The organism is Bacteroides sp. GD17, assembly GCF_038448625.1.
In the GTDB taxonomy this organism is placed as follows: domain Bacteria; phylum Bacteroidota; class Bacteroidia; order Bacteroidales; family Bacteroidaceae; genus Bacteroides.
The window spans coordinates 1-57,671 of record NZ_JBCEZS010000002.1; the positions used below are offsets into that span (position 1 = coordinate 1).

The 57,671-nt window shown below is 44.1% G+C and carries 48 protein-coding genes; 34 read left to right on the top strand and 14 right to left on the bottom strand.

All coding sequences use genetic code 11. The features are described from left to right. Both AAE250_RS03280 and AAE250_RS03285 read left to right on the top strand, forming a co-directional pair. Positions 1-1,921 (top strand): hypothetical protein (locus AAE250_RS03280; RefSeq protein ID WP_342288716.1); only part of this gene is annotated, 1,921 nt, incomplete at its 5' end. 192 nt (positions 1,922-2,113) lie between these two features. Then, the gene (locus tag AAE250_RS03285) at positions 2,114-2,932 is read left to right on the top strand and encodes a DUF4469 domain-containing protein (protein ID WP_446715723.1); all 819 of its coding nucleotides are present in this window, start codon (positions 2,114-2,116) and stop codon (positions 2,930-2,932) included. A gap of 235 nt (positions 2,933-3,167) precedes the next feature. Here the strand turns inward: AAE250_RS03285 and AAE250_RS03290 are convergent, their stop codons facing one another. Continuing rightward, entirely contained in the window at positions 3,168-3,326 is a 159-nt protein-coding gene (locus tag AAE250_RS03290; protein ID WP_294601395.1) for a hypothetical protein, read from the bottom strand. A gap of 206 nt (positions 3,327-3,532) precedes the next feature. Here AAE250_RS03290 and AAE250_RS03295 point away from each other — a divergent pair, with 206 nt between their 5' ends. Then, positions 3,533-4,072 (top strand): flavodoxin, encoded by a 540-nt coding sequence (locus AAE250_RS03295; protein WP_294601396.1) that lies wholly within the window; start codon positions 3,533-3,535, stop codon positions 4,070-4,072. Positions 4,073-4,312: 240 nt separating this feature from the next. Here the strand turns inward: AAE250_RS03295 and uvrB are convergent, their stop codons facing one another. Then, entirely contained in the window at positions 4,313-6,376 is a 2,064-nt protein-coding gene (gene uvrB, locus AAE250_RS03300; protein ID WP_294601397.1) for an excinuclease ABC subunit UvrB, read from the bottom strand. A 116-nt stretch (positions 6,377-6,492) separates the two neighbouring features. Between uvrB and AAE250_RS03305 the strand changes: the two genes are divergently transcribed. From AAE250_RS03305 to AAE250_RS03325, 5 genes are all read left to right on the top strand, one after another. Further along, on the top strand, positions 6,493-7,791 hold the full coding sequence (locus AAE250_RS03305) for a phenylacetate--CoA ligase family protein (RefSeq protein WP_294601398.1): 1,299 nt from the start codon (positions 6,493-6,495) through the stop codon (positions 7,789-7,791). 30 nt (positions 7,792-7,821) lie between these two features. Beyond that, positions 7,822-8,247: an amino acid-binding protein gene (locus AAE250_RS03310; protein WP_294601399.1), complete on the top strand. Its 426-nt coding sequence runs from the start codon at positions 7,822-7,824 to the stop codon at positions 8,245-8,247. Positions 8,248-8,522: 275 nt separating this feature from the next. Then, entirely contained in the window at positions 8,523-9,326 is an 804-nt protein-coding gene (locus AAE250_RS03315; protein WP_294601400.1) for an outer membrane protein assembly factor BamD, read from the top strand. A 52-nt stretch (positions 9,327-9,378) separates the two neighbouring features. Continuing rightward, positions 9,379-9,714, top strand: a complete 336-nt coding sequence (locus AAE250_RS03320; RefSeq protein ID WP_294601401.1) for a DNA-directed RNA polymerase subunit omega — start codon at positions 9,379-9,381, stop codon at positions 9,712-9,714. Further along, entirely contained in the window at positions 9,714-10,169 is a 456-nt protein-coding gene (locus tag AAE250_RS03325; RefSeq protein WP_294601402.1) for a DUF4293 domain-containing protein, read from the top strand. Before AAE250_RS03320 ends, AAE250_RS03325 begins: the two co-directional genes overlap by 1 nt. A 217-nt stretch (positions 10,170-10,386) precedes the next feature. On the opposite strand, the gene AAE250_RS03330 is transcribed toward AAE250_RS03325, so the two are convergent. Beyond that, a complete protein-coding gene (locus AAE250_RS03330; RefSeq protein WP_294601403.1) occupies positions 10,387-11,088 on the bottom strand; it encodes a porin family protein in 702 nt (233 codons plus the stop codon). 8 nt (positions 11,089-11,096) lie between these two features. Further along, entirely contained in the window at positions 11,097-12,881 is a 1,785-nt protein-coding gene (locus AAE250_RS03335; RefSeq protein WP_294601404.1) for a muramidase family protein, read from the bottom strand. A gap of 190 nt (positions 12,882-13,071) precedes the next feature. On the opposite strand from AAE250_RS03335, the gene uvrA reads away from it, so the two are divergent. The 3 genes from uvrA (at position 13,072) to AAE250_RS03350 (ending at position 18,092) form a co-directional block, all read left to right on the top strand. Continuing rightward, positions 13,072-15,903: an excinuclease ABC subunit UvrA gene (gene uvrA / locus AAE250_RS03340; RefSeq protein WP_294601405.1), complete on the top strand. Its 2,832-nt coding sequence runs from the start codon at positions 13,072-13,074 to the stop codon at positions 15,901-15,903. Between the two features lie 32 nt (positions 15,904-15,935). Next, positions 15,936-16,415, top strand: coding sequence for a Cys-tRNA(Pro) deacylase (gene ybaK, locus AAE250_RS03345; protein WP_294601406.1), 480 nt, complete (start codon positions 15,936-15,938; stop codon positions 16,413-16,415). Positions 16,416-16,529: 114 nt separating this feature from the next. After that, positions 16,530-18,092: a peptide MFS transporter gene (locus tag AAE250_RS03350; RefSeq protein WP_294601407.1), complete on the top strand. Its 1,563-nt coding sequence runs from the start codon at positions 16,530-16,532 to the stop codon at positions 18,090-18,092. Positions 18,093-18,178: 86 nt separating this feature from the next. Here the strand turns inward: AAE250_RS03350 and AAE250_RS03355 are convergent, their stop codons facing one another. Continuing rightward, positions 18,179-18,676, bottom strand: a complete 498-nt coding sequence (locus AAE250_RS03355; protein WP_294601408.1) for a GNAT family N-acetyltransferase — start codon at positions 18,674-18,676, stop codon at positions 18,179-18,181. Positions 18,677-18,794: 118 nt separating this feature from the next. Here AAE250_RS03355 and AAE250_RS03360 point away from each other — a divergent pair, with 118 nt between their 5' ends. The 4 genes from AAE250_RS03360 (at position 18,795) to hydF (ending at position 24,099) form a co-directional block, all read left to right on the top strand. Next, a complete protein-coding gene (locus AAE250_RS03360; protein WP_294601409.1) occupies positions 18,795-20,255 on the top strand; it encodes a 4Fe-4S dicluster domain-containing protein in 1,461 nt (486 codons plus the stop codon). A gap of 128 nt (positions 20,256-20,383) precedes the next feature. Continuing rightward, positions 20,384-21,481 carry a [FeFe] hydrogenase H-cluster radical SAM maturase HydE gene (hydE, locus tag AAE250_RS03365; protein WP_294601455.1) on the top strand — a complete coding sequence of 366 codons (1,098 nt, stop codon included), beginning with the start codon at positions 20,384-20,386 and terminating at the stop codon, positions 21,479-21,481. Next, the gene (gene hydG / locus AAE250_RS03370; RefSeq protein WP_294601410.1) at positions 21,474-22,892 is read left to right on the top strand and encodes a [FeFe] hydrogenase H-cluster radical SAM maturase HydG; all 1,419 of its coding nucleotides are present in this window, start codon (positions 21,474-21,476) and stop codon (positions 22,890-22,892) included. The genes hydE and hydG overlap by 8 nt, the downstream gene beginning before the upstream one ends. A gap of 16 nt (positions 22,893-22,908) precedes the next feature. Next, positions 22,909-24,099, top strand: coding sequence for a [FeFe] hydrogenase H-cluster maturation GTPase HydF (hydF, locus tag AAE250_RS03375; RefSeq protein WP_294601411.1), 1,191 nt, complete (start codon positions 22,909-22,911; stop codon positions 24,097-24,099). 67 nt (positions 24,100-24,166) lie between these two features. On the opposite strand, the gene nuoE is transcribed toward hydF, so the two are convergent. Genes nuoE through AAE250_RS03390 form a run of 3 tightly spaced genes read right to left on the bottom strand, consistent with a single transcriptional unit; the run spans position 24,167 to position 28,351 of the window. Beyond that, the gene (gene nuoE, locus AAE250_RS03380; protein WP_294601412.1) at positions 24,167-24,643 is read right to left on the bottom strand and encodes an NADH-quinone oxidoreductase subunit NuoE; all 477 of its coding nucleotides are present in this window, start codon (positions 24,641-24,643) and stop codon (positions 24,167-24,169) included. Between the two features lie 21 nt (positions 24,644-24,664). Next, a complete protein-coding gene (locus AAE250_RS03385) occupies positions 24,665-26,431 on the bottom strand; it encodes an NADH-dependent [FeFe] hydrogenase, group A6 (protein ID WP_294601413.1) in 1,767 nt (588 codons plus the stop codon). Between the two features lie 12 nt (positions 26,432-26,443). After that, positions 26,444-28,351: an NADH-quinone oxidoreductase subunit NuoF gene (locus tag AAE250_RS03390; protein WP_294601414.1), complete on the bottom strand. Its 1,908-nt coding sequence runs from the start codon at positions 28,349-28,351 to the stop codon at positions 26,444-26,446. Positions 28,352-28,590: 239 nt separating this feature from the next. On the opposite strand from AAE250_RS03390, the gene AAE250_RS03395 reads away from it, so the two are divergent. The 16 genes from AAE250_RS03395 to AAE250_RS03470 all read left to right on the top strand — a co-directional run bounded on the left by AAE250_RS03395 (position 28,591) and on the right by AAE250_RS03470 (position 45,924). Further along, positions 28,591-28,917 (top strand): PadR family transcriptional regulator, encoded by a 327-nt coding sequence (locus tag AAE250_RS03395; RefSeq protein ID WP_294601415.1) that lies wholly within the window; start codon positions 28,591-28,593, stop codon positions 28,915-28,917. A 45-nt stretch (positions 28,918-28,962) separates the two neighbouring features. Continuing rightward, the gene (locus AAE250_RS03400; RefSeq protein ID WP_294601416.1) at positions 28,963-30,072 is read left to right on the top strand and encodes a PspC domain-containing protein; all 1,110 of its coding nucleotides are present in this window, start codon (positions 28,963-28,965) and stop codon (positions 30,070-30,072) included. A 1,050-nt stretch (positions 30,073-31,122) separates the two neighbouring features. Continuing rightward, positions 31,123-31,665, top strand: a complete 543-nt coding sequence (locus AAE250_RS03405) for a UpxY family transcription antiterminator (RefSeq protein WP_294601417.1) — start codon at positions 31,123-31,125, stop codon at positions 31,663-31,665. Between the two features lie 123 nt (positions 31,666-31,788). After that, a complete protein-coding gene (locus AAE250_RS03410) occupies positions 31,789-33,234 on the top strand; it encodes a lipopolysaccharide biosynthesis protein (RefSeq protein WP_294601418.1) in 1,446 nt (481 codons plus the stop codon). A gap of 27 nt (positions 33,235-33,261) precedes the next feature. After that, positions 33,262-34,371, top strand: a complete 1,110-nt coding sequence (locus AAE250_RS03415) for a DegT/DnrJ/EryC1/StrS family aminotransferase (RefSeq protein ID WP_294601419.1) — start codon at positions 33,262-33,264, stop codon at positions 34,369-34,371. Then, a complete protein-coding gene (locus AAE250_RS03420; RefSeq protein ID WP_294601420.1) occupies positions 34,371-35,579 on the top strand; it encodes an ATP-grasp domain-containing protein in 1,209 nt (402 codons plus the stop codon). The genes AAE250_RS03415 and AAE250_RS03420 overlap by 1 nt, the downstream gene beginning before the upstream one ends. A 38-nt stretch (positions 35,580-35,617) precedes the next feature. After that, positions 35,618-36,751, top strand: coding sequence for a TDP-N-acetylfucosamine:lipid II N-acetylfucosaminyltransferase (locus AAE250_RS03425; RefSeq protein WP_294601421.1), 1,134 nt, complete (start codon positions 35,618-35,620; stop codon positions 36,749-36,751). Next, positions 36,748-37,929, top strand: coding sequence for an EpsG family protein (locus AAE250_RS03430; RefSeq protein ID WP_294601422.1), 1,182 nt, complete (start codon positions 36,748-36,750; stop codon positions 37,927-37,929). Before AAE250_RS03425 ends, AAE250_RS03430 begins: the two co-directional genes overlap by 4 nt. A gap of 252 nt (positions 37,930-38,181) precedes the next feature. Then, on the top strand, positions 38,182-39,030 hold the full coding sequence (locus AAE250_RS03435) for an FAD-binding protein (RefSeq protein ID WP_294601423.1): 849 nt from the start codon (positions 38,182-38,184) through the stop codon (positions 39,028-39,030). A 3-nt stretch (positions 39,031-39,033) separates the two neighbouring features. Beyond that, positions 39,034-40,200 carry a glycosyltransferase family 4 protein gene (locus tag AAE250_RS03440; RefSeq protein WP_294601424.1) on the top strand — a complete coding sequence of 389 codons (1,167 nt, stop codon included), beginning with the start codon at positions 39,034-39,036 and terminating at the stop codon, positions 40,198-40,200. After that, complete coding sequence (locus tag AAE250_RS03445) at positions 40,197-41,312, top strand: polysaccharide pyruvyl transferase family protein (RefSeq protein WP_294601425.1); 1,116 nt, start codon at positions 40,197-40,199, stop codon at positions 41,310-41,312. Before AAE250_RS03440 ends, AAE250_RS03445 begins: the two co-directional genes overlap by 4 nt. 14 nt (positions 41,313-41,326) lie before the next feature. Beyond that, positions 41,327-42,607, top strand: coding sequence for a nucleotide sugar dehydrogenase (locus AAE250_RS03450; protein ID WP_294601426.1), 1,281 nt, complete (start codon positions 41,327-41,329; stop codon positions 42,605-42,607). Positions 42,608-42,610: 3 nt separating this feature from the next. Further along, positions 42,611-43,603, top strand: coding sequence for a glycosyltransferase family 2 protein (locus AAE250_RS03455; RefSeq protein WP_294601427.1), 993 nt, complete (start codon positions 42,611-42,613; stop codon positions 43,601-43,603). Then, the gene (locus tag AAE250_RS03460) at positions 43,590-44,114 is read left to right on the top strand and encodes an acyltransferase (RefSeq protein ID WP_294601428.1); all 525 of its coding nucleotides are present in this window, start codon (positions 43,590-43,592) and stop codon (positions 44,112-44,114) included. Before AAE250_RS03455 ends, AAE250_RS03460 begins: the two co-directional genes overlap by 14 nt. Positions 44,115-44,137: 23 nt before the next feature. Further along, positions 44,138-44,728 (top strand): sugar transferase, encoded by a 591-nt coding sequence (locus AAE250_RS03465; protein WP_294601429.1) that lies wholly within the window; start codon positions 44,138-44,140, stop codon positions 44,726-44,728. 65 nt (positions 44,729-44,793) lie between these two features. Then, the gene (locus tag AAE250_RS03470) at positions 44,794-45,924 is read left to right on the top strand and encodes a DegT/DnrJ/EryC1/StrS family aminotransferase (RefSeq protein ID WP_294601430.1); all 1,131 of its coding nucleotides are present in this window, start codon (positions 44,794-44,796) and stop codon (positions 45,922-45,924) included. 109 nt (positions 45,925-46,033) lie between these two features. Here AAE250_RS03470 and AAE250_RS03475 read toward each other — a convergent pair whose 3' ends face one another. From AAE250_RS03475 to cobI, 6 genes are all read right to left on the bottom strand, one after another. Next, a complete protein-coding gene (locus tag AAE250_RS03475; protein WP_294601431.1) occupies positions 46,034-46,822 on the bottom strand; it encodes an N-acetylmuramoyl-L-alanine amidase-like domain-containing protein in 789 nt (262 codons plus the stop codon). Positions 46,823-46,928: 106 nt separating this feature from the next. Further along, complete coding sequence (locus tag AAE250_RS03480; RefSeq protein ID WP_294601432.1) at positions 46,929-50,147, bottom strand: glycoside hydrolase family 2 TIM barrel-domain containing protein; 3,219 nt, start codon at positions 50,145-50,147, stop codon at positions 46,929-46,931. Between the two features lie 9 nt (positions 50,148-50,156). Further along, complete coding sequence (locus AAE250_RS03485; protein ID WP_294601433.1) at positions 50,157-51,044, bottom strand: alpha/beta hydrolase; 888 nt, start codon at positions 51,042-51,044, stop codon at positions 50,157-50,159. 17 nt (positions 51,045-51,061) lie between these two features. Beyond that, complete coding sequence (locus tag AAE250_RS03490; RefSeq protein WP_294601434.1) at positions 51,062-53,053, bottom strand: OPT family oligopeptide transporter; 1,992 nt, start codon at positions 53,051-53,053, stop codon at positions 51,062-51,064. A 122-nt stretch (positions 53,054-53,175) separates the two neighbouring features. Then, a complete protein-coding gene (locus AAE250_RS03495; RefSeq protein ID WP_294601435.1) occupies positions 53,176-53,571 on the bottom strand; it encodes a DUF1573 domain-containing protein in 396 nt (131 codons plus the stop codon). Between the two features lie 92 nt (positions 53,572-53,663). Then, positions 53,664-54,371: a precorrin-2 C(20)-methyltransferase gene (gene cobI / locus AAE250_RS03500; protein ID WP_294601436.1), complete on the bottom strand. Its 708-nt coding sequence runs from the start codon at positions 54,369-54,371 to the stop codon at positions 53,664-53,666. 126 nt (positions 54,372-54,497) lie between these two features. Here cobI and AAE250_RS03505 point away from each other — a divergent pair, with 126 nt between their 5' ends. From AAE250_RS03505 to AAE250_RS03515, 3 genes are all read left to right on the top strand, one after another. Then, positions 54,498-55,355: an AraC family transcriptional regulator gene (locus AAE250_RS03505; RefSeq protein ID WP_294601437.1), complete on the top strand. Its 858-nt coding sequence runs from the start codon at positions 54,498-54,500 to the stop codon at positions 55,353-55,355. 89 nt (positions 55,356-55,444) lie between these two features. Next, positions 55,445-56,035 carry a DUF417 family protein gene (locus AAE250_RS03510; protein WP_294601438.1) on the top strand — a complete coding sequence of 197 codons (591 nt, stop codon included), beginning with the start codon at positions 55,445-55,447 and terminating at the stop codon, positions 56,033-56,035. Between the two features lie 4 nt (positions 56,036-56,039). Beyond that, positions 56,040-57,395, top strand: coding sequence for an FAD-dependent oxidoreductase (locus AAE250_RS03515; RefSeq protein ID WP_294601439.1), 1,356 nt, complete (start codon positions 56,040-56,042; stop codon positions 57,393-57,395). The last annotated feature ends 276 nt before the right edge of the window (positions 57,396-57,671 follow it).

A 57,671-nucleotide genomic window follows, 5' to 3' on the forward strand; every position in this document is an offset into this window, starting at 1 on the left:
AATGATGAATCCCTTGAAACTTACAAGTGCAGTGCTGATGCTTGCACTGGCAGCTCTTGCCTCAGGCTGTGCTGCCGACGATGAACTGACGGGCACCACTCCCGATTCCGGTAGCAAGGACCGACAAATGACCATTACCGTGGCTACAAGTACCGATGCCACTACCCGCGTAGCTTACGATGAAGACAAAGTGGGTTCGGCAGGTGTCCTGACTTGGGAAGAAGGAGACAAACTGACCGTAGTAGGCTTCGATGAAAGTGGCTCCTATCAAGGAAAAGCGGAGTACACTTTGTCTTCCGAAGCAGGCGATACGAAAGGCTCTTTTACCGGAAGCGAGATTGCCAGTGCCACCAAGTACAATGTTTATTATCCCTCTACTGTGACCGTGGACGAGACTACAGGCGCCGCCACTTTCGCCCTCTCCACCCAAAATCAAGACGGTAGCAACAATACCGCCCATCTTCGCAACAATATCTTCCTGCAAGCAACCGGTGTAACCGATTTAGGCAATATCAAGCTTGACATGAAAAGCAGCATCATGAAGTTCGAATTAAGCAATGTACCCCAAGAAGTGGGCACACTGAAAACCTTGATATGGACAGTGGAAACTGCAGATGGCCTTAAAAGTTTGGAGTTAGTATTCCCTACAGCAGGAAATATCGTAACCTTCAGTGACGGCAATCAAGGGCTTACCGCCTATCTTGCTTTTATGCCCGATGATATGTCGGTGAAAGCGAACGGCAAGTTCAGCGTAACATTAAAAGGGGATAAGGCTTATTATGCCGAAACTACCATCATCGATGGAAAGACTTATGCCGAAAACTTACGCTATACTGCCAAGATAGATGGCAACAGCAGTACGATGGAATGGAAGGCGAAGCCCCTCACTGTACAGACTACGGTTGCATCTGGCTCCAATTACTACAATGGCTTTACTATGGAGATTGGCTCCTGGAAAGCCGATGCTCCTGCCGAACAGATAACTTTGGGCAGTGCTATTATTGCTGATGGGGCAGCCGCCATTTCCGTTGATTTAAGTGCATATATCGGTAAGGATATTTGGATCTGCATCCCCAAGGTTGTGAAGTTCTTCCATACGCTGACCGCGGACGAAGCAAGCAGCATGGAAATTGTGCTTCCCGACAAGGACGGCGGCAGTACGCTGAAAGCCTCTCCTACGGCAAGCGACAAGAAATATGAGAACGATTGGATTGTTGCTCTCTACATGGGCGTGAACAAGGATGGCGGCACAGCAGCTGATGCCGTTCCCCTCTATTGGGCTACGGGTAATCTCATTGCCACGAAGACAGGCAGCGGAGATAGCGATGTCGCTTTCCATATCGCCACAGCTGATGAGACCAAGAGCGAAGTTACTACATATGACAACTATACGAAATATAGAAACCGTTCCCTCGGTAGCCAATGGAACTTGTTCGGCTACGGTGATGCCAGTGGCTTGAAGACGAGCGAGAATGACGGCGATTATCCTGACGAAGATATCAGCGGCAGCAGTACTTATGACATCGCTCGTGTGCAGCTGGGTGGCAGTTGGCGTCTTCCTACTTGCGGTAAAGGTGCCGACAATGAGTTTGCCGCTTTTGCTGATGGTGCTATTTCGGGTATTCTACCCGATGGTGCAAACTGGAAGGATAACAATACTTTTCTTGGACGTGAGTACACCCACACCATTTCCGATGACGATGCCTCCCGGAGTACCATCACCAACACCCTTCGGTTTCCCGCGACGGGCCATCGCGAAGGGTTGAATGCAGTTTTCATTCAGAGTTTCGGCTACTATTGGAGTGGCTCGGTCTACGGTTCGGGTCTCGTGTACAGCTTGAGCATCAGCGACTACTCCGCCTACCCAGACAACAGCGGCCTCCGCCACTACGGCCAGTCTGTGTGCCCTGTTTCAGAATAAAGGCGGCCTTGTGTCTCCGCTTGATAATTTTAATTATTTGAGAAAATCTTACCCCGCGAAACCTCATGAAGTGGGGTTGAAATATAAAACTTCCTCGCCCTGCTCTCCTCATCCGTCAGCATCGCCTGACCCGATGAGGGAGAGCGGGGCTTTTTATAACTCATTTTAATTAACCATTTAAACTTAAAGACAATGGCAGAAGAAATCCATTATCAAATCAACGGCCAACTGGCGGACAACACCGTGACCGTTGACAACAAGGAAGATATGATCCTTGTCCCCGTCTCCATCGGCACTGCCGACGAAGCGCGTATCATCGCCGAGATGAAAGCCGAAGACTCCGGCCTTCGCGAAGAAACCATCCGGCATGTCCACGACCTGGAGAAGCGTGTGGTGCAACGCCTGCTGATGAGCGGCTATAGCGTCAATGCCGGGCTGTACTATGCCAGCACCAGCTTCCGCGGCGTCATCGAAGGTTCCTCATGGGATTCATCTAAGAACTCCATTGTGGTGAACTTCAACATGGGTGCCGACTTGCGCGAAGCCATTAAGAAGACCACGGTGAACATCATCGGTGAGAAAGGAGCAGCGATGTACATCGGTGGCGTAACGGATGCTTCTACCCGTGCCACGGATGCCAGCGCTACGGCCGGTCGTGCTTTCACCCTGAAGGGTAGCAAGCTGAAGGTGATGGGTACTGATCCGAGTGTAGGCATCACACTAACCTCGGAAAGTGGCGCCGTCACCAAGATTACCGAAGACCTCTTTGTGAAGAACAATCCTTCGGAAGTAATCTTCATCATCCCCGCCGAGCTTACCAACGGCACCTATACCTTGAAGTTGACTACGCAGTGCAGCACTAACAACAAGCAATTACTGAAATCTCCGCGCAGTGTAGAGAAGACTATTTATATCGGCACTGCTCCTTCGGGCGGCGGTGGCAGTCAAGGTGGTGGCAGCCAAGGCGGCGGTGGTTCTGATGGTGACCAAAGCGAGAATCCTTTGGGATAAAAAGTTTCCCTCCTATTGAGACGGGTGCCGTCTATGACTACAGACGACACCCGTCTATGGTCACAGACGAATCCCATCTATGACCGTAGATGACATCCGTATAAAAGCAACTACGAAAAAGGCATCTGATTTTGGATGAATCAGATGCCTTTTGTTCAATGGTATTTATAATTCTTTGTAATCGTACAAGTCAAAGTAATACAAACGGGTATGTTCATCATTATCATTTATTTTATTATTCAAAGTTTGTAGCTGCTTTTAATACCAGCTCATAGTTCTTTTTCACCCGTTCACGCTCTTCTTTAGAAATAATGCGTGTCTTTTTCATCCGTTCTTCAAAGCGGCGGGCATCTTCACCAAATAATATTGGTGTTTCACGAATGGGCCGTGCCATAATTACCTCCTTTCTAAATATGCAAAGGTACAACAATACTTTGAAAAATGTCTGTATTAGTTGACTTTATTACGTCAAACAGTAATATTGGTATACCTATCTGTAATCTGTGTATTTACCGGCATTTGATTTCGTCCTACTTTTGCAAAAGTAAAACCGATAAGATAAAAAACGGATTTTAATTATAAACTTTAAAACATTTTGGTATGAAAGCAAAGGTATTAGCTTTATTAGTGATTGTTTTGTTCGGGGTGAATATTCAGGCTCAGACAAGTTCCAAGGGGAGGACGCTGGTTGCTTATTTTAGCTGGGGAGGCAAAACGCAGCAAGTGGCGGAGGACATTGCCGGCCTGACCGGCGGCACATTATTCCGCATTGAAACTGTGACTCCTTATCCTGATGAATATACGCCTTGCACCGAAGTAGCAAAGCAAGAAAGGGATAAAGGCATTCGTCCTCCGCTGAAGAATAAGGTGGAGAATATATCTCAGTACGATGTAATCTTTGTAGGTTGTCCCGTGTGGTGGCATACAGCGCCGATGGCTGTCTGGACATTTCTGGAAAGCTATGATTTTGCCGGAAAGACTGTCGTTCCTTTTTGCACGTATGAGGCTACTTACAGAGATGAGACTTTGGCAAAAATCGTGGAGCTTACCCCGAAGTCCAAACACTTGGAAGGTTTGGGCACTATATATCGTGATACAAAGCTGGTGGCATATTGGCTGCAAGCAATCGGGAAACTCTGATAATACGTGAAAGATAATGCTGTTGATAAGCTTCCTTGCCGGGCGTATGTTGTGACATACGGGCATAAAAAAAGGAGTACCGCTGTACTCCAACCTTTGTTAACCTTAAATCTAATACTATGAAAAACACAGTGCAAATGTACGGCTTTTCTTGAAACCTGCAAGAGATGCGGTATAGAAAGTGTGTTGATATAACACTTATTAAATCTTATCGCCCTATGCTACAGCTTTTTTAAGAATTTACACTGCTTTTTCCTTCAATAACTCTTCCATTTTCAGTACCTCGTCACGATATTGGGCAGCTTCTATGAAGTCGAGCTTCTTGGCAGCCTCCTGCATCAGCTTCTTGGTGCGTTCGATGCTCTTTTCCAGTTGTGCACGGCTCATGTACTGAACAATCGGGTCGGCGGCAACGGCAGAAGTACCTTCCTGTTCCACATAAGGACGGGGAGCGCTGCTGCCACTGAACTTCTCATTGCTGAGGACGGCTTCGCCCGAACTCTCGTTGCTGGCAAATACATTCAGGTTCTTTGCTTTCTTTATCTGCTGGGGCGTGATGCCATGCTCCTCGTTGTACTTCAACTGTTTTTCGCGGCGACGGTTGGTCTCGTCGATGGTGAGCTGCATGCTTTCCGTAATTCTGTCGGCATACATGATGACCATACCGTTAACGTTACGTGCTGCACGTCCGGCAGTCTGTGTCAGGGAGCGATGGGAGCGGAGGAAACCTTCCTTGTCTGCATCGAGGATGGCAACAAGAGATACTTCCGGCAGGTCGAGACCTTCGCGCAGCAGGTTGACGCCGACAAGGACATCGTATAATCCCTCGCGCAGGTCGCTCATAATCTTTACACGTTCCAGCGTGTCTACATCGCTGTGTATATAGTTGCACTTCACGTTGTTGTTCAGCAGATATTCCGTCAGTTCCTCTGCCATGCGCTTGGTAAGCGTGGTGACGAGCGTACGTTCGTTCTTCTCGATGCGCAGCTGGATTTCTTCCATCAGGTCGTCTATCTGGTTGTGGCTGGGGCGGACTTCTATGATAGGGTCCAGCAATCCTGTAGGACGAATCACCTGTTCCACAACGATGCCTTCGGACTGCATCAGTTCGTAATCGGCAGGAGTGGCGCTGACGTAAATCACCTGTTTTGCCATCTCCTCGAATTCATCGAACTTCAAAGGACGATTGTCCATCGCGGCAGGCAGGCGGAAACCATATTCCACCAGGTTCGTCTTGCGGGCACGGTCGCCTCCGTACATAGCGCGGATTTGTGGAACGCTGACGTGGCTCTCGTCAATCACAATCAGAAAATCTTCGGGGAAGAAGTCCAGCAGACAGTAGGGACGGGTACCGGCAGCACGTCCGTCAAAGTAGCGCGAATAGTTCTCAATGCCCGAGCAATGCCCTAATTCGCGTATCATTTCCATATCGTATGTCACACGTTCCTGCAAGCGCTTGGCTTCGAACGGGCGGCCTTCGCTTTCAAACCATTGCACCTGTTTGTGGAGGTCGTCCTCTATCTCGTGGATGGCGCGCAAGGTGGCTTCCTTGGTAGTCATGAAGAGATTGGCCGGATAGATTTTGTAAGCATCGAAGCTGGCAACGGTAACGCCACTGACGGGGTCTACTTCTTCGATGCTGTCTATCTCGTCTCCCCAAAAGACCACGCGCAGCAGGTTGTCGGCATAAGCCAGGTAGATATCCACGGTATCACCCTTTACACGGAAGTTGCCACGGTTGAGGTCGATGTCGTTCCGCACATAGAGGCTGTCCACAAGGCGGCGCAGAAAGACGTTGCGGCTGAAGTTCTTGCCTTGTTGTATTTCGATGACATTATTGTAGAAATCGGATGGATTGCCCATACCGTAAATGCAAGATACGGACGAAACCACCACTACATCTTTCCGTCCGGAGAGGAGGGAAGAGGTGGCAGCCAGGCGCAGTTTGTCTATCTCGTCGTTGATGGCAAGATCCTTCTCTATATAGGTGTCCGAAGACGGCAGGTAGGCTTCGGGCTGGTAGTAGTCATAGTAAGACACATAATATTCCACGGCATTGTTCGGAAAGAATCCTTTGAACTCACTGTATAGCTGGGCGGCCAACGTCTTGTTGTGACTCAGTATCAGGGTGGGTTTGTTGACGTTGGCAATGACATTGGCTATGGTGAATGTCTTTCCGGAACCGGTAACACCGAGCAAGGTCTGTGCAGGCAGCCCCTCGCGCACGCCCTCGGTAAGCTGTGCGATGGCCTCCGGTTGGTCGCCGGTGGGCTTGTAGGCGGATGTTAATTCAAATTTGTTCATTTTCTCTTCTTACGAGCGGCAATATTCGGTAAAATCTTTGAGATAAACAAAATTTTTTTGTTTACTTTGCAGCAACGTTAATATTAACCATCAATAAAAGTAATACAACGAAGAACATGATTTGGAATGAAAGCATCGAATGCATGGATCGCGAAAGCCTTCGTAAAATCCAGGGCATCCGCCTCAAAAAGACTGTGGAGCGTGTATATCACGACACTCCTTTCTATCGTAAGAAAATGCAGGAATTGGGCATTACCCCCGATGACATCAACAGCATAGACGACATTGTAAAACTTCCTTTTACCACAAAGTATGACCTGCGGGATAACTATCCCTTCGGACTTTGTGCCGTCCCCATGAGCCAGATTGTACGTATCCATGCCTCCTCCGGTACTACCGGAAAGCCTACCGTAGTGGGATATACACGCAAGGACCTTTCTGCTTGGTCCGAATGTCTTTCACGTGCTTTCACCGCCTATGGCGCAAGCAGCTCGGATATGTTTCAGGTGTCTTACGGTTACGGACTTTTTACCGGCGGACTGGGTGCCCATGCAGGTGCCGAGAATATCGGTGCTTCCGTTATCCCGATGTCCAGCGGCAATACGGAGAAGCAAATAACCTTGATGCACGATTTCGGTGCAACCGTGCTTTGCTGTACTCCTTCTTATGCACTCTATCTGGCAGATGCCATCAAGGATTCCGGTTTTCCCCGTGAAGAATTCAAACTGAAAGTCGGTGCTTTCGGTGCCGAACCCTGGACGGAAAGCATGCGCCGTGACATTGAAACCAAACTGGGCATCAAGGCTTATGACATCTATGGATTGAGCGAAATAGCCGGTCCCGGTGTAGGTTACGAATGCGAGTGCCAGCATGGTACCCACCTCAATGAAGACCACTACTTCCCCGAAATAGTTGATCCGAATACCCTTGAACCCGTAGCTCCCGGTGAAACGGGCGAACTGGTCTTTACGCATCTCACTAAGGAAGGAATGCCTTTGCTGCGTTATCGTACCAAGGACCTCACCGCGCTGCACTATGATAAATGTCCGTGTGGGCGTACCTTGGTTCGTATGGACCGTATCCTCGGCCGTAGCGACGATATGCTGATTATCCGTGGTGTAAATGTATTCCCCACTCAAATCGAGTCCGTTATTCTTGAAATGCCGGAGTTTGAGCCGCATTATCTCTTGTTGGTCGATCGCAAGAATAATACCGATACGATGGAATTGCAGGTTGAAGTTCGTCCGGAGTACTATTCCGATGAAATCAACAAGATGTTGGCGTTGAAGAAAAAACTCACTGCCCGTTTGCAGAGTGTACTTGGCTTAGGCGTGGATGTCCGTCTGGTAGAACCGCGCAGTATCGAACGAAGCGTAGGTAAGGCTAAACGTGTCATTGATAACCGTAAATTGTAGATTGTAAATTGTAAAATTGTAAATGAACTTATGGTAGCAAAACAACTTTCCATTTTTCTGGAGAACAAATCCGGTCGCCTCACAGAGGTGACAGAAGTTCTTGCTAAAGAAGGTGTCAATCTTTCTGCTCTTTGCATAGCCGAGAATGCTGATTTTGGTATTCTGCGCGGCATTGTATCTGAACCGGATAAAGCGTACAAGGCTTTAAAAGATAATCATTTTGCTGTGAACGTAACGGATGTCGTAGGTATCAGTTGCCCCAATATCCCCGGTTCATTGGCAAAGGTACTCCGTTTCCTTTCCGACGAAGGAGTGTTTATCGAATACATGTATTCTTTTGCCAATGGGCAGACGGCAAATGTTATTATCCGTCCCAATGACATGGAAAATTGCATCCGTGTGCTGACGGAAAAGAAAGTAGACTTGCTGGCGGCAAGCGATCTGTATAAGTTATGAGTGATTAGAAAATCAGGCGGATAGCTTTAGTAGAAGCGGCACTGTTTTCTCTGGGAAGCGGCAATGTTCTGATGAAAAACATTGCTGCTTCAGGAGCAAAACATTGCCGCTTCTTCATAACTCCTGAGTCTGAATACTAATCACTGCTTGTCCTTCCTCTCTTCCCATTCGTCTTCTTAAACGACCTATTCGTCTGGTTTTTGAAAAATTAAGGCTCGTATCGTTGCTTTATTCGCTGCGAACTTCTATCTTTGCGCATTATTTGAACAAAAGTAATGAAGAAGAACATCCTAATAACTCTGCTTGCAGCCTTGCTGCTCTCCTCGTGTGGAGAATACAACAAATTGCTGAAAAGCACGGATTACGAATACAAGTACGAGGCGGCAAAAAATTACTTCGCAAAAGGTCAGTACAACCGTGCTGCTACTCTGCTTAACGAATTGATTGCTATCCTTAAAGGTACCGACAAGGCAGAGGAATCCCTCTACATGCTGGGTATGAGTTACTATAACCAAAAGGACTATCAAACTGCTGCGCAGACTTTTATCCAATACTACAATGTCTACCCTCGTGGTACGTTTACCGAATTGGCACGTTTCCATGCCGGCAAGGCTTTGTATCTGGATACTCCCGAACCGCGTTTGGATCAGTCCGGTACGTACAGTGCCATTCAGCAGTTACAGATGTTCATGGAATACTTCCCGCAGAGTGCCAAGAAAGAAGAAGCTCAGAATATGATATTTGCATTGCAGGACAAACTGGTGATGAAGGAGTATCTGTCTGCCCGGCTTTATTATAACATGGGTAACTATCTGGGCAATAACTACGAATCATGTGTCATTACTGCACAAAATGCTTTGAAGGATTATCCTTATACTAATTTGCGTGAAGACTTGTCTATCCTGATATTACGTGCCAAATACGAATTGGCTGTATACAGTGTGGAAGACAGAAAGCCCGAACGTTATCGCGAAACGGTAGACGAGTATTATGCTTTCAAGAATGAGTTCCCCGAAAGCAAGTATATGAAGGAAGCCGACCGTATCTTCAAGGAATCGCAGAAGATACTGAAAGATTAATGAGACGAGAGAGTTTATATCGATATAGAACTTAATTTAGATAGATAAATTTATGGATTACAGAAAGACTAATGCCCCTACCACCACGGTGACCCGTGACATGATGGAGCTGTGTGAGGATACCGGTAATGTATACGAAAGCGTAGCAATTATTGGAAAGCGTGCCAACCAAATCAGTGTGGAAATCAAGAATGATCTTTCCAAGAAACTGGCTGAGTTTGCTTCTTACAATGACAATCTGGAAGAAGTGTTCGAAAACCGGGAGCAGATTGAAATTTCCCGTTATTATGAGAAACTGCCGAAACCGACTTTGATTGCAACTCAAGAGTACATCGAAGGAAAGATTTACTATCGCAATCCGGCTAAGGAAAAAGAGAAATTGCAGTAATGATACAACGTATTCAATCCGTTTATTTGTTATTGGTAACTGTCTTGCTGGTTGTAGCTATTTGCATGCCCGTAGGACAGTTTATCGGAGCGGACGGAGTAACAACCCATGTATTCAAACCGTTAGGAATATCTATGGCCGACGGAGGATTCCAATCCACTTGGGGGTTGTTCGGGATATTGCTGTTGAGTGCACTGATTGCTTTCTGCACTATATTCCTGTTCCGTAACCGCATGTTGCAGGTGCGCATGACGATATTCAGCAGCATTTTGCTGATTGGTTATTACATCGCTTTCTGCGTATTTATGTTTGTGTTGAAGAGCGATCTGGATGCGTCATTCCGCTTGGGATGGGCACTTTGCCTTCCGCTCATATCTATCATTCTGAATTATCTGGCTTTCCGTGCCATTTACAGGGATGAAGTAATGGTGAAGGCAGCGGACAGATTGAGATAAGCTATAAGAAAAAAAGAGACACATCTTGAATGTCTCTTGGCGTAATATAAGAAAGAGCAACTTTATCGGTTGCTCTTTTTTAGTTTATAAAGTCCGTGCGCGTAAATGATTGGCGGGAGTCTTATCAAGGCTTTTGAATGATTTCAGAAATCATTGCACTAATGAGTTCTGAAATCATTGGAGCAATGACTTCTGAATTCATTGCATTGATGAATAATCACTTCTTGAGGTCGAACAGATACGTGATCTTTGCCGTAATGACCCCGTGAGCAGAACGGCCGAAGTAATCTTTCTTGGTACTGTTATAAAAATCGGACAAAGCATAATAGTATCTCCCTTCTACCAGGAAGTTTCCGGCTTTGGTGCGGAACTCCAGACCTGCTCCTCCGGTAATACCGTAGTCAAATTTGTTGTCGATGGCTTTGCCGTGCTGTTCTACGGTTATATTGGCGTAAGAGCTTGCTACGGCGCCATCCCAGTCACCGGCTATCTTTTCGCTGTCGCTCAACAGAAATCCCACTTGCGGACCGGCGTGGATAAAGAACTGCACACCGCGATCCTTTCCGAATGCCAGATGTGCAAGGAAGGGAATTTCTACGTAATTCATCGTGCGGGTATAGCTCAAATCGGGATAATCTTCGTAGAACTCATCCCAACCATGCTGTGAAAGATTGATTTCGATTTGTGCACCGCAAATCATATTGAAATACTTCTCCGAGATATAACGCGCGGTAAATCCTCCATTGATACCCATCAGGTTCTTCTGCTTTACAGAAGGGGTGAAGCTGACGCTGTTCAGGTTGACACCTCCGTTGATACCGATGGCGATATTATGGCGTTGTTCGCCTACCTGTGCATGTGCAGGCAGTGCACAAGTACCTGCTAAAACGGCTGCTCCTATAATTGTTTTCAGTTTCATTTGTCTATTTAATCAAAGTCCAGTTTTACAAGTTCATAGTTCTTGGTGAAGTGCACGAAGAATACTTTCTTGTTGATGAATCCTCCCCAGTTGTTTACCCGTTGGAATTTGAATCCGGTTTGGATGGGAATCAAGTCCAGTCTTTGGAAGTTGTTCTCGAATTCAGAGCCGTAGCGCGACAAACCCTTCAGGAAGAAGTAACCCGTGTCAAAGCCCAGCATGCCGAATTTGGGATAGCGCTCGTCCATATCCTTGCCGTACCATCTGCGATAGTTCTTGGTGAAGTTGATAGCGGCCGGCAACAAATTGTTGGTATAGAAAGAGGAATAGAAATAGGTGTCCAACTCAAAGAAAGCTTCCAGATGGTCTTTGGTGTAAGTCTGCCATTCCGGATAGCCGAACAGGTGGATACGGCTTTCCGGCTGTTCACGTACCAGCAATGTCAGCTGCGGGAGTATTTTGATCAATGTCAGGTCGCTGCCCGAAGTTGGGATGAAGATATTCTCACGGTCGTTACGGAGCACTGTTTTCAGTGATTCCACAGCGACATCCTCTTTCAGGGTTTTCATCGGAATGGAGCGGTTGCGCAATTCGTCTTTCAGACCTTTGATGAATTCAGCTTTGTCTTTGCTACCCTGGCTTGCCTCGATAAAGATGACGTTTGCGTTGGGGAATTGGCGCACAAAGTGGTCGTAAACCTCAGAATACAAGTAAGACTGAGGCGTATTTATCTGATAAACCGCAGGGTTCTGGAATACAGTATTGTCTTTGGAAGTAAACGGTATAACCAGGCGTATATCATTTTTCTTAGCAAACTCTGCCAACGGTTTGATGTGTTGCTGATACAAAGGACCGAATATGATATCCATATCCTTCATTTCGCTTTTGCCAAGTATGGAATTCAGCGAAGACCTTTCCGGACCGGAGTTATAGGCATATAAGTCAATGGAAGTACCGGTACGCTTCAAGCTGTCAACAGCCATGAGCAGACCTTCGTAGTATTCCACCATGGCCGATTCGTCCTTGGAAACTCCATCGAGGAAGGGGAGGATAATGGCGGCCTTGATCGTACTGAAACGCTCTGTCTCCTTTCTGTTTTCACGGAAGAGTTCGCTGTCCGTAGGAGGTAGCTGGGATTGCGTAGTCTGCTCCGCTTGTGCTTTCGGATAAGGGATGCAGAGGAAGGTACCTTTCTTTATTTTGTCTTCGCCTTTCAGTTCAGGGTTGGCTGCTATCAGTTCCGCTTCGCTGATGCCGTACTCGCGGCTGATGCTGAAGACGGTTTCTTTCCGCTTTACCTTGTGCATGTCGCGGCAACGTGATTCTACAGGACCGGGGATGTTGCTGCTTACTACCGGTGTGTTACTCGTCGCTTCGGGAGTTGCAGTACCTGCTTCGGCAGTAGAAGGGATACGGATCACTTGCCCGATGCGAAAGTTCTCGGCACTCAGTCCGGGGTTGGCGTCACAAATGGCTTTGGCGGATACATTGTATTTCACGGTCAGGCGGTAAAGGGTTTCACCGGCTTCGATGGTGTGATAGGTTTCTTTCTGCACATTGGCAGCGCTGCGGGGGATGCGTAGCGTGCGTCCGATATATATTTTCTCGTCACTTCCCGGATTCAGCTTTACGATGTCCGACTGGCTGACGCCATACATGCTGGCGATGGAATATAAACTTTGTCCTTTCTCAATAGTATGCAGAAAATAAGATTGGTTTTCTTGTGCCACTGCACCGAGGCTACATGCGCAGGCAAGCAACAGGAGGCAGATAATGCGATTAATCGTTTTCATTCAGTAGTCGTTGGTTTATATTTACAATTTCCCAAAGTAGCTGCAAAGATAAGAATATTGCCTAATACTAACCAAAGGATTGCGTTAAGAAATAATATTGTGCATTTCAAAACCGAAAAATAACTCTTTTAGACTGATATTCGGGTAGAAACAGTTATTTTTGCGGTTAAAATTGATAGGATAAAATAACATGCAAGAAGAAACAGAATATATCAATGTATATGGTGCGCGCGTGCACAACCTGAAAAATATCGATGCAGAAATCCCTCGTAACAGTCTTACAGTCATTACCGGATTGAGTGGAAGCGGCAAGTCCTCTTTGGCATTCGATACCCTTTTCGCTGAGGGACAGCGCCGCTATATCGAAACTTTCTCGGCTTATGCACGTAACTTTTTGGGCAATCTGGAACGTCCGGATGTTGATAAGATAACGGGACTGAGCCCTGTAATTTCCATTGAGCAGAAGACGACGAACAAGAATCCGCGTTCCACGGTAGGTACCACAACGGAAGTTTACGATTATTTTCGTTTGTTGTATGCCCGCGCAGGTGAAGCCTATTCCTATCTCTCCGGCGAGAAGATGGTGAAGTATACCGAAGAGCAGATTCTCGACCTTATTCTGAAAGACTATAAGGGCAAGCGCATTTACATTCTTGCTCCGCTGGTACGTAACCGTAAAGGTCATTACAAGGAACTTTTCGAGCAAGTGCGCAAGAAGGGGTATCTCTATGTCCGTGTAGATGGCGAAGTACGCGAAGCCTTGCCCGGTATGAAACTCGACCGTTATAAGAACCACGATGTGGAAGTTGTGATAGACAAGCTGGTGGTGGCCGATAAGGATGATACCCGCCTGAAGAACAGCGTTGCTACCGCTATGCGCCAGGGCGACGGATTGCTGATGATACTCGATGCCCAGACTAATAGTGTACGGCATTACAGCAAGCGGTTGATGTGTCCCGTCACCGGACTGTCTTATCGTGAGCCGGCTCCGCACAATTTCTCTTTCAACTCTCCGCAAGGTGCATGCCCCAAGTGCAAGGGATTGGGAGTAGTCAATCAGATCGATATAGATAAGGTGGTTCCCAATCGTGAACTCTCCATCTTTGAAGGTGCGATTGCTCCTTTGGGAAAGTATAAGAACAGTATGATCTTCTGGCAGATTGCTGCCTTGATGGAGAAGTACGAGGCAACTCTTAAAACACCGGTCAAAGATCTGCCGGATGATGCGATTGACGAAATCCTTTATGGTTCGGACGATCGTATCAAGATCAAGAGCTCATTGATAGGCACCTCTTCCGATTACTTTGTCACTTTCGAAGGAGTAGTGAAATATATCCAGATGTTGCAGGAAAAAGATGCTTCTGCTACGGCACAGAAATGGGCGGACCAGTTTGCCAAGACTACCGTATGTCCTGAATGCCACGGCGCCAAACTGAATAAAGAAGCGCTCTCGTTCCGTATTCATGATAAGAATATCTATGAGTTGTCTACTATGGATATCAACGAGCTATATGATTGGCTAATGAATGTAGACCAATACCTTAGTAATAAACAGCAGCAGATTGCCGGTGAAATTCTGAAAGAAATCCGCACGCGTCTCAAGTTCCTGCTGGATGTCGGTTTGGATTATCTCTCGTTGAACCGCAGTTCGGTAAGCCTTTCCGGTGGTGAAAGTCAGCGCATCCGCCTGGCTACGCAGATTGGTTCGCAACTAGTGAATGTGCTGTATATCCTCGATGAGCCGAGTATCGGTCTGCATCAGCGCGATAATCAGCGCCTGATTCATTCGTTGAAAGATTTACGCGATATAGGTAACTCTGTCATTGTGGTGGAACATGATAAGGACATGATGTTGGCTGCCGATTACGTCATTGATATGGGGCCGAAAGCCGGACGTCTGGGTGGTGAAGTCGTATTTGCAGGTACGCCTCCTGAGATGTTGCAGACGCATACCCTGACTTCGCAATATCTCAATGGTGAGCGTGCCATCGAGATACCAGCCAAGCGTCGTAAAGGCAACGGTCATAGTTTGTGGTTGCGTGGTGCAAAGGGCAATAACCTGAAGAATGTAGATGTAGAATTTCCGCTTGGCAAACTGATTTGTGTGACCGGTGTTTCCGGCAGCGGCAAGTCTACGCTTATTAATGAGACTTTGCAACCCATCCTTTCACAGAAGTTCTATCGCTCCCTTCAAGACCCGTTGGAGTATGACAGTATTGAGGGATTGGAACATATAGATAAGGTGGTGAATGTGGACCAGTCGCCTTTGGGACGTACCCCGCGTTCTAATCCTGCCACTTATACGGGTGTCTTCTCCGATATCCGTAATCTGTTTGTCGGTTTGCCCGAAGCGAAGATACGCGGATATAAGCCGGGACGTTTTTCTTTCAATGTCAGTGGCGGGCGCTGTGAAGCTTGCCAGGGAAATGGTTACAAGACTATTGAAATGAACTTCATGCCCGACGTATATGTGCCTTGTGAGGTTTGTCACGGCAAACGTTATAACCGCGAGACGCTGGAAGTGCGTTTCAAGGGAAAATCCATCGCAGATGTATTGGATATGACCATCAACCGTGCTGTGGAATTCTTTGAGAATGTGCCTCAGATATTGAATAAAATAAAAGTAATTCAGGAAGTCGGCCTGGGTTATATCAAGTTGGGACAGTCGTCTACCACGCTTTCCGGCGGCGAAAGCCAGCGTGTGAAGTTAGCAACGGAGCTTTCCAAACGTGATACGGGTAAGACGCTTTATATTCTCGACGAACCTACCACCGGACTGCATTTTGAGGACATCCGTGTCCTGATGAATGTATTGAATAAACTTGTAGACAAAGGGAATACAGTTATCGTCATCGAGCATAACCTTGATGTTATCAAAATGGCGGACTATATTATTGATATGGGTCCCGAAGGCGGTAAGGGTGGGGGAGAACTCCTGTCTTGCGGAACACCGGAAGAGGTGGCTAAAAGTAAGAAAGGCTACACTCCTAAATTCTTGAGAGAAGAACTGAAGATTAAATGATATACATATATTAATCTAAACTCTTATTCGAAGTGAAAATAAACAAGACCAATGCAGCCCGTCTGCTCGATAAAGCCAAAATAGCCTATGAACTCATCCCATACGAAGTGGATGAGAATGATTTGAGTGCCGTGCACGTTGCCGCCAATCTGGGCGAAGACATCAATTGTGTTTTCAAGACTTTGATCCTTCATGGCGACAAAAACGGATATTTCGTTTGTGTCATTCCCGGTGAGCACGAAGTGGATTTGAAGTTGGCAGCCAAGGTTTCCGGTAATAAGAAGTGCGACCTTATTCCGATGAAGGAACTGCTTCCTTTGATCGGATATATTCGTGGCGGCTGCTCGCCCATCGGCATGAAAAAGCCTTTTCCTACCTATATCCATGAAACATGTCTTCAGTTCCCTTATATCTATATCAGTGCGGGACAACGCGGTCTACAGCTTAAACTCGATCCAAAAGATTTGATAAGGGAAGTGCGTGCGGAAGTATGCATTCTTTTTCATGAATAATTTTCTTTTTCTGTCGAGTTATTGTGTTTTTTTCAAGGAATATTCGTCAAAAAGTATATATTTGCAAAAAATATAAAGAAATCAATCTAATTACTAATTAAAAAACTTGTTTTTATGTTCAAAAATCATCCTAAAGGTCTGTTGGCAGCTGCAATCTCCAATATGGGCGAACGGTTCGGGTACTACATCATGAATGCTGTGCTGGTATTGTTCCTTTGCTCTAAGTTTGGTCTGAGCGACGAGACCAGTTCCATTATTTACTCGGTTTTCTACTGTGGAATCTATGTACTGAGTTTGGTAGGCGGTATTATTGCCGACAAGACCCAAAACTATAAAGGAACTATCATGTCGGGACTGATAGTGATGTCGTTGGGTTATGTCGTTCTGTCTATCCCAGTTTTGTCTACTGCCGATAATATTGGCTGGTTGCTTCCCCTTACTTGTCTTGCCTTGTTTTTTATCGCTTTTGGTAACGGACTTTTCAAAGGAAACTTGCAGGCTATCGTAGGTCAGATGTACGATAACTTCGAGAAAGAAGCAGAGAAAGACGGACCGGAAGCCGTTAAGCTGGCTAAGAGCCGTCGTGACTCGGGCTTCCAGATTTTCTACGTATTCATTAACATCGGCGGCTTGATTGCGCCTTTTGTAGCTCCATTGCTTAGAGAATGGTGGCTGAAGACTCATAGCCTGACTTATAATGCCGACCTGCCTGCATTGTGCCATCAGTATATTCAAGATGGTGCGGCTATGGCTTCTGATCGACTTGCCAATCTTACCGAACTGGTAGCTAAGGTGGGTGGTACAGTAACTACCGACTTGGTTCCGTTCTGTACTCAATATCTGGATGTGTTCAACACTGGTATCCATTATTCATTCATCGCATCGGTAGTGGCTATGCTCATTTCTCTGGTTATTTTTATAATTTGCAGAAACGTATTCCCTACACCGGCAAAGAAGGCGAAGCAAGAATCTTTGGACTATACGCCCGAGGAGAAAGCCGCTATGGCAAAAGAAATCAAACAACGTTTGTATGCTCTGTTTGCTGTATTGGGTATAGTGATCTTCTTCTGGTTCTCATTCCATCAGAACGGTCAGTCCCTCTCGCTTTTTGCCCGCGACTTTGTGGTGACCGATAGCATTGCTCCCGAAATATGGCAAGCTGTAAATCCGTTCTTCGTGATTGTACTTACTCCGCTTATCATGCTTTTCTTCGGTGCGCTTATCCGTCGTGGAAAGGAAATTTCTACTCCTAAGAAGATTGCAATAGGTATGGGTATTGCCGGTGTTGCTTTCCTGTTCCTGGCTGTTTATTCTGCTTTGCAAGGTTATCCTTCAGGTACTGAGTTCAAGGCAATGTCCGATTCAGCTAAAGCCGGATTGAAAGCCGGGCCGTGGGTACTGATTGTTATCTACTTCTTCTTGACAGTAGCCGAACTTTTCATTTCGCCGCTTGGTCTTTCGTTCGTTTCCAAAGTAGCGCCGAAGCACATCCAAGGTTTATGTCAGGGTTTGTGGCTGGGTGCAACGGCAATCGGTAACCTCTTCTTGTGGGTAGGTCCGCTGATGTACAACAAAATACCTATCTGGCAATGCTGGAGCGTCTTCTTCGCTGTCTGCCTTGTGTCAATGGGCATCATGCTTGCAATGGTGAAATGGTTGGAGCGTGTGACGAAATAGACGGAGAAAATTAAAGATTAAAAATTAAAGGCTGCGCGGTCAGAGGATTCACTCATAGTACCGCGCAGCCTTTAATTTTTAATTACTCAAATCTCTATTCCCATTATATAGTCATTCATATAATACCCGTTTCCTATCGGAAAATCTCCTTCTCTTAGTTTTCTCATCCCCATGCGTTCGTAGAATTGCAATGCCTTGTTGTTTCGGTTCACATTCAGTTCCATCAAGCAGGGGGCAGGGTGTACTTCCTTGATGTACTTCACGGCTTGGCGGAACAGGAAGCTACCGCAATGCGCACCTTGGTAATCGGGTAGTACGTAAATCTTCTGCAGATGGAATACGTCTTCATCTTGCTGCTGTACCGAAACATAGCCGATAGCTTTGTCTTCTTCATAAGCCAGGAAGTAAACATGTCCTTCTTCTTCCATCTGTTTGCGGATGTTGTCCAATGAATACATCCATTCCATCATATAGTCATTCTGTTCCGGGGTGAGGATATCCTTGTACGTGACGGGGAATATCTGTAGCGCGAGTTTTCTAATCAGCTCGCAATCTGCTGTTGTAGCTTTTCTGATAGTAAACATATCGATTGCATTTATATTGGTTAGTTGTACAAAGTTACGGCTTTTTTGTGAAACAATCGTTATCAATCGTTATCTTTGCAAACTGTTACCGAACTAACTAATTCTGACTTTAAATATTATGGCATTTACGAACAACATTATGATTGTCCGCCACCGCTTGCTGAAAGAGCTGGTGAAACTGTGGCATGACAACGAACTTGTGGAGAAAATAGACCGGTTGCCCATCGAACTGAGTCCGAGGCGGTCCAAACATGCGGGACGTTGCTGCGTACACAAAGAACGTGCCGTGTGGAAATACAAATCGCTGCCGTTGCTGGGCTTGGACATGGAGGATGAGAGCGATGAGCTGACCCCGTTGTCGGAGTATGCAGCCCGTGCACTGGACAGGGCGGAGAGTGGCAAGCCGAAGGATAACATCATGTGCGTGATTGACGAGGCATGTTCGGCATGTGTACAGATCAACTATGAAATAACGAATCTTTGCCGCGGATGTACTGCACGCAGTTGCCAGGTGAACTGTCCGAAGAAAGCAGTACACGTAAAGGAAAGCGGACAGGCGTGGATAGACCATGATGAGTGCATCAGTTGCGGCATTTGCCATAAGAATTGTCCTTATCATGCCATCGTTTACATACCTGTGCCGTGCGAGGAAGCTTGCCCGGTGAAGGCCATCAGCAAGGATGAGAAAGGAATAGAGCATATCAACGAAGATAAATGTATTTATTGCGGTAAGTGCCTCAATGCTTGTCCGTTCGGAGCTATCTTCGAGCTTTCGCAGGTGTTCGATGTGTTGCATCAGATACGTAAGGGAGAACAGGTGGTAGCTGTGGTGGCTCCGTCCATTCTGGGACAATTCAAAGCGACCATCGAGCAGGTGTATGGTGCGCTGAAAGCAATCGGCTTTACGGATGTGATTGAAGTGGCGCAGGGAGCGATGGAGACTGTTCGCAATGAGGCGCACGAGTTGGTGGAGAAGCTCGGAGAAGGGCAGAAGTTTATGACGACTTCTTGTTGCCCGTCTTATATAGAATTGGTGAATAAGCATATTCCGGGAATGAAGCCTTATGTCTCGGGCACTGGTTCGCCTATGTACTATGCCGCCCGCATTGCAAAAGAGAAATATCCGGATGCCAAAGTGGTCTTTATCGGCCCGTGTGTAGCCAAGCGTAAAGAGGCGCAACGCGATGAAGCGGTGGATTACGTCATGACGTTCGAGGAGGTGGCTTCTGTGCTGGACGGACTGAATATTGAGTTGGAACGGGTGCAACCGTATGCCATGAAGTTTACCTCTGTGCGCGAAGCGCATGGTTTTGCGCAAGCAGGTGGCGTGATGGGAGCAGTGAAGGCTTATCTGAAGGAAGAAGCGGATCAGATGAATGCTGTCCAGGTGTCCAATCTGGATAAGAAGACAATAGGCGCGTTGCGTGCTTATGCCAAATCGGGGAAGGCGCCGGGACAATTCGTTGAAGTGATGGCTTGCGAGGGAGGCTGTATCACTGGGCCGTGTGCACATAATGAGATTGCGGCGGGAAAGCGGCAGTTGGTGCAGGAATTGGCGAAACGGGAGGAGACATATTAAGGAGTTTTAGGACATAAGAACAAAAGAACATATTTAAGATGATTATTTCTTTTGTTCTTATGTTCTTTTGTCTAAAGTAAATCTTCTGTCAACCGATAAAATTTCCATTTCTCAAATAACGTGATATGATGAAAAACTTGATTGACAAATTATGTCGGGAGCGAGCGCTGAGTGCCGAAGAGTACAAAGCACTGCTGCTCTGCCGCGATGCAGAAGTCTTGGAGCATCTGCAACGACGGGCGCAGGAGGAGACGCTTGCACGGTTTGGCAATCGGGTTTTCATCCGCGGACTGATTGAGATAACAAACCGCTGCCGTAATAATTGTTACTATTGCGGAATACGGAAAGAAAACCGGAACGTAGTCCGCTATGAGTTGACGCAGGAAGAAATTCTGGAATGTTGCCGCGAAGGATATCCGCTCGGTTTCCGTACTTTTGTATTGCAGGGTGGAGAGGCGCCGGAACTGAAGGACGACCGGATCACAGAAACTGTTGCCGCCATCCGCCGTGAGTTTCCCGACTGCGCCATCACCTTGTCACTGGGCGAGAAGACGCACGAAGCCTACGAACGCTTCTTTCATGCAGGTGCCAACCGCTACCTGCTACGGCACGAGACGCATAACGAAGCGCACTATCGCCAACTCCATCCCGGAAGCAAAAGGGGAAACGATAGAAGCGGAATGTCCCTGCAACATCGCCTGCAGTGCCTGGACTGGCTGAAAGAAATCGGCTATCAGACAGGGACAGGCATCATGGTGGGGAGTCCTCACCAAACCATCGACCATCTGGTAGAAGATATCCTTTTTATCGGGCAGTTCCGTCCGGAGATGATTGGCATAGGGCCTTTCATCCCGCATCACGACACTCCCTTTGCATCCGCTCCGCCAGGCAGCATGCAGCTGACCCTGAAACTGCTTTCCATCTTCCGCCTGATGCACCCTGCCGCCCTGATACCTTCTACCACCGCCTTGGCAACGCTTGCACCGGACGGACGGGAACGCGGAATTTTGGCAGGAGCCAACGTCGTAATGCCTAACCTTTCACCACCCGCCCAACGGGAAAAATATTCTCTCTACGACCATAAAGCCTCTATGGGCGCCGAAGCTGCGGAAGGATTGCAACTGCTGGAAGAAAAACTGAGAAGCATAGGATATGAAATATCGAAAGAAAGAGGAGACTATAGAATTTTAGACGAAACCATAAATCATAAATCTTATAATGTATAATGTAAAATCAAAACGAGCGGAAGAATTCATTCATCATCAGGAGATACTGGATACACTGGAGTATGCGCATGCCAATCGCAATAACCGTCCGCTCATTGAAGCCCTGATTGAAAAAGCTGCTTTATGCCGGGGACTTTCCCATCGGGAAGCCGCCTTATTGTTGGAGTGCGACCAACCCGACCTGGTGGAACGCATCTTCCACCTGGCGCGGGAAATTAAACAGAAGTTCTACGGCAACCGCATCGTCATGTTTGCCCCGCTATACCTTTCCAATTATTGCGTGAACGGTTGTGTCTATTGTCCCTACCATGCCAAGAACCGGACCATCGCCCGCAAGAAATTATCGCAGGAAGAGATTCGGCAGGAAGTCATTGCCTTGCAGGATATGGGGCATAAACGTCTGGCATTGGAAGCGGGGGAAGATCCGCGTCGCAATCCCCTTGATTATATCCTGGAGTCTATCCGGACCATTTATAGCATTCACCATAAGAATGGTGCCATCCGCCGTGTCAATGTGAACATTGCCGCCACGACCGTGGAAAACTACCAGCGCCTGCGGGATGCAGGTATCGGTACTTATATCCTCTTTCAGGAAACTTACCACAAAGAGAATTACGAAGCGCTGCATCCCACCGGACCCAAAAGCAACTACGCTTATCATACCGAAGCTATGGACCGCGCCATGGAAGGAGGCATCGACGACGTGGGTATAGGCGTATTGTTCGGACTGAACACATACCGCTACGATTTCGTCGGACTGATGATGCATGCCGAGCATCTGGAAGCAGCTTTCGGGGTAGGTCCGCACACTATCAGCGTTCCCCGTATCTGTCCGGCGGATGATATTTCGACTGACGATTTTCCGAATGCCATTTCGGATGAGATGTTCTGTCGTATTGTGGCCGTTACGCGGATTGCTGTGCCGTATACGGGAATGATAATTTCTACACGTGAGACGGAAGCGGTGCGCCGGCAGGTGCTGGAATTGGGAATTTCGCAGATCAGTGGCGGTTCGCGTACCAGTGTGGGCGGTTATGCTGTGCCGGAGACGGAAGAGGATAACTCTGCCCAGTTTGATGTGAGCGACAGGCGTACGTTGGACGAAGTTGTCAACTGGCTGCTCGACCTCGGACATATCCCCAGCTTCTGTACGGCTTGTTATCGCGAAGGACGTACGGGAGACCGTTTCATGTCTCTTGTCAAGCGGGGGCAGATAGCCAATTGTTGCCAGCCCAATGCGTTGATGACGCTGAAGGAGTATCTGGAAGATTATGCTTCGCCTGGGACGCGGGAGAAGGGAATACGCTTGATTCATGAAGAACTGGCGCACATCCCTAATCCGAAGATACGGGAGATAGCGCAGCGAAATCTGCAAGAGATAGAGAATGGTAAAAGAGATTTTAGATTTTGAAAGAATTGATATAAATATGACCAATACTCCCAACTCCAACCGTCTGCACATTGCCCTTCTGGGTCGGCGGAACAGTGGCAAATCCAGCCTTATCAATGCTTTGACAGGTCAAGATACCGCCCTTGTCTCACCGACTCCCGGCACCACCACCGACCCCGTGGCAAAAGCTATGGAAGTGCACCCGCTTGGTGCCTGTCTCTTCATAGATACTCCCGGCTTCGACGACAACGAAGGAGAACTGGGCAGTCTGCGCGTGGAGCGTACCTTGAAGACGATAGAGCGTACCGATATCGCCCTGCTGCTTTGTGAAGATGGTGGAGAGATGGAAAAGCAATGGCTGGAGCTGCTTGCCGGGCATGAAATTCCGGTCGTCCTGATTCTGAATAAATCCGACCTTCGCACGGATGCCGAAGAACTGGCATCCCGTATTGCTGCGAACTGCGGTGAGCATCCCGTCATTGTCAGCGCCAAAGAAAACTTCGGTATCCCGAATATCTTCCAAGCCATACTTGAAAAACTACCGGAAGATTTTGGCGAACAAAGCATCACCGGCGAACTGGTAGGAGAGGGGGATGTCGTCCTTCTTGTAATGCCACAAGACATACAAGCCCCCAAAGGCCGCCTTATTCTGCCTCAGGTACAGACCATCCGAGAACTCTTGGACAAGAAATGCCTGGTAACGAGCTGCACTACGGACAAACTGAAAGACACTCTGCAATCTCTTGTCCGTCCTCCCAAACTGATTATCACCGACTCACAAGTATTCCCCCTTGTCTATCAGCAGAAACCTGCCGAAAGTCAGCTCACCTCCTTCTCCGTACTCTTTGCCGGATACAAAGGAGACATCGACACCTTTGTAAAAGGAGCTTCCGCCATCAGCAGCCTGACTGAGCAGTCGCATGTACTGATAGCGGAAGCCTGCACGCATGCTCCTCTTGCAGAAGACATCGGCAGAGTAAAACTTCCCCGCTTGCTGCGGAAACGCATTGGCGGGAATCTGCAGATAACCATCGTTTCGGGCAATGATTTCCCAAAAGACTTATCCGGTTATGACCTCATCATCCACTGTGGCGCTTGCATGTTCAACCGGAAGTATGTACTCAGCCGTATTGCAAAAGCACGCTCACAAAACATTCCGATGACGAATTACGGAGTGGCGATTGCATATCTGAGCGGGATATTGGATAAAATAGTGATAAAGTGGTAGGGTGATAAGGCGATAGGGTGATATCACCTTACCACTTTATCACCCTACCACTTTATCACTATTATTTTTATTCCAACTCTTCCAATATTTTTTTTACATCCACCGCCTGCAGCCGTCCGTACACCTTTTCGCCTATCATCACGACGGGAGCCAGTCCGCATGCACCTACGCAGCGCAGGCAGTCGAGTGAGAACTTCCCGTCCGGGGTCGTTTCTCCTACTTCGATACCCAGCACGCGCTTGAATTCTTCGAGCAGCCGTTCCGAGCCGCGTACATAGCAGGCTGTACCCATACATACCGAGATGGGGTGTCGCCCCTTCGGCGTCATAGTGAAGAAGGTATAGAATGTCACCACACCATACACACGCGATACCGGAATATTCAGTTTCGAAGCAATGATGCGTTGCATCTCCTCGGGCAAATATCCGTGCAGATGTTGCGCTTCGTGAAGTATATTGATAAGTTCGCCCGGGTGGTTGCCGTATTTGTCGCAGATGGCACGCACTTGTTCGGCAACGTCACACGCCAATTTTATATCTGACATAGTTCTTTCTTTTTTAATGGGTTAATCAATAGACTTGTTGAAATAATGCGTATGCAGCAACCGTTCCGCAGCCTCACTCAGCGGTTTGCCCAGATACTCTTCGTACAGCGTCTTGATGTACGGGTTCTCGTGAGACTTACGCAGCGGTTTGTTGGCATCCTCGCGATACAACGCATTGGCACGTGCATAGAGCACCTCCGAATTACCGTGATGCAACGGTTGCCCGCCACCGCCGATGCAGCCGCCGGGACAAGCCATGATTTCGATGACATGATACTCGTTGCGTCCGTTGCGGATGTCTTCCAGCAGATGACGTGCATTACCCAGCCCGTGGGCGATACCCACTTTCAACTCAAAGCCGTCCAGGTCTATCGTGGCACGGCGCACACCGGCCAGTCCGCGTACTTGCTCAAAGTTTACATTCTCCAATGTCCGTCCCGTATAGATTTCGTAGACAGAGCGCAAAGCAGCTTCCATTACACCACCGGTGGTACCGAAGATGACGCCTGCACCGGTCGAAGCACCCATCGGGAGGTCGAATTCCTTGTCCGTCAGCAGTGTGAAGCCGATGTTTGCACGTCTGATGAGGCGTGCCAGTTCACGGGTCGATATGGAGTAATCCACGTCGGGATTGCCGTCCGTCTTGAACTCGTCGCGGTCGCATTCGTACTTCTTTGCCAGGCAGGGCATGATAGATACTACTACCAGCTTTTCGCGTGGAATCCCCATCTTCTTTGCCCAAAATGTCTTGGCGATGGAGCCGAACATCTGTTGCGGCGAACGTGCCGTAGAAGGAATATCGAGCATATCAGGGAAATGGTGTTCGAAGAAGTTCACCCATGCCGGACAGCAGGACGTCAGGATGGGCAAGCGTACAGACTTATCGCCTGCCATGTATCGGGTCAGGCGGTTCAGAATTTCAGAACCTTCTTCCATAATGGTAAGGTCGGCGGCAAAGTCCGTATCGAATACGTAGTCGAAACCCAGTTCACGCAGGGCATATACCATCTTTCCGGTGACCAGTGTTCCGGGAGGCAGTCCGAATTCTTCGCCCAGGGCGGCACGTACGGCGGGTGCAGTTTGTACTATCACTACCTTGTCCGGATTTGCAAGGTCGTCCAGCAAGCGGTTGGTGTGGTCGCGTTCCGTCAATGCACCTACCGGGCAGACGGCGACGCATTGTCCGCAATAAGTACATTCGCTGTCCGTCATCATCTTGTCGAAGGCAGGGGCAATGGTGGTATTGAATCCGCGGCGGATGGCACCCAATGCACCTACCGTCTGTACATCGTTGCAGACGCTTTCGCACCGGCGGCAGAAGATACATTTATCCATGTTGCGCACGATGGACGAGGTGACTTCGCGCTTGCGTGGCGAAAGCTCTCCTCCGTTGAAAGGCATTTCGCGGATGTTGAAGCGCAGTGCCAGCGTCTGCAATTCGCAGTTGCCGCATTTGGGGCAGGTGAGGCAGTCGTTCGGGTGATCCGAAAGGATAAGTTCGGCCACTACCTTGCGGGCATTCATCACACGCAGGGTACTGGTGCGTACCACCATACCTTCAGTACAGCGGGTGGCGCAGGCAGGTGCCAGGTTGCGGCGTCCTTCCACCTCCACCACGCAGATGCGGCACGATGCGGGATTGTTCTTGATGCAGGTGCCTTTCAGGTCGATGTGGCAAAGAGTCGGTATGTCGATTCCGATCTTTCGCGCTGCTTCCAGGATGGTAGCTCCTTGGGGCACGGTGATATAATGGTGGTCTATTTGCAGGGTTATTTGTTTTTCTTCCATAGCAGTAGGATTTTAGCAGACATTGATTGCTTTGAATTTGCAGCGCGCCATGCACATGCCGCACTTGATGCATACATCCGGCCGGATGACATGCGGCTTGCGCACATCGCCCATGATGGCATCTGCCGGACACTTCTTGGCACACAGATGGCAGCCGGTGCACAACTCCGGATTGATGGTGTAAGTGAGCAGCGACTTACACTGCCGGGCGCGGCATGTTCTGTCTTTCACATGTTCCACATATTCGTCATGGAAGTGCTTGAGCGTAGAGAGTACCGGGTTGGGCGAAGTCTGTCCCAATCCGCAGAGAGCTGTATCTTTTATTACTTGTCCCAACGTGGAGAGGGTGTCGAGGTCTTTCTCCGTTCCCCGGCCTTCGGTAATCTTGTTCAGGATTTCAAGCAACCGCTTGTTACCGATGCGGCAAGGTGTGCATTTTCCGCACGACTCTTCCACAGTGAAGTCGAGGTAGAACCGCGCTACGGACACCATACAGTCGTCTTCGTCCATCACAATCATACCGCCGGAACCCATCATGGAGCCTTCGGCAAGCAGGTTGTCGAAATCGATCGGCGTATCGAGGTGCTTCTCTGTCAGGCAACCGCCCGAAGGGCCGCCCGTCTGCACTGCCTTGAATTTCTTTCCTCCTTTGATGCCGCCGCCTATTTCGTAGATTACCTCGCGCAGCGTCGTTCCCATGGGGACTTCAATCAATCCTACATTATTTATCTTTCCTGCCAGGGCAAATACTTTGGTTCCTTTGGAGCGTTCCGTTCCGATGGACGAGAACCATTCCGCCCCTTTCGTTAATATAATAGGTATATTGGCAAGAGTTTCCACATTGTTCACATTCGTCGGCTTGCCCAGATAGCCTGCCTCTGCCGGGAAGGGGGGCTTCAAAGTGGGTTCTCCGCGTTTTCCCTCCATGGAGTGGATAAGCGCCGTCTCCTCACCGCAGACAAAAGCACCTGCACCATAGCGGATTTCGATGTCAAAACTGAAGTCGGTGCCGAAGATGTTATTCCCCAGTAATCCGTATTCGCGGGCTTGGGTGATGGCAATCTTCAGTCGTTGGATGGCAAGCGGGTACTCGGCACGGATGTAAACCAATCCCCGGGGCGAACCGATGGAGTAACCGCAGAGTGCCATTGCTTCGACGATAGAGTGGGGATCACCTTCCATGATGGAACGGTCCATGAATGCACCGGGGTCTCCTTCATCGGCATTACACACCACATATTTCATATCTGCCTTTTGCAGGCTGGCAAGTTCCCACTTCTTTCCGGTGGGGAAACCGCCACCGCCGCGTCCGCGCAAACCGGAGCGCTTGATGACATCCACCACCTCTTCGGGCTTCTTGGTGAGCAGACTGTCCGCCAACGCCATGTAGCCGTCCAGTGCGATGTACTCTTCTATATTTTCGGGGTCGATGAAGCCGCAATTTCGCAAGGCGATGCGCATCTGCTTCCGGTAGAAGTCCATGTGCTTGGAGTCGCTGACGGTCTGTTCCGTTTTCGGGTCAACGTAGAGCAACCGTTCTATCTTCCGCCCGCCGATGATATGCTCGCTGACGATTTCGTCGGCATCTTCGGGAGTTACCTGGGTGTAGAACGTGTTGTCCGGGATAATCTTGACGATAGGTCCCTTTTCGCAGAAGCCGAAACAACCGGTAGTGATTACATTTACCTTGTCGGTAATATTATTTCTTTCGAGTGCCTGCTGAAGTTTCTCAGCAATGACATGGCTGGCTGAAGCCTTACAGCCCGTGCCGCCACAAATCAGGATTTGCAGATGTGCCGTTCCTAATGCCAACCCACAGCATTGTTCGGTAACCGTCTCGTCGCTTTGCTCGCGTAAACGTAGCGCACTCTCTGCCCTCTTCCTGATTATTTTCAGATCATGAATGGTTAGTACTTTCATTATGTAATAGATTAGGGTCGGAAACAAAGATAGGAAAAGGTTTCCGAATGACAAAAAGAAAGACGGAAAGATTGAATAAGGAATTTAGGAATCTCTTCTCGCAATGGTTAAATAATGATAATATGAGGTACTTTGTAATACAAGGTACTAATATAATACATATATTTGTGCCATACAAAGGAGATGGATAAAGTAATGATGATCTCCTGAATAGTAAATGCTTAATAGTAGATAATATTATGGATGTAAACAATGTAAAGTCGCAAATGCGCAAGGGCATGCTTGAATACTGCATCATGCTGCTGCTCCATAAAGAGCCGGCCTATGCTTCGGACATCATCCAGAAGCTGAAAGAGGCCAGATTGATCGTAGTGGAGGGGACGCTTTATCCGTTGCTCACCCGTCTGAAGAACGACGACCTGCTGAGCTACGAATGGATAGAGTCCACCCAAGGGCCCCCTCGTAAGTATTATCGGTTGACGGAGAAAGGAGAAGTCTTCCTCGGGGAACTGGAAATATCCTGGAAAGAACTGAACGAGACAGTCAACCACATCAGCAATTCGTAACCTGTAATTCATACTTTGTAATTCATCATTAAAAACATATTAGCAATGAAAAAGACATTAACTGTAAACTTAGGCGGAACTGTTTTCAACATTGACGACGACGCATACCGCCTTCTGGATAACTACCTGAGTAACCTCAAACTGCATTTCCGCAAAGATGCCGGTGCAGAAGAGATAGTAGATGATATTGAGCGCCGCATTTCCGAGCTTTTTGCCGAGAAACTGTCTGCCGGTTCGCAAGTAATTACGATAGCCGATGTGGAAGAAGTGATTGCCCGCATGGGAAAGCCGGAAGATATGGAGGCAGGAGAGGAGAGTACCGGTTCCGCTTCGGGCGGTGCAAATGCAGGCAGTAGTTCTGCATCCGGAAGTTGGAGTACCGGTACTGCTTATGGATCTACGCGTCGGCGCCTTTACCGTAACCCGGACGACAAGATGCTGGGTGGCGTAATTAGCGGTATGGCTGCCTATCTGGGATGGGATGTGACCTTGCTTCGTCTGTTGCTGCTCGTCGTTCTGATTTGTGGAGTAGGTACGCTGATACCGGTTTATATTGTATGCTGGCTGATTATTCCGGAGGCCAGTACGGCAGCCGAAAAACTGAGTATGCGCGGCGAAGCTGTTACGGTAGAGAATATCGGAAAGACCGTGACCGACGGTTTTGAGAAAATGGCTAACGGTGTGAATGACTATATGAAGTCTGACAAACCGCGTACTGCTCTGCAGAAATTGGGTGATACACTGGTGATGATTGCCGGTTGGATTCTGAAACTTTGTGTGGTGATATTCGCTATCATTTGCAGTCCGATACTGTTTGTGGTCGGGGTGGTGTTTGTAGCTCTGCTGTTTGCTGCGGTGATGGTGGCTGTCGGTGGTGGCGCGGCGCTGATTTCGCTCTTCCCGATGTTTGATGTGGTACTGCCTACTTCTCCGTTGTCTGCCATTGTGCTGTACATTGCAGGTATCTTGGTGGTAGGTATTCCTTTGGTCAGCCTTGTATGGGCAATCTTCGGACAGGTGTTTAAATGGCAACCCATGAATTCCGGTCTGAAGTGGACACTGGTTATTCTTTGGATTGTGAGCGCAGCTTGTTTTGGTATCTGCTTCGCAATACAAGGGGCTACTTTCCCGGAACTTGGAATTTTTAATATATAGAGGATAGCATCCCTACAAGAATACAATACTTTGTATTACAGTAAATTAATACTTTGTACTACAATAATTTAATATCGTGTTTGCAGGAAGTTAATTCCGTGTAAACACGATATTAATTTTCTTTTTTCCTTCCTCCCTTTCTTCTTTATAAAGAGTTTAAAGTCCCTCTCTTTTTGAATTCATCTTCCTCTTTCCCCATCTTGTTTTTGCATTGTCTCCTACACCCTACACCCGCTTTGCAATACTTTTATTGATAGGCAGTTACGGGTGTATAAGAGGTTTGTAGGGTGTATAAGGATTATTTACTTCTCCTACACCAATTATCTATTTCCCTTATAGTTAGTGTTTTATCCCCATTCTTTATTTCCCATAATATAATGTGATTTTCTTCATTTTCCTTGTTGTTTTTGTACTTTTCCCTTATTAGTAATGCAGTTCTGGAACTTGCTAAACTTCGTTTCATGTATGAGGGCTCTACGGGGGACAACCGGAAACCGTAGAGCCCTCGGATGGCAACTGTTCGGCCCACAATTGGAGGACGAAGTTATGTAACGTGTATAATCACGTAAACTGCTGTATATACGGTGATTATGTACGGTGCAATCTCGGTTTTATTCCATTCTTTAGGGAGATTGTGCCCAAGGAATAGCTTTGAAGAATTTTGGTAGAAGAGTATGTTAAATCCGCACATCAGAGTATGTGTCAACTGATTGATTTTTAATGAAATAATGCTTTTGCAGAAAAAGATTGCCATTTTATTCACAAGAATATTTTGTAATTTCGTTTCTTGGTTTTACCTTTGCATCCGTTAAACAAACGCTTATTGAATGCCTTAGCATCTATAAACGTTTCGTTATCAGTCTTGTAAGGCGTAAAAACTGTACAAACCCATTTGAAGCAGATTTTTCAACCTTCAAAAGCACCAGCTTGCTTCTCCTGCGATAGGGGAGGTGTTAACTGGACAATGGACGTACCAATTTCAAATCCAAGAAATTACGTTCTAACCGGAAGGGGATTCATTCCCCCGGTGTCCCCAAAGAATATCCTTTCGTGAACGCTCATAAAGAAGAAATACACTGGTATGCCTTGCGCATTACTTATAGCCGGGAACTGGCTTTAAAGCAGTTTCTGGATGCCGAGCAAGTGGAAAACTTCGTTCCTATGCGTTACGAATACGTCACGAGGCAAGAGCGGCGCATCCGCAAATTGGTTCCTGCTATACACAACTTGGTGTTTATCCGTGGTTCCCGCCAGCAAATAGATGAAATCAAGGAAACTAAAGCTGCTATTTTTCCACTTCGTTATATAATGGATCGTGAATCCCGTCAGCCCATTGTTGTTCCTGATGTTCAGATGCGCAACTTTATTGCTGTTGCCGGTACATTCGATCAGCAAGTCATTTATCTGCCACCTACCGACTTTTCTATGAATAGAGGTGATCGTGTCCGTATCACCGGTGGTATCTTCGAAGGTGTTGAAGGCGTTTTTGTCCGTATCAAAGGCGACCGCCGTGTTGTTGTTTCCATCCAGGGGGTCATGGCTGTAGCTACTACTTTTATCCATCCGTCTCTTATTGAGAAAATAGAAGAATAGAATAAAACTCTATCTTACTCTGTAGCTTCGCGGTGCAATTGATTCTTTTGTAAGTAATCATTGTGAGTACTTTATCAAAAGGATACGCTCTAATTTAGTATAAATCCATAGATTTATGATTCTGTGACAGATTCGTTGAAACATAAAACAATCCAAGGTGTCGGATGGAGTTTCATTGACAATATCGCAAGTTCAGGTATTACCTTTTTGGTAGGACTTGTGCTTGCTCGTCTCTTAACTCCTGAAGAGTATGGAGTAATGGCCATGATAGCTATATTTATTGCAATATCTAATTCCATTATAGACAGTGGCTTTTCCAATGCATTGATACGAAAGATACATGTAGAGCGAATTGATTATAATACAGTCTTTTGTTTTAATTTGATAGTCAGTATTCTTATTTATGTACTTCTCTATATATCTTCTCCTGCTATTAGTCTATTTTTTAATGAGCCTATTTTGAAAGGAGTAACAAGAGTAATCGGATGGGTACTGATAATTAATGCACTTGCTATTATTCCTCGTACTCAATTTGTGAAGAATATAGATTTTAAAACACAGACCAAAGCGTCTTTTATATCTTCTATTAGTAGTGGAGTTATTGGAATAGGGATGGCGTTAGGAGGTATGGGAGTATGGAGTTTAGTTGGGCAACAACTGTCTCGTCAGTTTTTGAATACTTTATTACTTTGGTTTTATAGCAAATGGTATCCGGTATGGGAATTCTCTGCAAAAAGTTTTAAAGAATTGTTTGGCTTTGGTTCTAAATTGTTACTTTCGGGATTATTGGATACTATTTATAAGAATATTTATTATATTGTAATAGGACGTTTTTATACTTCTATACAGTTAGGACAATACACTCGTGCTGAACAGTTCAATACAATATTTTCTAGTAATTTGAGTCGGATTGTGCAGCGCGTTAGTTATCCTATGCTCAGTTCCATACAGGAAGAACAAAAACGTTTGCGTGAGGCTTATCGGCGTGTAATAAAGACTACCATGCTTGTAACCTTTGCTTGTATGCTTGGACTTGCTGCTATAGCTAAGCCTTTAATCATAATTCTAATAGGGGAGAAATGGTTACCGGCTGTTGCTTTTTTGCAAATTATCTGTTTTGCGGGTATGCTTTATCCGCTCCATGCTATCAATTTGAATATTTTGCAGGTAAAGGGGCGTTCGGATTTATTTCTTAAATTGGAAATTGTCAAGAAAATCATAGCGATAGGTCCTGTCGTTATGGGAATCTACTATGGAATCGAGTATATGTTGTGGGGCAGTGTTCTAACTTCTGTCATAGCTTATTTTTTTAATAGCTATTATTCAGCAGAATTAATACATTATCCTACAACTGACCAAATAAAAGATATATTACCTATTTTTATTGTTTCTTTGACTGTTGCTATCGTTATGTGGAGTCTATCTATGCTAAACATTTCCGTTTACATACAACTTCCTATTCAATTAGTTGTAGGCATGGTATTGGCTATTACCGCCTATGAACAGTTACAACTCCCCGAATATTTTGAGTTAAAGCAACTTGTACTTTCTGCTATTCGTAAGAAATAAAAATCAGAAATATTATTATTAAATGAGATGGGAAACAAAGTAATTACGGTTACTTCTCCGTTACTTCCTTCACTAGACGATTTTATACCCTATCTGCAAGATATTTGGGATCGTAAGTGGTTGACTAATAATGGTCATTATCATAAGGAGTTGGAGAGAGCCTTGTGCGAGTATTTGGAAGTGCCTTATATCAGTTTGTTTACCAACGGTACTTTGCCGTTGATGTGTGCATTGCAAGCGTTGCGTATTACGGGTGAAGTGATAACCACTCCTTATAGTTTTGTTGCTACTACTCACGCTTTGTGGTGGAATGGCATCAAACCTATATTCGTGGATATTAATCCTGAGACTTGCAATATCGATCCTGATAAGATTGAAGCTGCAATAACTCCTAAAACAACAGCTATCATGCCTGTTCATGTGTATGGTAAACCTTGTGATGTGGAACGCATCCAAGAGATAGCCGATAAGTATGGCTTGAAAGTCATTTATGATGCTGCACATGCTTTTGGCGTGAAAGTAAATGGAAAATCAATACTGGAAGCTGGTGATATTTCGACGCTGAGTTTTCATGCTACGAAAGTATATAATACGATTGAGGGGGGAGCCTTAATATGTCACGATGAAAAAACGAAAAATCGTATTGATTATTTGAAAAATTTTGGTTTTGCAGGAGAAACAACGATTGTGGCTCCTGGTATCAATGGCAAAATGGATGAAGTGCGTGCAGTTTATGGTCTGCTAAATTTGAAGCAAGTGGATGCGGCAATAAACTCTCGTCAACAAGTAGCCATCAAGTATCGTGAAGTTTTACGAAATGTAGAAGGTATTAGCTTTATGGAAGACATGCCGGGAGTTCATCACAATTATGCTTATTTTCCCATTTTCGTGGATGCTCCAAAATATGGCATGACTCGTGATGAACTTTATTTCAAAATGAAAGAGCAGAACATATTGAGCAGACGTTATTTTTATCCACTTATAAGTGAGTTTTCTACTTACAGAGGATTGGAGTCTGCAAAACCTGAAAATTTGTCAGTGTCGCATAAGATTGCCAATAGTGTGATTTGTTTACCGATGTACCATAATCTTGATAATAGTGCTATAGAGTATATCCTAAATTTGATAGTTAAATAATGAAACAAAAAAGACTTCTTCTTCTTGGTGGCCTGCGTTATTTGCTTCCAGTAATAGAGGCGGCTCATAAACAAGGTTACTATGTAATAACTTGTGATTATATTCCGAATAATATAGCTCATAAATATTCTGACGAATACCATAATGTAAGTATTATAGATAAAGAGACGGTACTAGCTTTGGCACATGAACTTCAGATAGATGGTATTATGTCCTTTGCTGTTGATCCTGGAGTTGTAACTGCTGCTTATGTGCAGGAACAGATGGGGCTACCAGCATTTGGACCTTATGAATCAGTCTGTATTTTGCAGAATAAGGATAAATTTCGTAACTTTTTGACACAACATGGCTTTAATGTTCCGAGAGCCAAAGGCTTTTCTTCTATAGAAGAGGCTTTGGATGAAACTTACTGGTATTCTTGGCCTGTGATAGTAAAGCCTACAGATGCAGCAGGTAGTAAAGGGGTAACGAGGGTTAATAGCTTGGAAGATTTGGAACCAGCACTTAAGCATGCATTTGAGCATTCCATATCCAAGCGGGTAATCGTAGAAGAGTTTATCGAAAAACAAGGATATTCTTCTGATACGGATAGTTTTTCCGTGAATGGAGAGTTAAAGTTTGTGTCATATTCTGCGCAACGGTTTGATGATGATGCAGCTAATCCATATACGCCATCTGCTTACAGTTGGCCTTCAACTTTTACAATAGAGCAAAAGACCGAGCTAACTTCTGAATTACAGCGATTGTTAAAGCTTTTGAGGATGCATACTTCTATCTATAATATTGAAACCCGTATAGGATCGAATGGGAAGCCTTATATAATGGAGGTTTCTCCAAGAGGCGGTGGCAATCGTCTAGCTGAAATGCTTCATTTTGCGACAGGAGTTGATCTGATAACTAATGCTGTGCGTGCAGCAGTAGGCGATGAAATTGAGAAAATAGAACAAAGAGCTTATTGCGGGCATTGGGCAGAGGTGATATTGCATGCAGACAGAGATGGACGTTTTAAATCATTAGCTATTGACGAAAAAATTTATCAGGCTCATGTAGTTCAAACAGATTTGTGGGTTAAGGAAAATAATAAAGTTTCTGCATTCAAGGGTGCTAATGATGCAATAGGTACATTAGTCTTGAAATTTGATTCAGAATCAGAATTAGAACAGACTTTAGCTCATCAAAAGGATTGGCTGACTGTTGAATTAAAATGATGGTAACTATATGTAAGTAATATTTTGGTACTTTTACAATGATGGATAAATTGATTTTTATACATATAGGTGCGGATGAAAAATTTTATAGATTGGCACGGGAACAATTTAGCAATATAGAATATCTTCATAATATATATTATTTAAAGTCCAATATAAATAAAAGACTTGATAACCTGATAGTTATTGATAGCTTTAAGGCTTTATTCAATGAAATATCAAAAATACCATATTTTGCATTAATTCTTCATTCCAGATGCGGTATTCCTGAATTTTATTTCAAAAAAATACCTCGTGAAAAAATAATAGTTTGGATTTCATTTGGTTTTGATTTATACAGTGATACTTCTTTTTTACACTTGGATAGAACCCCTTTGAAATATCCATTGTTCAAATCTAAGACTATACATTATCTTTGTAAGCATCCAATTTCTTATATATTAAGAAGAATCTTTGTAATTTGGAAGCATAAATTAGGATATTCTTTTTTTATGAAAAGAATTGATTACGTTTCAACAAGATTGCATATAGAGTTTGAACTTTTATCTGTTGAATATCCACATGCCAAAAATTTTTCTTTTTCATATATTGGTAAAGAGGATGTATTAACTACTAAGATACATGATTTAAATGATAGTAATCGTATATTGGTAGGAAATTCGGCTTCAATAGAGAATAATCATTTTGACCTTTTTGAGAGAATAAGATGTTCTAATTTAACGAAGAAATATAACCTTATTGTTCCTATAAATTATGGAAATGAATTATATAAAAAAGAAGTTGAAAAGAAGGGTGTTAAATATTTTGGAAAGAATATAGAACTGTTGAAGAATTTTATTCCTTATAAAGAGTATGTGCAGCTTCTTTCTTCATGTAAAGTTGGTATTATGGGACATTTGAGGCAACAGGCTTTAGGAAATATAGAATTATTAATATTAAATGGCGCAAAAATATTTGTCTATAAGGATAGTGTAATATATAAGTGTTATAAACAAATAGGAATAAAATTATTTACTATAGAAGATGATTTGAATATAAATAATATTGATACGCCTTTATCAGTAGATATAGCAAATAATAATCGTAATATTCTTATTGAATATTTTTCCTATACTCGTAGCTTACAGGATTTGAAATTATCTATACAGAATATTGTTGAAAATCATAGATGATCTATTTCTTTATTTTATCTTTTATATTAATAGGTATTTTTTTGTATGATATACGAAATTGTCGTACGAAAAGAGTGGAATATTATTATTTCATTTTTATGTTATTGTCTCTGTTATCAGGTTTTAGTTATAGATTGGGGGCTGATACAATTTCGTATATGAATGAATATAAATCTTATAGTGATAATGTATTAATACTTTCATTTAATTATATTTTTTCATTTGCGGAGACAGATAGGATGCCCTTGTGGATCTTGCTGAATACAATTTTCCGAATGTTTCATGCTGACTTTTGGGTTTTTCATTTGTTTCAGTCTATTGTCATTAACTATGCTGTATGTTTTATTTTTCATAAATATAGTAATTGTTCTTTTGTTGCCCTTTTATTGTATTATATTGTAATATTCCCTTATTTTAATTTTGAGATTTTGCGTGAAAGTTTTTCTGTAGCTATTTTTTTGTTCTTGGTTCCAAGCCTTTTAGCTAAATCTTATTTTAAATATTATATAGGTATATTATTTGCATTGGGATTTCATATTTCTGCTTCTGTCTTGTTTTTTGTGCCTTTTATGGAGATAATATCTCGACAAAAATTCGGATTTGTTATTTTTGTAATTATTATAGTTGTGATTCTATTTTGTTCTCAATATTTTACAGAATCCCTGTTGTTACTGTTGAATATTGATTTGTATGCAGATAAGGCATTAGGATATTTTACAAATACAAAATATTCTTTATCTAAATTGAACGTTTCATTTGTTGTCAATATTTTATTTTTTATAGTTTTGCCATATGTATTATATGCTTTTTCATATAAAAAAAGGGAATATAAAAATCTTTCTTTATTTCCATTAGTAGGAATGTATACATTAATATATGCTGCAACATTAATAGTCCCGATCTTTTATCGTTTAAACAATTATTTTATAATATTTTTTATTATATGTATATCTGGCATGTGGAAAGGCTGGCATTTTGAAAGAATCTCCATTAGCGTAGTTAAATTTATTGGGCGTTTCCTTTTGTTATGTTTTTTGCTTTTTAAGTTGAGCTTATATTGGCTTCCTTTGTATCCAACTATATATCCTTCGTATTCAAGATATTATCCTTATGAATCTGTTATATATAAACACACTGATCCTATTCGTGAACGTATATTTTTTAATTTAGACAAATAGTAAGCTATTACTTGTAGTGTGTTAATTGATTTCTTTATTATTATCATGAGAATCTATATTTCTGCTAGCATTGTAAAATTATTTTAGAGGAATGGAAATTATACTTGTTTTTATTTGCTGTACTTTTTCGTGATAATTCTTAGTGTATAACTATTACGATATTGTTTATTCATACTATCTTTTGTATTGCCTGTCGGCAATGAGAAATTATTGAAATATTCATGAAATGAACCATAAAATGGAGTTTATAAAATGAAAATACTTAAATCAGTAGATTTGTATAAGTACAATACGATGAAATTACATTGTTTTGCAGAAATTATGTACATACCGGAGTCTGTTAATGAATTAGTTGAACTTATCACTATGCTGAAGGAGCAGCATCTTAATTTCTATTGTTTAGGAGCAGGTAGTAATATCATTTTTGCGGAGAGAGTAGAAAGACCTATTATTAATTTGATGTTTTTTGACAATAGCTTATGCTATTGTGAGAATGGCATTGTGCAATGTGGTGCCTCTGTAAGAATCCAGAAACTTATTTCATGGCTTAAAAACTATTCTTTAGGAGGTATTGAATATTTATTTTCTGTTCCTTCCAGTGTAGGGGGGGCTGTATATATGAATGCAGGCCGTGGTCGTAAGTTTAATATGTCAATATCAGATTATATTCAAATGGTAAAATACTTGGATCTATCTGATATGAAAATCAAAACTCTTTGTGGAAATGAATACTTCTCATATAGAACATCTCCTTTTCAAAAAATAAATGTTGTAATACTGAACGTGTTTTTTAAATTCAAAAAACAAGAATTAGCAGTAACTGAAAGATTAATAAAAGAGAGGTTGGAGTACTCAAAGAAGACTTTATCTGCAGATAAACCAAGTTGTGGCTCTGTGTTTAATAAGGTAAATCCATTTATTATTAGATTGTTTATGGGCAAAGTGAGTGGTGGAGCCATGTTTTCTCAAAAGACTCCTAATTGGATTTGTAATATGGGTAATGCTACTGCTAAAGATATTGAAAATTTAGTAGGGAGGGTTATTAGAATTCATAGATTGTTTTTGTTAAAATATAATTTAGAGATTCGTTTTTTTAAATAAATCATGATGCATATATTACATATTTCAGGATCGTATGGAGGTACAGAGGTTTATAAGAATCTGTATTCTTCTTTGGACAATTTAGGAATACGGCAAACTATATTTGTGCCTTTGAATGCTGCTAATCATGATAGGATAGGTAGTCACTATATTGATTTTAAGGTCTCAGGATCTCGTATTATTTATTCGGTAGCTTTAAAACCTTGGCATCGCTTCTTTTATAAAAATAAAATAAATGTTATAACAAGGGAAATAGAGAGAGAGGTTGATCTACGGTGTGTAGATATTATCCATGCTTCTACATTATGTATGGATGGAGCAGTTGCTTATGAGTTAAAAAAAAAGTTTGATATACCTTATTTATCTGCAGTACGAAATACAGATATATCAGTTTATTACAAATATTTTAAATGGCAGATTCCTTACTTTTCTAAGGTTTTTTCCGAAGCTGCTAACATTGCTTTTATTTCTCCTCAATATAAAAATTTTTATTTGAAGAATTTTGTAGCAGAGAGTAAACAGAAAAATGTCATAAATAAAATTGTAATAATTCCTAATGGTATAGATGCACTTTTTCTCAAGAAAAGATTCATGGCATTCAAGGAGCTGTCGCGTCCTATAAAAGTTGTTTTTGCTTCTGCGTTTGTGAGAAATAAGGGGTTGATGGAAATAATCAATGCTATTGCTTTATTGAGAAATGAAGGGTATGATATAACTCTGAATGCTATTGGAAAAGGTTTGCCTTTTAGAAGAGAAAATACTAATTATATAGATAAAGTGGAAAAATTGGCAGAGAAATACGATTGGATCGAATTGCAGAATTTTTTACCAAAAGATTTATTACGTGAAGCTTTTTCACAAAGTGATATTTATGTGATGCCATCTCAACCGGAAACTTTTGGTTTAGTTTATGTAGAGGCACTTTCGCAAAAACTTCCTATCGTTTATGGTAAAGGAGAGGGATTTGATGGCTATTTTGAAGAATCTTTTGTTGGTTATGCAGCAATTCCTTTTGATGTAAATGATATAGCCGAGAAGATAAGACTTGTGGTAGATAATTATGATAAAATAATTGCTAATATTAGTAGTCTTGATTTGAATAATTTATTTAGTTGGGAAAGTATTTCTGAAAAATATGCGGAATTATATATGAAAATAACTGTACAATGAAAAAACTAGCACTTCTGTCTTTTCATAATGCGGCCAATTACGGTGCTGCTTTACAAGCATATGCCTTGCAACATGTTTTGTCTCAGAAAGGATATAATTGTGAATATATTAATTATCAGAATAAACAGCGGCGAAATGAATACAATATGGCATATCATGTTGTAGAATGTTTGAAGCAAAAGAAACTTAAATCAGCGTTAGTTTATTTCTTAGGTAGTCCGTTTATGTTTATTAGGAAGAGGAGATTCAGGAAGTTCTATGACCATTATCTTAAATGTACTGACACAATCTATTCAACACGACAGTCGGTTGCTATATTAAATAGTCAATATGATAAATTTATAGTGGGAAGTGATCAGGTGTGGAACTATGAAAACAATGGAGGTGATTTCGTGTATATGCTTGATTTTGTAGAAAAAAGAGAAAAAAAAGTCTCTTATTCTTCGAGCTTTGGTCTATGTTCAATACCTGATGAATTATTGGAAAAATACAGAAAGTATTTAAATGATATCAAGTATTTGTCAGTACGTGAAAGCTATGGTGTAGAAATAATTAGAAAACTTACTGGGCGGACAGCTAAATTAGTTTTGGATCCAGTCTTTTTAGTAAAGAAAGAAGATTGGCAATCTTTGTGCCATATTATAAATGAAAAATATATTTTTTCTTATACCAATCAACCTCACCAATTTAATATATTTCTAAGCCAAACGACATTTAATATTAGAAAATATAAACATTACAAATTAGCACGTGCTACTACAGTTTTAGATTTTTTATCTAATTCTACAAGAGTTAAATATACAATGTCCCCAACAGAATTTGTTAGTGTCATTAATTGTGCTGACTTGGTAGTGTCTGCATCATTTCATTGTATCTCGTTAGCTATTATTCTAAATAGACCTTTTGTTGCTATTTTAGCTGGGGATATGGGAAAGGATGAAAGAATATTAAGCCTATTGAACTTATTGGGTTTGCAAGATAGAATATTATCTTCTTTCATGACACTAAATAAGGTTATGGAAAAAATAGATTACGATAGGGTAAACCAAAAGATTACTTCATTAAGAAATGATTCACTTTCATTTTTGAAAGAGAGTATAGAAGATAATTAATATAATATATTGGTATGGATACAATTAAAATTGCTGTAATCGGTCTCGGTTACGTAGGGCTCCCTTTGGCCCGACTTTTCTCAACGAAGTATAAAACAGTTGGTTTTGATATGAACCGGATGCGAGTGGATGCATTGATGGCAGGGCATGATGCTACATTGGAAGTTTCGGATGAATTGCTACAAGATGCTATTCTAAATCATGGTTTTGTCTGCACAACAGAACTCGAAGACATGAAGGATTGTAATTTCTATGTGGTAGCTGTACCTACTCCTGTTGATGCTAATAATCGGCCAGACTTGAAACCTTTGTCGGGGGCAAGCGAGACGGTGGGTAAGGTTATCTCCAAAGGAGATATTGTGGTATATGAATCAACTGTTTATCCAGGAGTTACGGAAGAAGAATGTTTGCCAGTGATTGAAAGAGTTTCCGGCTTGAAATTCAATGTGGATTTCTTTGCAGGTTACTCTCCTGAACGGATTAATCCAGGGGATAAAGAACACACCGTGGAGAAAATAAAGAAAGTAACTTCTGGTTCGACTCCTGAGGTTGCAGACATTGTTGATAGAGTGTATAATTCTGTTTTGTTGAATGGAACTCATAAGGCTCCTTCTATCAAAGTAGCAGAAGCTTCGAAAATTATTGAGAATTCACAGCGTGATGTAAATATTGCGTTTATGAATGAATTGGCAAAAATCTTCAATGCGATGGGAATTGATACGAATGATGTGATAGAAGCCGCTTCTTCTAAATGGAATTTTATAAAGCTGAAACCGGGCTTGGTTGGTGGACATTGTATCAGTGTAGATCCATACTACCTGATACAGAAGGCACAAGTCTATGGGGTACTGCCACGGATGATGTCTGCTGCTCGTCGGTTGAATGATGGTATGGGAGACTATGTCGCTAATCAGGTGATTAAGTTGATGAATAAGAAAGGGATTTTGGTAAAAGATGCTAAAATTCTGTTATTAGGTATCACATTTAAGGAGAATTGCCCAGATATTCGTAATACAAAGATTGTGGATATCTACAGTACATTGTCTGAATACACTAGGAACATTACGGTATATGATCCTTGGGCAAATACAGCTAAGGTTAAGCATGAATATGGTATTGCCCTTGCTGAAAACTCTTTGAGAGAGTTGCGAGGAAAGTTTGATGCCGTCGTTTTAGGGGTAGCTCATGATGTTTTTAAGAATGAAGATATTCGTTCTTTTTTGAAAGAAAAGAATGGAGTTATATACGATGTAAAAGGAGTTCTAGATAGAACAGTTATTGATGGAAGACTATAAGCTATGCTTTCTGTAATTTGTCCAATTTATAATGAAGCAAAATATATTGATATTTGTGTTCAGTCTATTTTGCTTCAGGATTTTCCAAAGGATAAACTGGAAGTATTATTTGTAGATGGTATAAGCACGGATGGAACTCGTGACATTATAAATAGTTATTCCCGACAATATTCTTTTATCCATTTATTAGATAATGAAAGGCGTATAGTGCCGGTTGCCATGAATATTGGCATAAAGGCTTCCAAAGGAGATGTAATAATGCGTTTGGATGCCCACGCTCAATATCCTCCGAATTATTTTTCCGCACTAGTGTTGAAATTATACCAATTGAATGCTGATAATGTGGGGACAATTTGTAGGACTGATGTACTGAACAAGACCCCCAAGACTTTGGCTATTCGAACAGTATTGGGTAATAAATTGGGTGTTGGTAATTCTACTTTCCGATTAGGAATTGATAAAGTGATGGAAGTGGATACGGTTCCTTTTGGTTGCTGGAAAAGGGACGTTTTTGAAAAATATGGTTTTTATGATGAGCGCTTGATACGGAATCAGGATATAGAATTGAATAAACGGATAGCTCATGGTGGAGGGCATATTTTTATTGTACCTGATACGTATTGTACCTATTTGGCTCGTGAAACATTCAAAGGATTGGCTAAGAATAATTTTGGAAATGGGAGATGGAATGTTTTGACGGTATATTATACAAAGCAATTTAGATCATTATCGGTGAGGCATTTCATACCATTGCTGTTTTTACTTTCTTTATTTCTACCTTTATTATTTGCTTTGTTTTATACTCCATTTGCTTATTTGCCATTTTTATTTTTATCAATGTATTTATTGGTTCTTTCTAGCATGAGTTTGTATTTGTCTATAAGTAAGAAACTCAATGCATTTTATTTATTAACGACTTTTGTCATATTACATGTATCTTATGGATATGGTTCGTTAGTGGGAATTTTAAATTGCATAAGTCATGGAAAATGCTGATTGTCGGAGTCAAAAAGGAACTCTCTTTTCTTGGATGTGGAAAAAGTTGTATAAAGAAAAAGTGCCGGTTCCCTATTATTGTTATTATTCCTTGTTTACTATTATATTAAAGCCTATAAGAAAGTGGTTTTCTGCCGTATTTATTCCTACTATTCCTTTCTCTAACTTAAGGGTGCAGTGCTATAGATGGTGTGGCTACAAAATAGGTAAGAATACTTTTATAGGGATGCGCTGTTATTTGGATGATATGTGTTATGATTTGATTGAAATAGGTGATAATGTGACAATATCTTATGGCGTTTTTTTGGCATGTCATGGTCGGAAACAAGGACATAATAGGCTGGTCATAAAAGAGGGGGCTTATATTGGAATGAATAGTTCTATAATTGCCCGTAATAATGATGGAATAGTAATCGGAAAGAATGCAGTAGTAGGAGCTTGTAGCTTAGTGAATAAATCAGTTATGGATAATTCGGTAGTGGTTGGTGTTCCTGCTAGAAAAATTAAGTAAAGTCTAATAGACGTTTTAGATATATGTTTTTAAAGTTTGTTTTTGACCGAGGGACAGCACTCTTTGGGTTAATTTTTCTATCTCCTATTTTATTTGTTGTAGCTATTCTGATTCATGTTAAGATGCCGGGGGGGGCTGTTATCTTTAAGCAAAAAAGGGTAGGACAGTACGGTAAGTTATTTACTATGTATAAGTTCCGCTCAATGACCGTCGGCCATTCAGGGAGTTCGGTTTCTGTAAAAGGCGAAGGACGCATTACTCCTTTAGGAGCAAAGTTACGAAAATATAAATTAGATGAATTACCTGAATTGTGGAATGTATTGATAGGGGATATGAGTTTTGTTGGTCCTCGTCCTGATGTCCCAGGTTATGCAGATAGACTTGAAGGGGAGAATAGAAGAATACTACTTCTGAAGCCTGGTATTACCGGTCCTGCTAGTTTAAAATATCGTAATGAAGAAGAATTGTTAGCAGAACAGGAAGACCCCCAGAAATACAATGACCAGATACTGTTTCCTGATAAAGTAAAAATCAATATAGAATATTTGAATAACTGGTCTTTTGGGTATGATATTAAAATCATTATATATACGGTACTGGGAAAGGATTTGTGAAGTACTTTCCTTTCTTTTTATTCCACTCTATATACGAAAATCGGATCATCATAAATAATTTTCTTATGAACAATAGAATATGGCTTTCGCTTGCCCACATGAGTGGTCGTGAGCAAGACTTTATAAAAGAAGCTTTTGATACAAACTGGGTAGTTCCTTTAGGCCCCAATGTAGATGCTTTCGAGAAATCTTTAGCAGAATATCTGGGGAAAGAGCGCTATGTAACGGCTTTGAGTGCCGGTACGGCTGCTCTTCATTTAGGATTGATTCTACTTGGCGTGAAACCTGGCGATGAAGTGATCTGCCAAAGCTTTACATTTGCTGCTTCTGCCAATCCTATTTCTTATCTGGAGGCAGAACCGGTATTTGTGGATAGTGAAAAGGATACCTGGAATATGGATCCGGTGTTACTGGAAGAGGCAATCAAGGACCGTTTGAGAAAGACAGGACGGGTACCTAAGGCAATTATTCCCGTTCATCTTTATGGTATGCCTGCCAAGATGAAAGAAATCATGGAAGTAGCACAGCGCTATGATATTCCTATCCTTGAAGATGCGGCAGAAGCTTTGGGCTCAGAATTGTATGGACAGAAGTGCGGTACTTTTGGTGAATTGGCTGCCTTGTCCTTCAATGGGAATAAAATGATTACGACTTCCGGCGGCGGTGCTTTGATTTGTCGTACGCCAGAGGAAGCAAAGCAGACGAAGTTCTATGCAACCCAGGCTCGTGATGCAGCCCCTCATTATCAGCATACGCATATCGGTTACAACTACCGTATGAGTAATATTTGTGCAGGCATCGGCCGTGGTCAGATGTTTGTCTTGGATGAACATGTGGCCAGGAGACGTGCCATTCATGACCTTTATACTGAGTTACTGAAGAACGTCCCGGGAATAACCGTAATGCAGAATCCTGATGAGGATACTGACTCTAATTTCTGGTTGACTTGTATTCTGGTTGATCCCGACAAAGCCGGTAAGACTCGTGAAGATATCCGATTGAAATTAGATGCCGAGAATATTGAGACTCGTCCTTTGTGGAAGCCAATGCATTTGCAGCCGGTTTTCAAAGATGCTCCTTTCTATGGAAATGGGACGAGTGAGCGGTTGTTTGATATCGGTTTATGCCTGCCTTCCGGCCCGACATTGACAGATAGTGATATACAGCGGGTAGTTGATACAATAAAGGCAGTATGAATATGAAACTATAGCTGCCAGGCTAAGAACTATAACAGATATAAAAATGCCGATAAGTATGTGTCTCCACTACTTATCGGCATTTCTTATATCTTCCTTTTAATCAAATTTACTTTTTCAGTCTCAGTACACGGATTCCCGTCCACTTATTATTATCCTTCAACATTTGCGATAAAGCCACTTTAGAAACAACTACTTTTTTATCGGTAGAAGAAGCATGTACTAATGTAAGTTTGTCATCTGCGTAGAAAGCAATACCCATGTGGGCTACGTCCAAGCCGGGAGTATTGGTGGTGATGGCAATGATGTCACCGTCTTTAATCCAGGGAAGACCGGCAACGGGAAGTTTGGCTTTGGGGAGATAATGAACGTTTTGACCGGACAGTGATTTCTCTATTTCCTTCATTTTTGCAACGTTCTCCGGCGAGTTGGCCAGTTGCTTGTACTGTTGGGGATGAGACGACATGTAAGAGATGGAAAGCTTTTCAGTGTCGGGGCTCATGTTACCGGTCACATCTTCGAGGATGCCATTGCGTACACCGTTGTTTATCCAGTCGGCAATGTAATGCAGGCGGGAAGTGTAACCGTCGATATTGCCATTACGGTAACGGATCTTCTGCAGGTTGTCGGCAAAGGCACTTTCGGAAATATCTCCGTCCGCTAACTTGGGAGTAAGTGTTTCTGCCAGTACATATTCTACAAAAGTAGTACAGTCCATTTCATCACAATTGATGATAAGTTCTTCGGGACCGTCTGCTTCGAGAGTGTGGGCTACGTAAGGAACATCCAAATACTTTATTCCATTGCTCAGCACATCTTTTCCTCCTTGTGCAGAGACAGAAGTCACCATAGCTGCGGCACAAAGGGCGCTGAACATAATTTTAGTCATTGATTTCATTGTTTTCTCTTTTAATTATTATTCTTATTTTATCCTAAAACATAAAAAGGATGCAGCAAATTTACTACATCCTTTTCATAAATACTTAATCCGAAGGGATTAAAATTCAATATTGCAGAATTAAATTTTTATAATCCTCTTTTTTGTCGAACGGAACAATCGCGAAACCATACTCAATGGCGCTGTCTTTACCCGGACGGATCAGATAAGGTTCGTGAGGGGTTGCTCCCCAACTGTTATCTCCTCCAACGCCCATCATACGATAGTCTATGAACATATCCACCAGCTTCTCCGGTTGCGGGTCTGTGAGGTGGCGATGGTTGGTCTTGTCGGTACGCGGGGCACCATTGTCAATCGTGTCGCCGCTATCCAGGCTTCCCAAAGGATAGTTGGAAGCATTCAGCTCAAACGTGCGGTCGGCAATAAACAGCAGACCTTCCTGAGACTTACGGGCTAGAGCACACCAGTAAATATCCGTGCGATGGTTGTTCTCCTGCGGACGGACATACGGTTCGTACATATCCTTGATGGGAGTAGTGCACTCTCCGATGAACTGGGAAGTGCGGCGGTCGCGGTAGTTCTCTTTCGGGCCACGGCCATAGTAGGTCAACGTTGTGAATACGTCGGACAACTGCATCCGCAAACCTACACGCGGTATCATCGGTGCCTGGTTGCCTTCGGCTACGAACTGGTTATCGACTTTGATAATGCCATTGGCATATATCTTATAAGTAATATTCCAGCGGGCATCTGTCTGCGGGAAGTGGTAGGCTACTTTTACAGTGGTAGAGTCAAGACCTTGGGATACTTTGAAACTCTCGGCTTTCAAATCTTGATAGCTGGCTTCTTTCCACACTTTGAGACGGGTGGGGAGTTGTGCTCCGTAATCATTGTCTGTCGGTGCACGCCAGAAGAAGGGGCGGGGACCTTGGCCGTCCTGAATGTATTCCTGTTTCTTGTACATATAGGATTCGAGCAGACCGCTACGTTTATCGAACGAAGCCTTAAAATCGGGACCGGAGAATACGATCTTGGTACCTTCGTCTTTAGAAGCAGCCAGTTTCTGTGCCGGAGCTTTCCCTTTATAGAAAGTATGGACATAAGTCTGTTCGCGTGCTATAACTGTACCGGCGGGTAAGAATGGCTCTGCTTCTTTTACGGCGGCGTAGAACTCAATGCGTACATCTCCCGTTGTGAATTTCTCTTTGGGAATGCCATTCAGGAAGCCGGTTGTCACAGTCTTGCCCGGAGCAGCCTTTATGTTCTCTATTTGTCCTTTGTAGATTTCTTTGCCATGATCGCGGATGATATAATAAAAGTCATATTTATCCAGATTCGTGAAGGAGAAATCATTGCGTATTTTTACGGTAGAAGTCTGCTTGTCAAAGCCGAAGAACTTGATGTTCTGATAGACTTTTCCCATTTCCTCGGTTTGTGGCTTTACGCTGCGGTCGGGGTAGACAACACCGTTGATACAGAAGTTGCCGTCGGAAGGAGTACCGTTTTCTCCATAATCACCGCCGTAGGTCCAGTATTTACGACCATTGTCTGTTTTGGCAGCAAATCCCTGGTCTACCCAGTCCCAGATGCATCCGCCCTGGAGGATCGGATATTTCTCGATAACATCCCAGTAGTCTTGGAAGTTACCAAGGCTGTTACCCATGGCATGGGCGTATTCACAGAGGATGAGCGGGCGGGTCATGTCCTTGTTCTGAGCATATTTCTCCAGATAGGAAGGACTGGCATACATCGGGCAGTAAATATCCGTGTTCCATTCCAACTGTGCACGTTCGTACTGTATAGGACGGCTATCGAGCGTCTTCAGTGTGTTGTAGGTAACGTAGAAGTTCAATCCGTTTCCGGCTTCGTTGCCCAAAGACCAGGTGATGATGGACGGATGGTTCTTGTCGCGCTGATACATGTTCATGGTGCGGTCGATGTGGGCATTCATGAAGAGCGGATTATTTCCCAAAGTACCACCGACGCGAAGGTCGTAACCCATACCGTGGCTTTCGATATTTGCTTCGTCGATGACGTAGATACCGTATTGGTCGCAGAGTTCGTAGAAGCGTTCTTGTTGTGGATAGTGGCAGGTACGGACGGTATTGACATTGTACTTTTTCCAAAGCTCAAAGTCTTTTTTCATCAGTTCTTCGGGAACGTAGTGGCCGGTGTACTCATTGTGTTCATGGTAATTCACGCCTTTCACAAGAATGGGTTGTCCGTTCACCAGCAACTGCTTGTCTTTTATTTCTACGGTACGGAAACCGACCTTACAACTGGTCGCTTCAATCACATCTCCGTTTGTACGTTTCAAAGTGATGAGGAGAGTGTAGAGGTTAGGAGTTTCGGCAGTCCACTTCAGAGGTTCGCTGATAGTTTTCTTGGTGAACTCCACTTCGGTCTGGTCACCGGTGATCTGTGTAGAAGATTGGGCTACTTGCTGGTCTTTGCTATCCAGCAGTCGATAGCCTACTACAAGTGGGGTGTTTTGTCCGCTTTCGTTGGTAAGCTGAACTTTTACCTTTAAGATACCGTCGCGATAATTATCATCCAGAGGAGATTCAACTTTGAAGTCGGTGATATGGATCTGGGGCTGTGCATACAGGTAGATATCGCGTTCGATACCGCTGATGCGCCAGAAGTCCTGACATTCCAGATAGTTGGCATCGGAGAAACGGTGCACTTGTATGGCGATGATATTCTTCCCTTTCTTGGCAATGGCGCTGACGTTGAAGCGGGCAGGAGTTTTGGAATCTTTGTTCATTCCCACAAACTTGCCGTTGAGGTAGTAGAAGGCGGCTCCGCGTACTCCGTCGGCACTCAGGAAGATTTCCTTATTATCCCAGTCACCCGGAAGAGTGAATTCACGGCGATAAGTTCCGGTGGGGTTCCAATCTTTGGGAACATAAGGAGGATTGGGCTTATCCCAATAGGGTTCATAACCCGGAGAACAGAATTCATAGGGCTGGTTTACGTAGATAGGTGTGCCGAACCCTTGTAATTCCCAATTGCCGGGAACGTTGATGTCGGGCCAGCGGCTGACGTCTGTTCGTTCGTTCATAAAGTCCGTGGGACGGTCGGAGAAGGTTTCCACGTAATGGAATTTCCATTTCCCGTTGAGGGATAGGCGGAAAGTACCGTTCTTGCGATCGTTGATAACGGCGTCCGCTTCTGTGGTGTAGGACGTAAACGTACTACGGGAAGGCTCTTTGTTGATACTTGTCAGTTTGGGGCTGGTGATCTCTTCATAGCGGTTTTCTTGCGCAGATAGGGTGAGAGGGAGCACAGCCAGACAAGTGAGTAATAGATGCTTTTTATTCATAATACAGTTTTATTTCTTAGGGGTAGATTCGGATGCAGGAAACACAAGTCCGTCACGCAGCCATTTCTCTAATTCGCCTGTCCATTGGCGCTTGTAGGTGAAGTTGTCGCGGAAGCCCCAACCATGTTCGCCGGTAGGATATACATGCAGGCTGGCAGGAACTTTCTGGTCGCGCAGGGCAAGGAAATAGCCGATGCCATTGATAGGCGGTACTGCGCCATCGTCGGCAGAAAGCATGATGAATGCCTGTGGAGATCGTGGTGAAACTTGTCTCTCAAGCGAATACTTCTGTTCCAGTTCCTGAGACGGATTGGCTCCGATCAGGTTCTCGCGGGAACCTGCGTGCGTAACACCTTTCAGCATGGAGATGACCGGATAGAACAGAATCTGAAAATCGGGACGCGTCTTGTCACTGCTGTAAAGAGTGGCAAGAGAAGCAGCCAGATGTCCGCCGGCAGAAGCTCCCATAATACCTACGCGTGCAGGATTGACACCCCATTCGGCAGCGTGTTCGCGTACAAGGCGGATGGCCTGCTCGGCATCGGAAAGAGGTACCTCGTAGTTGCCGTTCGGCATGCGGTATTTCAGAACTACATACGTGATGCCTTGGGTATTAAACCAGGGAGCCATGTCATGACCTTCATGGTTCATGGCAAGACGCGCATAACCACCGCCCGGGCACATGATGATAGCCATACCGTTCGGCTTTTCCGCCGGATAGACGGTGATGGAAGGATTGACTACATTGGCAACACGTCCGCCGTTCAGGTCTTCTTCCGTACCCGTCAGCCCGTTACTATTAGGGGCACCATTGGGCCATAGAAGCAGCTCAACGGGCTTTTGTGCAGATAACATCGTTGTTACAAATAGGAAAGATAAGATTAAAATCTTTTTCATTGCTTTAATTTTAAAAGTTACTTAGTTTTCATAGAAGCCTTGATGAAGTAGAATATCAGGATGGCATAAGCACCGAGTGCCAGTACTTCAGACCAGGTATTGTTCAGCCAGGCATCGTTCACCAGATTGACCCCTCCGAAACGCATGGCAGCACTTACCACACCCATCAGTGCACCACCGGCAATGAAACCGGATGCAAGCAGCGTACCCTTTTCGCCACGTTCTGCGTTGAGAGCGGCATCTTTGCTGCGGCTGGTCACGTACCAATTGACGGCGCCACCCACTACCAGCGGTACGTTCAGTTCCAACGGGATGAACATACCCAGCGCAAACGCCAGTGCAGGAATCTTGCAGGCATTCAGGATAATAGCAAGTACCGCACCGATAGCATACAGCAACCAGGGAGCACCTACACCATTCATCAGTGGTTCGATAACTGCCGCCATGGCATTGGCCTGCGGAGCAGCCAGTTGTCCACTGGTGAAACCGTATGTTTTGTTCAGGATAATCATTACACCGCCTACGGTGGCAGCAGAAACAATCGTTCCGAGGAACTTCCACGTCTCCTGCTTGGCGGGCGTACTACCCAACCAATAACCGATTTTCAAGTCGGTAATGAACCCACCTGCCATAGATAATGCTGTGCAGACAACACCACCCATCACAAGCGCTGCCACCATTCCTTCCGGACCTTTCAGGCCAACGGCTACCATCACTACGGATGCCAGGATCAAAGTCATCAGCGTCATGCCGGAAACCGGATTGGTTCCTACAATGGCGATGGCATTGGCTGCTACGGTTGTGAAGAGGAAAGCGATGCCGGCTACCAGTAAGATCGCTACTATGGTGTGCAGCAGATTGCCCTGCATAACATCAAAATAGAAAAACAATACCACCAATATCAATGTGATGATAGAGCCGATGGCAATAATCTTCATAGAGATATCCCGTTGCGTACGCTTTACGCTTGCTTCTACGTTGGACTTGCCACCCATTTCTTTTGCAGCCAGCCCTACGGCACTCTTAATGATACCCCATGACTTGACGATACCGATGATACCTGCCATAGCGATACCTCCGATACCGATACTCTTGGCGTAGTACTTAAAGATTTCCTCCGGTGCCATAGCCCCTACAGTTGCAGTGATTTCCGGATTCCACTGATTCAAAACACTGTCTCCAAAAATCAGGGACATACCGGGAATGATAATCCACCATACAGCCAGTGAACCGGCACAGATGATAGATGCATATTTCAGTCCGACGATATATCCCAAACCAAGTACGGCAGCGCCTGTATTAACTTTGAATACCAGTTTCGCCTTTTCTGCCAGCATTTCGCCGAAGCCGCAAACGCGGGTTGTGAAGTTTTCGTTCCACCAGCCGAAGGTAGCCACGATAAAGTCGTACAGACCACCGATGATACCTGCCATCAGCAACGGTTTGGCCTGGCTGCCTCCTTTTTCACCGGAGACAAGCACCTGCGTAGTGGCAGTTGCTTCAGGGAAAGGATATTGGCCGTGCATGTCGCTTACGAAATATTTACGGAAGGGGATAAGGAAGAGGATACCCAGCACACCTCCAAGCAGCGAACTGATGAATACTTGTGTGAAGGTAACAGTGATTTCTTTCGGATAGGTTTCCTGAAGAATATACAATGCCGGAAGGGTGAAAATGGCACCTGCCACGATAACTCCCGAACTGGCTCCGATGGATTGGATGATGACGTTTTCGCCCAACGCATTTTTACGCTTGGCAGCTCCCGACACACCTACGGCAATGATGGCGATGGGGATGGCAGCTTCGAATACCTGCCCTACCTTCAGTCCCAGATAGGCCGCAGCAGCCGAAAAGAGGATAGCCATCAATATACCCCACGTCACTGACCAAGGATTTACTTCTGGATACTTTTTGTCCGGGCTCATCAGTGGATTGTACACTTCACCCGGTTTCAGTTCACGGAACGCGTTCTCCGGTAATCCGGTAATTGGTTCTTCTTCTTGTTTCATGATTTTGCTGTTTTATGTTTATGATTTCACTTTTTGTATCAGATATATCAATTTAAAGTTCAAAGAAAGCAAAAAAAAAGGAGAATTGAAAAATTCTCCTTTAATCTATATCATAAAAACGTTTATTTCGCGTCTTTCGCTGTCATATCCCCTTCGATGAATAGTCTCATCAGTTCTGTTTTGGCATTGGTGCGCAAAGTGATGGACTTCTTGAAGTGTCCGGGATATCTGCCCGTTCCGTTGTAAGTAACCTTTATAGTTCCAGTCTTTCCCGGTAATATCGGTTCTTGTGTATATTCGGGCACTGTACATCCACAGGATGCTACTGCCTGATGAATAACCAGTGGAGCATCACCGATATTGGTAAACTTAAAAGTATAAGTTACAACCGGATTGTTTTCAGAGAATGTACCAAAATTATGTGTGGTTTCCTCAAATTTAATGTCTGCCTGGCCTTGTGCGTAGGCATAACCGATGCTCATTACCAGCATCATCATATAAAAAGCGATTTTCTTCATGTCTTTATCTTTTTTATATTTCAACGGGGGCAAAGGTAACCCATTTTCGGGAAAATAACCTCAATGGTGTGCGAAATTGTATTAAAATGGGCTCAGAAACTATCTATTCGTATGATAAGGAGTGAAAAATAAGGGAAGCGGAGGGTGCCAATCTGCCCGGCATCACTCAAGTACTTCTCATTCGGAGTTCCCACATTCTCAAAGTAGTGATAACTGTATTCAGGATGCCGGCAGATACAGCGGTGGATTTCATCGGTACATTGGGAGAGTTTCATAATGACAATGGCACTCTTTTCGTGTATCAGCTTTTCTATCTCTTCGGCGGTAGTGGTACCGGGAATTACAGTGAGGCGCTCTTCCTGACTGGCTACGTGCAATCCGGCCAGCGCACCGGCAGCAATGAATGCCGGAATGCCTGCAATGTGTTCAACGGGAATGTCGTTTGCTTGCAGTTGCTCATATACATAATATATAGAGGAGTAGAAACCGGCATCTCCCTCTGCGACGATACACACCTTTTTCCCACTCAGGTGGAGTGCGGATGCTTCTGCATAAACCTGCTCGTAGGCGTTAAAAGCCTGTGTGCGCTGTTTGCTCATGGGGAGGGGGAAGCGGCAGATGTTGCTCTCCGGGATGGCAAGTTGCTGCATGATGTCGGCGGCCCGCGAGAGGATTCTTCCGTCTTTTGTATGCGTTTCGGGGCAGAAGATACTGTCGGCTGCTTGTAGGGCTTTCAAACCTTTTACGGTGATTAACTCCGGTTCGCCGGGACCGAGGGATACGAATATGATAGGATGCATTTCAATAAAAAAATTAAATATTAAAAACTAAACATGAGAGATACGGCGCAAAAGTCGGTAAATAATCTGTAGGAAACAAGATATTGTTTATCTTTGTGTGTTTATATCAAGAAACAACCAATGTTTATGGATTATCAACTGAATACCCGACTGAATGGCAATATTGCCATGACTTCCCATTTCCATGAGAGCGCACAGCTGCAACGTGACAATACCTTATATAAATTTATATGGGTGCAGAGCGGCACACTTATATTGGAAGTAGACCACATCCCTATGTGCCTGTCAAAGAATGAAATCGTGACACTGACCCCGCTGCATCATCTGGAAGTAAAAGAAGTGGATGGCGAATACCTCACCTTTGTCTTCAACAGCAATTTCTATTGCATTTACGGACACGATAACGAAGTGTCCTGCAACGGCTTTCTGTTCTTCGGTTCGTCCAAGGTGATGCGGCTGACACTTTCTGATGAGCAATCTTCCAATCTGCACGACATCGTTCGCATCTTCCGCCAGGAGTCTGCCATCCACGACAATCTGCAAGAGGAAATGCTGCGCATTGTATTGAAGCGCTTCATTATTACCTGTACGCGTATTGCCCGCCGCAAGTTTGGCGTAGGAGAGGAAAAAGAGAAGACGTTCGATATTATCCGACAGTTCTATGTGCTCGTAGATCAGAATTTCAAGGAGAAAAAACAGGTACAGGACTATGCCGACATCCTTTGCCGCTCTCCAAAGACACTTTCCAATTTGTTTTCTTCCTGCGGTTTGCCTTCGCCCTTGCGTGTGATTCACGAACGGATAGAGGCCGAAGCTATGAGATTGCTATTGTACACCCGTAAAAGTGCGAAAGAAATCAGTGCCATCCTTGGATTTGAGGACTTGCCGGCATTCAGCCGTTTCTTTAAGAAAATGACCGGAGAAAGTGTTTCGGACTATCGTAAAAGAGCGGAACGGGAAGAATTGCCAACTGTTGCGGAATAATTGCCATTCCGGACATGGAGAAAAACACGGAACTTTGCAGAAACAAAAATCAAGTAGTATTATTTTAATCATTAAAGAATAAAACAAAGATGAAAACGAAATTGCAAAGTTTGTTCGTAGCTGCGTTGACGCTGGCTGCTTCTGTTCAGAAATTGGGTATTAATTTAATCCGTGTTGCTATCCTGGTTATCTTCGTGTGGATTGGCGGTTTGAAGTTTTGGAATTATGAGGCCGAGGGTATTGTGCCTTTCGTGGCAAACAGTCCTTTTATGAGTTTTTTCTATGCAAAGAGCGCTCCGGAATATAAGGAGTATAAACTGAAAGAAGGAGAATTCAATGAAGTGAAGCATCAATGGCATGTGGAGAACAATACGTACGGTTTCTCTCATGGTTTGGGCATTCTTATCATGTCTATTGGTATTCTTACTTTCCTGGGCATTTTCTCTCCTAAAATCGGTTTGATAGGTGCTACATTGGCCATTATTATGACTCTCGGCACGCTTTCCTTCCTGGTGACCACTCCCGAAGTATGGGTGCCCGACTTGGGAAGCGGAGAACATGGTTTCCCGCTGCTGACGGGAGCGGGGCGCTTGGTTATCAAAGATACGGCTATTCTTGCCGGTGCCATCGTTGTACTGGCCGATAGTGCAAAAAGAGTATTGAACCAACTAAAGAAATAGAGTTATGAAACAGTATGATGCCATTATCATCGGGTTCGGCAAAGGAGGTAAAACCTTGGCTGCAGAGTTGGCAAAACGGAATCAGTCCGTTGCCGTGATAGAGCGTTCGGACAAGATGTACGGAGGTACGTGTATCAACATCGGGTGTATTCCTACTAAGACATTGGTACATGCAGCGAAACTGGCCGATAAGGATGCTTCTTGGGATGAGAAACAGGCATACTATCGCCGGGCCATTGCGGGGAAAGAGGAAGTGACCTCTTTCCTGCGCCAGAAGAATTATCACAACTTGGCAGATAATCCTCATATAACTGTATATACGGGCATCGGTTCTTTTGCCGGTCCGGATGTTGTGGAAGTACGGATGGCGGAAGAAACCATACAGTTGCAGGCATCCCGGATATTTATCAATACGGGAGCAGAAACGATTATCCCGCCGATTGAAGGAATACAAAGCAGTCCCAAAGTATATACCAGCACTTCCATTATGGAATTGACTGAGTTGCCTGCCCGTCTTGTCATTGTGGGAGGCGGATATATCGGCTTGGAGTTTGCTTCTATGTATGCTTCGTTCGGGTCGCAGGTGACGGTACTCGAAGGATATTCCGAGTTGATATCCCGCGAAGACCGCGACATTGCAGCCAGTGTTCAGGAGGTATTGGAACAAAAAGGAATTGTGTTCCGGCTGAATGCACGCGTGCAGTCTGTGAATGGTTCTACTGTTGTTTATCAGGATGTGGTGACGGGTGAAGAACATCGTCTGGTAGGAGATGCCATATTGCTGGCTACAGGACGTCGTCCTAATATATCGGGATTGAACTTGGAAGCGGCAGGAGTTGAAGTAAATGAACGCGGGGCTATTATAGTGAATGAACATTTGCAGACAACTAACCCGAATATCCGTGCTATCGGTGATGTGAAGGGCGGTTTGCAGTTCACATATATTTCTTTGGATGACTATCGTATTCTGCGCGAAGATTTGTTTGGGGCAGGAGAGCGGAAAGTATCCGATCGCGATCCGGTAAGTTATTCGGTATTCATTGATCCGCCTCTTGCACGCATTGGGCTGAGTGAAGCGGAAGCCCGTAAGAAAGGATTGAATATAAAGGTAAATAAACTGCCGGTTGCCGCTATTCCGCGTGCCAGGACTTTGGGAGATACCAATGGTGTGTTCAAGGTAGTGGTCGATGCCGATACGGATAAGATTTTGGGATGTACGCTCTTTGGACCGGATTCGAGTGAGGTTATCAACTTGGTAACTATGGCTATGAAAACAGGGCAGGAGTACACTTTTCTGCGCGATTTCATCTTTACGCATCCCAGCATGAGCGAGGCACTGAATGATTTGATGAATTTCTAAGTTCGGCGCCGACTGACCGATAACATAACTTATATATCTTTTCAGGGCTCTAATTTGTATAAATAGATTGATGATAAAAACAATGAAAATACAGCTTTGTAATCTGTTGATTACCAATGTGGTATATTGAGGCTATCTCAGTATACGACAGAGGTACCCTCAGTATACGACAGAGATACCCTCAGTATACGACAGAGGTACCCTCAAGTAACGACTGAACTGTCCTTCTCTCTATCATTGTAAATAATTATGTTTATTGTACGAAATCTGTGCTAA

Excerpts from the sequence above, each read along its gene's own strand:
- AAE250_RS03480 (WP_294601432.1), bottom strand. The coding sequence starts at position 50,147 with ATGAATAAAAAGCATCTATTACTCACTTGTCTGGCTGTGCTCCCTCTC.
- AAE250_RS03440 (WP_294601424.1), top strand. The coding sequence starts at position 39,034 with ATGATGCATATATTACATATTTCAGGATCGTATGGAGGTACAGAGGTT.
- hydG (WP_294601410.1), top strand. The coding sequence starts at position 21,474 with ATGTATAATGTAAAATCAAAACGAGCGGAAGAATTCATTCATCATCAG.
- AAE250_RS03445 (WP_294601425.1), top strand. The coding sequence starts at position 40,197 with ATGAAAAAACTAGCACTTCTGTCTTTTCATAATGCGGCCAATTACGGT.
- hydF (WP_294601411.1), top strand. The coding sequence starts at position 22,909 with ATGACCAATACTCCCAACTCCAACCGTCTGCACATTGCCCTTCTGGGT.
- AAE250_RS03425 (WP_294601421.1), top strand. The coding sequence starts at position 35,618 with ATGATGGATAAATTGATTTTTATACATATAGGTGCGGATGAAAAATTT.
- AAE250_RS03475 (WP_294601431.1), bottom strand. The coding sequence starts at position 46,822 with ATGAAATCAATGACTAAAATTATGTTCAGCGCCCTTTGTGCCGCAGCT.
- AAE250_RS03285 (WP_446715723.1), top strand. The coding sequence starts at position 2,114 with ATGGCAGAAGAAATCCATTATCAAATCAACGGCCAACTGGCGGACAAC.
- AAE250_RS03290 (WP_294601395.1), bottom strand. The coding sequence starts at position 3,326 with ATGGCACGGCCCATTCGTGAAACACCAATATTATTTGGTGAAGATGCC.
- AAE250_RS03350 (WP_294601407.1), top strand. The coding sequence starts at position 16,530 with ATGTTCAAAAATCATCCTAAAGGTCTGTTGGCAGCTGCAATCTCCAAT.
- AAE250_RS03325 (WP_294601402.1), top strand. The coding sequence starts at position 9,714 with ATGATACAACGTATTCAATCCGTTTATTTGTTATTGGTAACTGTCTTG.
- nuoE (WP_294601412.1), bottom strand. The coding sequence starts at position 24,643 with ATGTCAGATATAAAATTGGCGTGTGACGTTGCCGAACAAGTGCGTGCC.
- uvrA (WP_294601405.1), top strand. The coding sequence starts at position 13,072 with ATGCAAGAAGAAACAGAATATATCAATGTATATGGTGCGCGCGTGCAC.
- AAE250_RS03360 (WP_294601409.1), top strand. The coding sequence starts at position 18,795 with ATGGCATTTACGAACAACATTATGATTGTCCGCCACCGCTTGCTGAAA.
- AAE250_RS03505 (WP_294601437.1), top strand. The coding sequence starts at position 54,498 with ATGGATTATCAACTGAATACCCGACTGAATGGCAATATTGCCATGACT.
- AAE250_RS03435 (WP_294601423.1), top strand. The coding sequence starts at position 38,182 with ATGAAAATACTTAAATCAGTAGATTTGTATAAGTACAATACGATGAAA.
- AAE250_RS03315 (WP_294601400.1), top strand. The coding sequence starts at position 8,523 with ATGAAGAAGAACATCCTAATAACTCTGCTTGCAGCCTTGCTGCTCTCC.
- AAE250_RS03490 (WP_294601434.1), bottom strand. The coding sequence starts at position 53,053 with ATGAAACAAGAAGAAGAACCAATTACCGGATTACCGGAGAACGCGTTC.
- AAE250_RS03385 (WP_294601413.1), bottom strand. The coding sequence starts at position 26,431 with ATGGAAGAAAAACAAATAACCCTGCAAATAGACCACCATTATATCACC.
- AAE250_RS03390 (WP_294601414.1), bottom strand. The coding sequence starts at position 28,351 with ATGAAAGTACTAACCATTCATGATCTGAAAATAATCAGGAAGAGGGCA.
- cobI (WP_294601436.1), bottom strand. The coding sequence starts at position 54,371 with ATGCATCCTATCATATTCGTATCCCTCGGTCCCGGCGAACCGGAGTTA.
- AAE250_RS03430 (WP_294601422.1), top strand. The coding sequence starts at position 36,748 with ATGATCTATTTCTTTATTTTATCTTTTATATTAATAGGTATTTTTTTG.
- uvrB (WP_294601397.1), bottom strand. The coding sequence starts at position 6,376 with ATGAACAAATTTGAATTAACATCCGCCTACAAGCCCACCGGCGACCAA.
- AAE250_RS03330 (WP_294601403.1), bottom strand. The coding sequence starts at position 11,088 with ATGAAACTGAAAACAATTATAGGAGCAGCCGTTTTAGCAGGTACTTGT.
- AAE250_RS03465 (WP_294601429.1), top strand. The coding sequence starts at position 44,138 with ATGTTTTTAAAGTTTGTTTTTGACCGAGGGACAGCACTCTTTGGGTTA.
- AAE250_RS03485 (WP_294601433.1), bottom strand. The coding sequence starts at position 51,044 with ATGAAAAAGATTTTAATCTTATCTTTCCTATTTGTAACAACGATGTTA.
- AAE250_RS03320 (WP_294601401.1), top strand. The coding sequence starts at position 9,379 with ATGGATTACAGAAAGACTAATGCCCCTACCACCACGGTGACCCGTGAC.
- AAE250_RS03420 (WP_294601420.1), top strand. The coding sequence starts at position 34,371 with ATGAAACAAAAAAGACTTCTTCTTCTTGGTGGCCTGCGTTATTTGCTT.
- AAE250_RS03495 (WP_294601435.1), bottom strand. The coding sequence starts at position 53,571 with ATGAAGAAAATCGCTTTTTATATGATGATGCTGGTAATGAGCATCGGT.
- AAE250_RS03415 (WP_294601419.1), top strand. The coding sequence starts at position 33,262 with ATGGGAAACAAAGTAATTACGGTTACTTCTCCGTTACTTCCTTCACTA.
- AAE250_RS03470 (WP_294601430.1), top strand. The coding sequence starts at position 44,794 with ATGAACAATAGAATATGGCTTTCGCTTGCCCACATGAGTGGTCGTGAG.
- AAE250_RS03455 (WP_294601427.1), top strand. The coding sequence starts at position 42,611 with ATGCTTTCTGTAATTTGTCCAATTTATAATGAAGCAAAATATATTGAT.
- AAE250_RS03305 (WP_294601398.1), top strand. The coding sequence starts at position 6,493 with ATGATTTGGAATGAAAGCATCGAATGCATGGATCGCGAAAGCCTTCGT.
- AAE250_RS03335 (WP_294601404.1), bottom strand. The coding sequence starts at position 12,881 with ATGAAAACGATTAATCGCATTATCTGCCTCCTGTTGCTTGCCTGCGCA.
- AAE250_RS03355 (WP_294601408.1), bottom strand. The coding sequence starts at position 18,676 with ATGTTTACTATCAGAAAAGCTACAACAGCAGATTGCGAGCTGATTAGA.
- AAE250_RS03395 (WP_294601415.1), top strand. The coding sequence starts at position 28,591 with ATGGATGTAAACAATGTAAAGTCGCAAATGCGCAAGGGCATGCTTGAA.
- AAE250_RS03515 (WP_294601439.1), top strand. The coding sequence starts at position 56,040 with ATGAAACAGTATGATGCCATTATCATCGGGTTCGGCAAAGGAGGTAAA.
- hydE (WP_294601455.1), top strand. The coding sequence starts at position 20,384 with ATGAAAAACTTGATTGACAAATTATGTCGGGAGCGAGCGCTGAGTGCC.
- AAE250_RS03450 (WP_294601426.1), top strand. The coding sequence starts at position 41,327 with ATGGATACAATTAAAATTGCTGTAATCGGTCTCGGTTACGTAGGGCTC.
- AAE250_RS03460 (WP_294601428.1), top strand. The coding sequence starts at position 43,590 with ATGGAAAATGCTGATTGTCGGAGTCAAAAAGGAACTCTCTTTTCTTGG.
- AAE250_RS03295 (WP_294601396.1), top strand. The coding sequence starts at position 3,533 with ATGAAAGCAAAGGTATTAGCTTTATTAGTGATTGTTTTGTTCGGGGTG.
- AAE250_RS03510 (WP_294601438.1), top strand. The coding sequence starts at position 55,445 with ATGAAAACGAAATTGCAAAGTTTGTTCGTAGCTGCGTTGACGCTGGCT.
- AAE250_RS03400 (WP_294601416.1), top strand. The coding sequence starts at position 28,963 with ATGAAAAAGACATTAACTGTAAACTTAGGCGGAACTGTTTTCAACATT.
- AAE250_RS03310 (WP_294601399.1), top strand. The coding sequence starts at position 7,822 with ATGGTAGCAAAACAACTTTCCATTTTTCTGGAGAACAAATCCGGTCGC.